Annotated in this window: 55 protein-coding genes and 4 pseudogenes (1 of these 59 only partly in view); 23 read left to right on the plus strand and 36 right to left on the minus strand. The window is 64.6% G+C overall.

The window, feature by feature from the left end; genetic code table 11:
- Positions 1-1047: 1047 nt before the first annotated feature.
- Entirely contained in the window at positions 1048-1569 is a 522-nt protein-coding gene (locus D477_RS23805) for a helix-turn-helix domain-containing protein (protein ID WP_424579995.1), read from the minus strand.
- A gap of 138 nt (positions 1570-1707) precedes the next feature.
- On the opposite strand from D477_RS23805, the gene D477_RS22165 reads away from it, so the two are divergent.
- A complete protein-coding gene (locus tag D477_RS22165) occupies positions 1708-2010 on the plus strand; it encodes a hypothetical protein (protein ID WP_005267123.1) in 303 nt (100 codons plus the stop codon).
- A gap of 653 nt (positions 2011-2663) precedes the next feature.
- Here D477_RS22165 and D477_RS21630 read toward each other — a convergent pair.
- Positions 2664-3152: a hypothetical protein gene (locus tag D477_RS21630; RefSeq protein WP_081608449.1), complete on the minus strand. Its 489-nt coding sequence runs from the start codon at positions 3150-3152 to the stop codon at positions 2664-2666.
- 94 nt (positions 3153-3246) lie between these two features.
- On the opposite strand from D477_RS21630, the gene D477_RS23630 reads away from it, so the two are divergent.
- The 6 genes and pseudogenes from D477_RS23630 to D477_RS02920 all read left to right on the plus strand — a co-directional run bounded on the left by D477_RS23630 (position 3247) and on the right by D477_RS02920 (position 6042).
- Positions 3247-3564: an SOS response-associated peptidase family protein gene (locus D477_RS23630; RefSeq protein ID WP_337587540.1), complete on the plus strand. Its 318-nt coding sequence runs from the start codon at positions 3247-3249 to the stop codon at positions 3562-3564.
- On the plus strand, positions 3479-3754 hold the full coding sequence (locus tag D477_RS23635) for an SOS response-associated peptidase family protein (protein WP_337587541.1): 276 nt from the start codon (positions 3479-3481) through the stop codon (positions 3752-3754). The genes D477_RS23630 and D477_RS23635 overlap by 86 nt, the downstream gene beginning before the upstream one ends.
- A gap of 224 nt (positions 3755-3978) precedes the next feature.
- On the plus strand, positions 3979-4338 hold the full coding sequence (locus D477_RS02910) for a TA system antitoxin ParD family protein (protein ID WP_005267127.1): 360 nt from the start codon (positions 3979-3981) through the stop codon (positions 4336-4338).
- Positions 4338-4673: pseudogene (locus tag D477_RS23090) on the plus strand (zeta toxin family protein); the annotation flags it as partial. The gene D477_RS02910 and the pseudogene D477_RS23090, both read left to right, overlap by 1 nt.
- Before the next feature lie 68 nt (positions 4674-4741).
- On the plus strand, positions 4742-4903 hold the full coding sequence (locus tag D477_RS23095; protein ID WP_237740680.1) for a hypothetical protein: 162 nt from the start codon (positions 4742-4744) through the stop codon (positions 4901-4903).
- A gap of 101 nt (positions 4904-5004) precedes the next feature.
- On the plus strand, positions 5005-6042 hold the full coding sequence (locus tag D477_RS02920) for an IPT/TIG domain-containing protein (RefSeq protein WP_043845376.1): 1038 nt from the start codon (positions 5005-5007) through the stop codon (positions 6040-6042).
- Between the two features lie 330 nt (positions 6043-6372).
- On the opposite strand, the gene D477_RS02925 is transcribed toward D477_RS02920, so the two are convergent.
- The 3 genes from D477_RS02925 to D477_RS02935 form a co-directional block, all read right to left on the minus strand.
- Positions 6373-7026 carry a hypothetical protein gene (locus tag D477_RS02925; RefSeq protein WP_005267137.1) on the minus strand — a complete coding sequence of 218 codons (654 nt, stop codon included), beginning with the start codon at positions 7024-7026 and terminating at the stop codon, positions 6373-6375.
- A gap of 505 nt (positions 7027-7531) precedes the next feature.
- Entirely contained in the window at positions 7532-7978 is a 447-nt protein-coding gene (locus D477_RS21005; RefSeq protein ID WP_005267138.1) for a DUF5956 family protein, read from the minus strand.
- Positions 7965-8219 carry a helix-turn-helix domain-containing protein gene (locus D477_RS02935; protein WP_005267144.1) on the minus strand — a complete coding sequence of 85 codons (255 nt, stop codon included), beginning with the start codon at positions 8217-8219 and terminating at the stop codon, positions 7965-7967. The genes D477_RS21005 and D477_RS02935 overlap by 14 nt, the downstream gene beginning before the upstream one ends.
- Before the next feature lie 271 nt (positions 8220-8490).
- Here D477_RS02935 and D477_RS02940 point away from each other — a divergent pair, with 271 nt between their 5' ends.
- Positions 8491-9783 carry a hypothetical protein gene (locus tag D477_RS02940; protein WP_150109971.1) on the plus strand — a complete coding sequence of 431 codons (1293 nt, stop codon included), beginning with the start codon at positions 8491-8493 and terminating at the stop codon, positions 9781-9783.
- Positions 9784-9877: 94 nt separating this feature from the next.
- On the plus strand, positions 9878-10801 hold the full coding sequence (locus D477_RS02945; RefSeq protein WP_005267148.1) for a DUF1963 domain-containing protein: 924 nt from the start codon (positions 9878-9880) through the stop codon (positions 10799-10801).
- Between the two features lie 190 nt (positions 10802-10991).
- On the opposite strand, the gene D477_RS02950 is transcribed toward D477_RS02945, so the two are convergent.
- The 5 genes and pseudogenes from D477_RS02950 to D477_RS23810 form a co-directional block, all read right to left on the minus strand.
- Positions 10992-11336, minus strand: coding sequence for a hypothetical protein (locus tag D477_RS02950; protein ID WP_005267149.1), 345 nt, complete (start codon positions 11334-11336; stop codon positions 10992-10994).
- Positions 11333-11719: a hypothetical protein gene (locus D477_RS02955; protein WP_150109972.1), complete on the minus strand. Its 387-nt coding sequence runs from the start codon at positions 11717-11719 to the stop codon at positions 11333-11335. The genes D477_RS02950 and D477_RS02955 overlap by 4 nt, the downstream gene beginning before the upstream one ends.
- 488 nt (positions 11720-12207) lie before the next feature.
- Positions 12208-12606: a YybH family protein gene (locus D477_RS02960; RefSeq protein ID WP_005267152.1), complete on the minus strand. Its 399-nt coding sequence runs from the start codon at positions 12604-12606 to the stop codon at positions 12208-12210.
- A gap of 86 nt (positions 12607-12692) precedes the next feature.
- Complete coding sequence (locus D477_RS02965; RefSeq protein ID WP_052510661.1) at positions 12693-13211, minus strand: FadR/GntR family transcriptional regulator; 519 nt, start codon at positions 13209-13211, stop codon at positions 12693-12695.
- Between the two features lie 33 nt (positions 13212-13244).
- A pseudogene (locus tag D477_RS23810) lies at positions 13245-13469 on the minus strand (FadR/GntR family transcriptional regulator); the annotation flags it as partial.
- A gap of 100 nt (positions 13470-13569) precedes the next feature.
- On the opposite strand from D477_RS23810, the gene D477_RS02970 reads away from it, so the two are divergent.
- From D477_RS02970 to D477_RS02985, 4 genes are all read left to right on the plus strand, one after another.
- Positions 13570-15078 (plus strand): amidase, encoded by a 1509-nt coding sequence (locus D477_RS02970; RefSeq protein ID WP_005267155.1) that lies wholly within the window; start codon positions 13570-13572, stop codon positions 15076-15078.
- Positions 15079-15227: 149 nt separating this feature from the next.
- Positions 15228-15968, plus strand: a complete 741-nt coding sequence (gene pxpA / locus D477_RS02975) for a 5-oxoprolinase subunit PxpA (protein ID WP_005267156.1) — start codon at positions 15228-15230, stop codon at positions 15966-15968.
- Between the two features lie 438 nt (positions 15969-16406).
- Entirely contained in the window at positions 16407-17084 is a 678-nt protein-coding gene (locus tag D477_RS02980) for a recombinase family protein (protein WP_005267157.1), read from the plus strand.
- Complete coding sequence (locus D477_RS02985) at positions 17077-18237, plus strand: competence protein CoiA family protein (protein ID WP_150109973.1); 1161 nt, start codon at positions 17077-17079, stop codon at positions 18235-18237. Before D477_RS02980 ends, D477_RS02985 begins: the two co-directional genes overlap by 8 nt.
- A gap of 150 nt (positions 18238-18387) precedes the next feature.
- Here the strand turns inward: D477_RS02985 and D477_RS02990 are convergent, their stop codons facing one another.
- On the minus strand, positions 18388-18666 hold the full coding sequence (locus D477_RS02990) for a hypothetical protein (RefSeq protein WP_005267159.1): 279 nt from the start codon (positions 18664-18666) through the stop codon (positions 18388-18390).
- A gap of 93 nt (positions 18667-18759) precedes the next feature.
- Between D477_RS02990 and D477_RS02995 the strand changes: the two genes are divergently transcribed.
- Positions 18760-19095, plus strand: a complete 336-nt coding sequence (locus D477_RS02995; protein ID WP_005267160.1) for a hypothetical protein — start codon at positions 18760-18762, stop codon at positions 19093-19095.
- Between the two features lie 100 nt (positions 19096-19195).
- Positions 19196-20131, plus strand: a complete 936-nt coding sequence (locus tag D477_RS03000) for an endonuclease/exonuclease/phosphatase family protein (protein WP_005267161.1) — start codon at positions 19196-19198, stop codon at positions 20129-20131.
- Positions 20132-20216: 85 nt separating this feature from the next.
- Here the strand turns inward: D477_RS03000 and D477_RS03005 are convergent, their stop codons facing one another.
- From D477_RS03005 to D477_RS22175, 3 genes are all read right to left on the minus strand, one after another.
- On the minus strand, positions 20217-20792 hold the full coding sequence (locus D477_RS03005) for a hypothetical protein (protein ID WP_005267164.1): 576 nt from the start codon (positions 20790-20792) through the stop codon (positions 20217-20219).
- A gap of 119 nt (positions 20793-20911) precedes the next feature.
- Positions 20912-21499 (minus strand): hypothetical protein, encoded by a 588-nt coding sequence (locus D477_RS03010; RefSeq protein WP_005267174.1) that lies wholly within the window; start codon positions 21497-21499, stop codon positions 20912-20914.
- 144 nt (positions 21500-21643) lie between these two features.
- Positions 21644-21871 (minus strand): hypothetical protein, encoded by a 228-nt coding sequence (locus tag D477_RS22175; protein WP_005267175.1) that lies wholly within the window; start codon positions 21869-21871, stop codon positions 21644-21646.
- A gap of 712 nt (positions 21872-22583) precedes the next feature.
- Here D477_RS22175 and D477_RS03015 point away from each other — a divergent pair.
- Together D477_RS03015 and D477_RS03020 are read left to right on the plus strand one after the other, a co-directional pair.
- Positions 22584-23876 (plus strand): AAA family ATPase, encoded by a 1293-nt coding sequence (locus D477_RS03015; RefSeq protein ID WP_005267176.1) that lies wholly within the window; start codon positions 22584-22586, stop codon positions 23874-23876.
- Between the two features lie 138 nt (positions 23877-24014).
- Positions 24015-24536 (plus strand): hypothetical protein, encoded by a 522-nt coding sequence (locus D477_RS03020; RefSeq protein WP_005267177.1) that lies wholly within the window; start codon positions 24015-24017, stop codon positions 24534-24536.
- Here D477_RS03020 and D477_RS03025 read toward each other — a convergent pair.
- Positions 24533-24724, minus strand: a complete 192-nt coding sequence (locus D477_RS03025; RefSeq protein WP_043845382.1) for a hypothetical protein — start codon at positions 24722-24724, stop codon at positions 24533-24535. The genes D477_RS03020 and D477_RS03025 overlap by 4 nt on opposite strands.
- Before the next feature lie 119 nt (positions 24725-24843).
- Between D477_RS03025 and D477_RS22180 the strand changes: the two genes are divergently transcribed.
- On the plus strand, positions 24844-25419 hold the full coding sequence (locus tag D477_RS22180) for a hypothetical protein (RefSeq protein WP_150109974.1): 576 nt from the start codon (positions 24844-24846) through the stop codon (positions 25417-25419).
- A gap of 60 nt (positions 25420-25479) precedes the next feature.
- Here D477_RS22180 and D477_RS03040 read toward each other — a convergent pair whose 3' ends face one another.
- Complete coding sequence (locus tag D477_RS03040; RefSeq protein ID WP_005267180.1) at positions 25480-25821, minus strand: DUF7455 domain-containing protein; 342 nt, start codon at positions 25819-25821, stop codon at positions 25480-25482.
- A gap of 132 nt (positions 25822-25953) precedes the next feature.
- Between D477_RS03040 and D477_RS03045 the strand changes: the two genes are divergently transcribed.
- The gene (locus D477_RS03045; RefSeq protein ID WP_005267181.1) at positions 25954-26352 is read left to right on the plus strand and encodes a hypothetical protein; all 399 of its coding nucleotides are present in this window, start codon (positions 25954-25956) and stop codon (positions 26350-26352) included.
- Positions 26353-26845: 493 nt separating this feature from the next.
- On the opposite strand, the gene D477_RS03055 is transcribed toward D477_RS03045, so the two are convergent.
- From D477_RS03055 to D477_RS03065, 4 genes and pseudogenes are all read right to left on the minus strand, one after another.
- The gene (locus D477_RS03055; protein ID WP_150109976.1) at positions 26846-27658 is read right to left on the minus strand and encodes a hypothetical protein; all 813 of its coding nucleotides are present in this window, start codon (positions 27656-27658) and stop codon (positions 26846-26848) included.
- A gap of 384 nt (positions 27659-28042) precedes the next feature.
- The gene (locus tag D477_RS23100) at positions 28043-28909 is read right to left on the minus strand and encodes a recombinase family protein (protein ID WP_237740685.1); all 867 of its coding nucleotides are present in this window, start codon (positions 28907-28909) and stop codon (positions 28043-28045) included.
- Between the two features lie 96 nt (positions 28910-29005).
- Positions 29006-29335, minus strand: a pseudogene (locus tag D477_RS23105) (recombinase family protein); the annotation flags it as partial.
- Positions 29244-30362, minus strand: a complete 1119-nt coding sequence (locus tag D477_RS03065) for a CpaF family protein (protein ID WP_005267190.1) — start codon at positions 30360-30362, stop codon at positions 29244-29246. The pseudogene D477_RS23105 and the gene D477_RS03065, both read right to left, overlap by 92 nt.
- Positions 30363-30522: 160 nt before the next feature.
- Between D477_RS03065 and D477_RS03070 the strand changes: the two genes are divergently transcribed.
- A complete protein-coding gene (locus D477_RS03070; RefSeq protein ID WP_005267192.1) occupies positions 30523-32340 on the plus strand; it encodes an ABC transporter ATP-binding protein in 1818 nt (605 codons plus the stop codon).
- Between the two features lie 5 nt (positions 32341-32345).
- Here the strand turns inward: D477_RS03070 and D477_RS03075 are convergent, their stop codons facing one another.
- Genes D477_RS03075 through D477_RS03100 form a run of 6 tightly spaced genes read right to left on the minus strand, consistent with a single transcriptional unit; the run spans position 32346 to position 37885 of the window.
- Positions 32346-33332, minus strand: coding sequence for a glycosyltransferase (locus D477_RS03075; protein ID WP_005267195.1), 987 nt, complete (start codon positions 33330-33332; stop codon positions 32346-32348).
- A 35-nt stretch (positions 33333-33367) separates the two neighbouring features.
- Positions 33368-34516: a glycosyltransferase gene (locus D477_RS03080; RefSeq protein WP_052510662.1), complete on the minus strand. Its 1149-nt coding sequence runs from the start codon at positions 34514-34516 to the stop codon at positions 33368-33370.
- Complete coding sequence (locus D477_RS21015; protein WP_005267199.1) at positions 34513-35697, minus strand: glycosyltransferase; 1185 nt, start codon at positions 35695-35697, stop codon at positions 34513-34515. Before D477_RS21015 ends, D477_RS03080 begins: the two co-directional genes overlap by 4 nt.
- Positions 35690-36055, minus strand: coding sequence for a DUF2304 domain-containing protein (locus tag D477_RS03090; protein ID WP_005267201.1), 366 nt, complete (start codon positions 36053-36055; stop codon positions 35690-35692). The genes D477_RS21015 and D477_RS03090 overlap by 8 nt, the downstream gene beginning before the upstream one ends.
- A 4-nt stretch (positions 36056-36059) precedes the next feature.
- Positions 36060-36725, minus strand: coding sequence for a glycosyltransferase family 2 protein (locus D477_RS03095; protein WP_190273512.1), 666 nt, complete (start codon positions 36723-36725; stop codon positions 36060-36062).
- A 41-nt stretch (positions 36726-36766) separates the two neighbouring features.
- Positions 36767-37885 (minus strand): glycosyltransferase, encoded by a 1119-nt coding sequence (locus D477_RS03100; protein WP_005267206.1) that lies wholly within the window; start codon positions 37883-37885, stop codon positions 36767-36769.
- A 176-nt stretch (positions 37886-38061) separates the two neighbouring features.
- Between D477_RS03100 and D477_RS03105 the strand changes: the two genes are divergently transcribed.
- Entirely contained in the window at positions 38062-39204 is a 1143-nt protein-coding gene (locus D477_RS03105; RefSeq protein WP_005267207.1) for a glycosyltransferase, read from the plus strand.
- A 29-nt stretch (positions 39205-39233) separates the two neighbouring features.
- Here the strand turns inward: D477_RS03105 and D477_RS03110 are convergent, their stop codons facing one another.
- Genes D477_RS03110 through D477_RS03130 form a run of 5 tightly spaced genes read right to left on the minus strand, consistent with a single transcriptional unit; the run spans position 39234 to position 44492 of the window.
- Positions 39234-40382, minus strand: coding sequence for a glycosyltransferase (locus D477_RS03110; RefSeq protein ID WP_005267208.1), 1149 nt, complete (start codon positions 40380-40382; stop codon positions 39234-39236).
- Positions 40383-40387: 5 nt separating this feature from the next.
- Positions 40388-41413 (minus strand): Gfo/Idh/MocA family protein, encoded by a 1026-nt coding sequence (locus tag D477_RS03115; RefSeq protein ID WP_043845385.1) that lies wholly within the window; start codon positions 41411-41413, stop codon positions 40388-40390.
- A 1-nt stretch (position 41414) separates the two neighbouring features.
- On the minus strand, positions 41415-42509 hold the full coding sequence (locus D477_RS03120) for a DegT/DnrJ/EryC1/StrS family aminotransferase (protein ID WP_005267212.1): 1095 nt from the start codon (positions 42507-42509) through the stop codon (positions 41415-41417).
- The gene (locus D477_RS03125; protein WP_005267222.1) at positions 42510-43145 is read right to left on the minus strand and encodes an acyltransferase; all 636 of its coding nucleotides are present in this window, start codon (positions 43143-43145) and stop codon (positions 42510-42512) included.
- Positions 43146-43202: 57 nt separating this feature from the next.
- Positions 43203-44492, minus strand: coding sequence for a nucleotide sugar dehydrogenase (locus tag D477_RS03130; protein WP_005267224.1), 1290 nt, complete (start codon positions 44490-44492; stop codon positions 43203-43205).
- Between the two features lie 187 nt (positions 44493-44679).
- Here D477_RS03130 and D477_RS03135 point away from each other — a divergent pair, with 187 nt between their 5' ends.
- The gene (locus D477_RS03135) at positions 44680-48573 is read left to right on the plus strand and encodes an FtsK/SpoIIIE domain-containing protein (RefSeq protein ID WP_005267226.1); all 3894 of its coding nucleotides are present in this window, start codon (positions 44680-44682) and stop codon (positions 48571-48573) included.
- On the opposite strand, the gene D477_RS03140 is transcribed toward D477_RS03135, so the two are convergent.
- Complete coding sequence (locus D477_RS03140) at positions 48570-48938, minus strand: hypothetical protein (RefSeq protein ID WP_237740681.1); 369 nt, start codon at positions 48936-48938, stop codon at positions 48570-48572. The genes D477_RS03135 and D477_RS03140 overlap by 4 nt on opposite strands.
- A 315-nt stretch (positions 48939-49253) precedes the next feature.
- Here D477_RS03140 and D477_RS03145 point away from each other — a divergent pair, with 315 nt between their 5' ends.
- Positions 49254-49502 carry a WhiB family transcriptional regulator gene (locus tag D477_RS03145; RefSeq protein WP_005267230.1) on the plus strand — a complete coding sequence of 83 codons (249 nt, stop codon included), beginning with the start codon at positions 49254-49256 and terminating at the stop codon, positions 49500-49502.
- A 63-nt stretch (positions 49503-49565) separates the two neighbouring features.
- Here D477_RS03145 and D477_RS03150 read toward each other — a convergent pair whose 3' ends face one another.
- The 4 genes and pseudogenes from D477_RS03150 to D477_RS03165 all read right to left on the minus strand — a co-directional run.
- The gene (locus D477_RS03150; protein ID WP_005267232.1) at positions 49566-51044 is read right to left on the minus strand and encodes a sensor histidine kinase; all 1479 of its coding nucleotides are present in this window, start codon (positions 51042-51044) and stop codon (positions 49566-49568) included.
- A gap of 6 nt (positions 51045-51050) precedes the next feature.
- Positions 51051-55882 (minus strand): annotated as a pseudogene (locus D477_RS03155) (NAD-glutamate dehydrogenase).
- A gap of 71 nt (positions 55883-55953) precedes the next feature.
- The gene (locus tag D477_RS03160; protein WP_005267234.1) at positions 55954-57252 is read right to left on the minus strand and encodes an AAA family ATPase; all 1299 of its coding nucleotides are present in this window, start codon (positions 57250-57252) and stop codon (positions 55954-55956) included.
- A protein-coding gene (locus D477_RS03165; RefSeq protein ID WP_005267235.1) for an SAF domain-containing protein crosses the window boundary here: on the minus strand, positions 57249-57297 show its 3' portion. 527 nt of this gene lie beyond the right edge of the window; the window shows 49 of its 576 coding nt (coding positions 528-576); its start codon lies off the right edge, out of view — the gene reads right to left on this strand; its stop codon occupies positions 57249-57251. Before D477_RS03165 ends, D477_RS03160 begins: the two co-directional genes overlap by 4 nt.

Below are 57297 nucleotides of genomic sequence, written 5' to 3' on the forward strand. Positions count from 1 at the left end.
CTATCTATCTATGGCCACCCGGCCACCCTGTTTCAGCACTCTCTCCCGGGGAGGGAGGGTAATTGTATTTGGGGTAGGTTCCCGGTTACAGATTTACACCCTCTCTCATGGGGGTATGCTGTTTTCCGCGTGGTCAGGGTGGCCGGCCCCTTTTTCGACGACCAATGTGCCTCTGACTAGGGCGTTTACCTTGAAAATCCGGCCACAGGGGGTGTGGCCGACCCGTGGCCGGACGTGGCAAACCGGGTGGTCAGAGCCCCGAAACAGCTCTTTTGACCCCAATTCGGTGCCCATGGACGCATCCGGCGCAGCTGCCGCATGCGATCGCCGAACGCGCTTCGCCCGGGTTCAGCGAGGCTTGTGCCGTCGTTGAAACCTGCTCCTCGAGTCTTCCGGGCCTCGTTGTGCACCGTCGGAGCACCGTCGGAGCAGCCTGTCGAGGCTCGGAACGGCATTGCAGCGGATGTCGAGTGGACCAAAACGGGGTCCGAAACGACTCCCGGAGATGCTTTTAGGACGGCCTAGCAGCAGTGCTTCGCGGTGTTCAGGTGGTCCGATCAGCCTTCCCTGAGCAGCTGGAAGGCATCCGTCTGGAGTGTCCGCGGGGGCTGCCAAAGCAGCCGCGACGCGACGTGCAAGGTGGGGTCTGGAGGCCAGATGGAGGCAGATGCGCAGGGCTCCGTCGGGGTCCCCGGAGTGCCCGTCGAGACCGGGGAAAGGCTCCAACAGGTAGGGGTAGAAGCTGCCGTCGGTGTGGTCATCGAAGCGGATGATCACTTCCAGCTCGAAGGCTGCTGCAGTGAAAATCTGCTCTGCCGGAGCCTCGGCCAGGTGCCCTTCGAGGCAGTATGGGAGGGTTCCTCGCGGCGTTCTCGCAGGACGGTTTCCCGTCACTGTGGCCGCCTCCCAGGGCAAGTCGAAGGGAGAGCGTCGGATGGGCCGCGGGCGGGGCTGCCAAGACGCCTAAAGCTCCGACAGGGTCCGGGGCAGATAAAAGATCTCCGTGTCCCAGGACACGCGCAGTACACCGGAAGTGGAGATGTGGGCTTAGGTGAACCCATCTTCGTCGTCCGGCAAGCGAAGTTTGCGATACTGGGGAAGTGGGAACGGATCTTCCTCTTCCGGCAACCCAAGCTTGCGTGGTGGCGAAATGATGAAGGGGTCTTCCTCGTCTTCTATCGCTTGAGTGGCGTTTTCGCCGGTTTCCCCTGAGCCTGCGTTAGAATCCGGGCGTGCATGACTAGGATCGATCGTTCCGGTGTCGCTTGGACTGCTTGACGTAGGCGAGGCACATTGTTCGGGCCCACGCTCCATGAGGACCGTAACATCGACTCCTAGAACTTTTGCGATGTCCCAGAGTCGCTCGTAGGCGATTGTCCTTTTGCCTGACTCTACATAGATGACTTGGTTCCGACTCATGCCCGCTTCGAGGGCGAGCGCCTCCTGAGAAAGTCCTTGACTTAGCCGTAACTCTCGTATGCGGCGGCCCACTGCGGTGCGGATTTCCGCCCACTTACGTTGCTGGTCTTGCGGCGTTTGCGAAGGGCGAATGGGCACACCCCATGCCACTCGATTCGCACTCGAATGTCTGCTCCTCTAGCGGCGCATGTGTTTGAACTCACCCCATCATGCTTAGCGATGACAATTAGGTGCGCCGTTAGTGATACATTCAGGCCTGTTCCTCAACCGTAGAATGGAGTCCCGCAAATGGGCATGCACGTCCTGCTCGATCTGGCTCAACCGGTAACTCTCCAAGACCTTAAGGACTTCGTGCGGCGTGGAGAAGATTGCGTCGACGACCCGGAAGGAGACATCCGCTGGCAGGTCGCCGAAGACGGCACCCCAAATTGTTTGCTGCTTGAGTTACCGTCTTCGCAAAGCCGGCTCGAGCGGGTAACCAAGGGGGCGAGCCCTGCCCTCTCAATTTCTTATGTCAACCCACTGGCTGAAGCGGCCGCGTCAGAGTCAATCGGTGCCAGTGCCGATGCCGCCCCTGCCCATGGTGGCTAAGCATGCACGAGCTGGTAGATCACAGTGTCGGTCAGTACGTGCTCCAGACTGCTTCGGGTTCTATGATCCTGCTGGACTTCGATCCGCCTACACGCACTTATACCCGGCTGCCAGAAGAATCCCCACCAATCTCTACTGAGGGCTCGCTTTTGAGGTGGCTGACCTGCGCCGTGACTGTGAAACCCTTCGACTGCTGTCTGTCGTGCATGCTGTGGTCGGTGAACGGGCAGTCTTTGCCGTCGACGTCAGGGAAGACGACGTCGTCACGATTCGACGTACCACCCCGGTGCAAAGAATAACTGCACTTACCGGAGGTGACCTCCCGAACCAAGGCTTCTAAGCTGGGCGCTCAAGGCGATGATGCAGCTGCTGGAACACCTAAGCAGTCAAGAACCAGACATGGTTGTTTATCTCCGCCCAGTCCACAGGCATAGGTCTGCCTGGAAACCGGACTTCCAACCAAGTGCACGGTCGGAGGTCTGTGCTTTTCCATGGTCTGTTATCAGCTATGCTTTGAGCGTGCTTTGAGACTGGCAACGTTTGGCCCCGGTGAGTTCCCCCATTTGCCGGGGCCAGTTTTATGCTCTGACCGCGATCAGCTGTGCGACGGCTCGATGAGCCTGCCGCTGAACTCCTGCACCGTGTCCTCGGCGTCAAGACAGCACAGGTCGTCCGGAGCCCAGCAACAGGTCTGCCCGGCCCAGCCTCGGCGGGAAATCATCACTGGCGGCCAGCAGCCTAGCCCGCTCGGCCCGCCAGGCCGTCACCAGACGCGTTGTGCTGTGCTGCACCCCGCCTTCGCCGCGGACCACCAAGGCGTTGAGCGCGTATTCGCCGCCCGCGCCGAGCAGCACCGGAACCGCGTACTCACCCCGATAGACCGTGCCGCGCCGGAACACCGGCTGCCCGACGAGCCACGCCTGCCGGGACAGGAACCGCCCGCCGGTGCGCACGGCGGGGATACCGGCTTCGGCCAGCTGGGCGGCAGCCGTGGTGCGCAGCAGCTCTTCGAGCTTCTCAAGGCCGGCCTCCCGACTGCGCGTCACCAGGGCCAGGGCGGCGCGGTGCTCGGCCATCATTGCCGCCTCGGCCTCGGCGATCTGGGCTGCCCGGCGGGCCACCAGCTCGGTGAACTCTGCCATCCGTCCGTCCCCAATCGCCCCCACTGTAACCGCGCGGCCTGTCAATATCCTTGGGCTCCCGAAGCCCAGACGGACGGCCGATAGGATCGGAGCCATGTGCGGACGCTTCGTGATGTCAAAAGCCTCCTCCGACCTCGTGGCGGCGTTCCACGCCGAACCGACCGGCCCGGAACTCGGCCCCTCCTGGAACATCGCCCCCACCCAGCAGGTCAGCATCGTCACCGAGCGGCTCGACCAGGAAACAGGGGAGATCCGCCGGCTGCTGGAGAACATGCGCTGGGGACTGGTCCTTTGCGGCGCTCTACGAATTCTGGCCCGACCCCGCCCTGCCGGAAGACCACGAAGACAAATGGCTGGCGACCTGCACGATCCTGACCACCTCGGCCACGGACACCCTGGGGCACATCCATGAGCGGAGCCCGGTCATCATCCCGGAGGACTGGCACGAGGACTGGCTGGACGCCAAGACCACCGACAAGAACACGGTGCGGGAGCTGTTGGATGCCCTGCCCGAACCGCACTTGCTCCCTTACGAGGTCTCCGACCGGGTGAACTCGGTACGGAACAACGGCCCGGAGCTCATCGAACCGGTCCCGTCATGACCGAAATCGACGAGGTCCCGCCGCCGCCCAAGCTTCCGGACCTGCCTCGCCGAAAAAATCCGTGACTGCTTCGAGGGCCTTACTGAAAGGCGTCCGGCCCGCTGAAACTTCGATTTCGGAGTGGTTCATCGGACGGCTCTCTTGGCGTCTTCCCCGCACTACCCGATAGCGTTCGCCCGTGAGGCAGCGGGCAACCCACGGTAGCACGGTGCTACCATAGGTTTATGACCAGGACCAGCCAGCCGACCCGCCTCCCCTCGGATGTGTACGAGTCCGCCGTTGCAGCAGCGCGCGTCGCCTCGCGGACGGTGCCTCAGCAAATCGCGCACTGGGCGCGCATTGGCCGCGAACTGGAGATGTCACCGCAGGTAAACCACCGGGCAATCGCCCGGGTTCTTTCCGGCGCCGACTCCTATGACTCATTGGGCGAGCAGGAGCAGGCGATCGTCCGCGAGGAATGGACTGAACGCGTGACTGCTCTGCGCGAGGAACTGAACTACGAAGCCGCATTCGCCGCGGCAGGAGAGCCCTACTCCGAGGCCGACGAGGACGGCAACGTCGTCGTGCGCCGGGCTCGCGGCTGATGCCCCTGCTGCATCTGCTTGCAGGACCCAACGGCGCCGGAAAGTCCAGCTACGTTCGCGACGTCCTCGCACCGGCCACCCACCTGCCGTTCATCAACGCCGACGAGATCGCGGCCTCGCGGTGGCCCGATGCGCAGGCAGAGCACGCATACGAGGCCGCACAGATTGCAGAGGCGCAACGACGCGACCGGATCGCTGCAGGCGAGTCCTTTATCTCGGAGACAGTTTTCTCGCACCCGAGCAAGGTCGAACTCGTCTCCGACGCCATGGTTGCCGGCTACCTTGTGCATCTGCACGTGATCATGGTCCCCGTCGAGCTCACGGTTCAGCGCGTACGCGAACGAGTGCGTCGCGGCGGCCATGCCGTGCCTGAACAGAAGATCCGCGATCGATACGATCGTCTGTGGGGACATATCGCCTCGGCGATCCGGATCGCGACGTGGCCGAGGTGTTCGACAACAGCAGCGCACGCACTCCGTTCCGGTTGTGTGCGAACTACCAGCAGGGTGCACTCATCGGCACACCCAGCTGGCCGAAATGGGCACCCGGCGAGCTGCGCGGATAACCCGCCCGATTGGCCCGAGTACTTAGCATCGGGGATGCTTCAGGCCGGTATCCTGTGGCGTGAACCACTTTCACATTTGCGTCTATCCGTTGGGGATTTTCATGAAACGATTCGCCTCCGTCCTGCTTGCCGCCGGACTGGTCCTTGGCGGCGGTGTCGCCGCCATTCAACCCGCCCAGGCCGCGCCGGCCGTGCAGATCCAGACGGCCACTACGGTCCGCACTGCGATCACCGCGCAGCCGAAGAGCCAGACCGCCGTGCACGGCTCCACGGTCAAGCTTTCCGTCTCCGCCAGGGGCACGTCGCTGAAGTACCAGTGGTACAAGAAGGGCCTGACGTCGAAGGCCTGGTCGAAGATCTCCGGCGCCACCTCCCGGACACTGACCCTGTCGAAGGTGAGCGTGGCCTCAAGCAAGACCCAGTACCAGGTTTCGGTGACCGGCCGGGCCGGGAAGGTCTGGTCGAAGCCGGCGACCGTCGCGGTCCGGTACGCCTACAAGCCGGTCGTCACCAGCCTCTCGCCGGCGTCCACGGTGGTCGGGCAGGCGCGCAGCATCGCTATCTACGGCCAGAACTTCCACGACGTCACCCGGGTCACCGTGGCCGGCAAGTCGGTTGCGTTCAAGAAGACGTCCATGACCACGAAGCTGCTGCTGACCGTGCCGTCGTCCTCGACAGAGAAGACCGTGACCATTACGGTCTCGTCTGCGACCGGCTCGTCGTCGAAGTCGTTCACCTACTTCAAGTACCTCTCCGCGACCGATCGCGCCGGCATGCTCGCCGACATCGACTGGGCCCAGCGCACCTACGGGGCACCCCAGGCGCCGGTAAAGTCCGCCTACGACACGGCCCGCAACTACATCCGCTCCACCAGCGCCCATGAAGGCGCCGCTGACAAGCAGTACCTGATCGCCCTGTACGCGATCGACTACTCCTGGCTCACCCGCGAGGCCGCCCTGGCGGACGCCGACTACCGGAAGTGGAAGACCGAATACGACATCGCCATCCAGTTCGGTGACAACTCCCGCGCCGCGGACTACAAGGCGGAGATGGACTACGCGGCCGCTGACCGGGATGCGTACCGGGACAGCGCCAAGACGGCGCTGGCCAACATCCGCTCGCTCGGCGGGAAGGTCTAGGGGCAAAAGAAAAGCCGGCCGCGCGCCCCCGCTGCGGCCGGCATCCCCGTCCACTTCCGAGAGTAGACGCAACGGGTTGGAAAAAGCCTGTGCGCACGGCATTGCCCCGGGCGGTGCGCGCAGCCCGGAGCAATGCTTAGGCCCCACTCGCACCGGGGCACCCGGAGCCGCCACTTGGGGGAAGGCTTCACTCCGGATCCTGGTCCGCCCAGCGATTGGGGATAGGCAAACCGGGACACTCCAAGCTTCCCGTCACAGCCGGCAGAAGACCAGATTCCAGTTCTGGGGGTTCGCGCAACCCCTAAACCGGTGGTGGCCACGCAGCGCGTTCTAGTCAGAAGGCACGGCGTATTCCGGTTCGCCCATGCCGTAGGCCTGGACTGCGACTCCGGTGATCTCCTCCGGGACTTCTTCGAAGGCGCCCATCATTACTGCCTCTCCCTTGGCCAGCGCGTCCACGTTCCCGCTGTTGAGGTACTTGTTGTAGAGGTCGGTGGACTGGCTGCTAAGGGCTTCACCTGTTGATTCGTCCAGCTTCGTGCCGTCGTTGAGCAGGTATTCATAGTCCTCGGTGTAAGTGGGTCCCCATTCACCGATGTGGCTCACGGAGGCGTCCTCGAAGACGTAGGTGTTGCCCTCGGGGTCGTATAGCGTCACCTGGTACATGCCCACGGCCGTAGACCCCTTGCGGTTGTCGAGCTGGGCCGTCATGTAGGTGACCGGTTCGGCACCGACCTCTTCGCGGAAGGCTTCGATGTCTGCCGGGGGATCCGCTGGTATCTGCATGGTGATCTGGGCACCATCGGCGGTCGTCAGCTCGAACTCGCCCGGACCGAAAATCTCCTGGGTCGGTTCCAGGGCCTGACCTTCGGTGGCGACAGCTGGATCATCGACCGGGGCCTCGTCCTGGGCCGCCTGTGGGCTGCCGCAGGCTCCAAGGACCACGACGAGGGCTGCCGCCACGGGAATAGGTGCAAATCGCATTGGCTTCTCTCCTCAACGATGGTTACAGCTTGCATCGTAGTTGCGGCCCCGGGAGAAGGAACCCCTGGAAGGGTGTTTGGGGGACCCGGAGGGCGAAACACGACATTGCCCCGGATGCTGGGGGGCTCAGTTCCGGGGCAATGCCTTTCCCCTCCATGAGAGGGACTGGCGGCGTTGCCAGTCTCAGTGGCTGTGCCGACATGAGCGACGATATGGGCGCTGACTTGGAAAAACGCCGGGGCTGCGGCGCAGCGGGGGAGCCGAAGACGGGAAATGGCCCGAAGCCAGGCCTCCCCAGACCGTCTTGCTTCGAGCCATTTCTTCCCGACCGCGTTTCCCGGGCTTGCGCCCCGGCCGTTTCCGGCCGCCCCCAAGGAGAAAGCTGTCCGTCGTTCGTGGACCGTTCAAAACCCCCGCCGACCCATCCAGTATGCCCTGTTGATGTATCCCCTAAAACGCTTGACTTCCGGACAGGCACCCTAGTTTCGTTTACTGGGGTCCGGGATCAGTCCCGCTCGTAGAGGACGTCGATGACCTGTTCCATGGCCAGGGCGATGTCCGCCGGGTGTACCGCGCCGGGAGCAGAGCCAGAGATGCCCGCGTTGATGCGGCGCGCCAGCTCTTCTTCGGATCCGATTCCCGGCGGCAGCCGCATCAGCCAGACAAAGCCCCGCGGCGGCAGCTGGACGCCGGCGTCGCGCAGGTAGTCCTGGATCCCTTCATCCACGGCCCTGCGGTCTTCTGCAGTGAACGGTGCATAGCGGGTCTCGCTCACGCCGTCGGACTCCGTGGTGATCCTGACCTGCCGGCCGGTGTCATCGACGGGCCTTCGCCGCACGTTCTCGGTGCCGGCCGCCCAGGCTGCGAGCATCGCCCACCCGGTTTCCGGGATCTCTACCCAGCCGTCCCCGTCCTGGCCGTCGGCAACGGCGTCCCAGTCAGTCGGGCTCATCGCCCGGTTCCTCGACCGGGAGCCGTCCGGCTTCGATGGCTTCGCTGGTCCGCCGGTAAGCGTCCTGGATGTATTCCTCGAGCTTTGTCTTCTCCACCCGCCACTGGTTCCGGCCTCCGATCCGGATGGCGGGGAGCTCTCCGGAGCGCACCAGGGCATAGGCCTGGGAGGAGCTGATCTGCAGTTCGTCCTGCACCTGGGTGAGTTTGAGGAACCGCTGCTCGACGGGGGTCTGGGCCATGAATACGAGCCTACCCGCGGCAGCCGGACCGGAAGTTCATTACCTGTTCACCCCAACACGCGGAGGGCCGATAGACGAATCGTTTCACCAGAATTAGGATCTGAACCAACTGCTTCACGGCAGCCAGTTGGGGGAGCGCCCTGGGCTCAGCCAGGACGTTATGGTGCCACATTCTCCGTGCCTTCCGGTGCGGTCCTCGGTGCTTCCCGGTCCATGAATCGAAGCACCGATTGACGCACCTTGGGAGTACTTGATGAACGAGAATTCGTCCTTGTCCGCTTTCTTCCGATCGCCTTGGTCACGCACCCTGTCCGTTGGACTGGCCCTGGCGATCACCGCGGCCACGGCCCAGATCGCGCAGGCCACCGAGACTGAAGCGTCGGGTGAGGCAGCGGCCGAGCAGATCGCGGAGATCACCGACGAAGCGCGCGCGGACGCCGGCGTCGCTGACACCGGCCAGGTCGCCTTCGTCCAGGACGGCGCGGTAACCACCGCCGTTGATGCCGATGGCGGGATCAGCTTTGCCGACGGAACCGTGACGGTAGCCGAGGGCTCCACCGTCCCGATGGGCATCAGCCTCCCCTCCGAGGCTCCCGCGGACGCGACGGTCACGGAAGCGGGCACCCTCGTGACCACGGACCAGGACACCCCTGTCTCGATGGAGGTCCAGGGCTTCGAGGACGGCTCCGTGCGGATCCAGGCTGTCGTCGAGGAGGCCGCACCCGTCCATGAGCTCGGCTACGAACTGTCGCTGCCCGCGGGCGCGCAGCTGCACCAGCAGCCTGATGGCAGCGTCATTGTGCTCGCCGACCCGGCCGCCGTCCCGGTCCTTGATGCCGAGCCGTTGCCGGAGGGGGACGCTGCCCTCGCCGAGCTGCTGCCCACCGCCGAGGAAGTCGACACGGCCGCCGTTGACGCGGCCAACGCGGAAGCCGCGGCACTGAGCGCCGGCGATCCGGTGGACACGGCGCCGGCCGGCACCGTGGCACTGGCCGCCATGCCTACCCCGTGGGCTGTGGATGCCACCGGCCAGTCCCTGCCCACCGAGTACAAAGTGGAAGGCGACACGGTCGTGCAGGTCGTGGACACTTCCCAGGCCGTCTTCCCTGTCGTCTCCGACCCGTGGTTCATCCCGCTGATCCCGATCGCCCTCGGTGCGGCAGCCCGCGCCCTGGCACCGGCAGCCATCCGTGCGTTCGCCGCCACCGCCATCCGCGGCGGGATGGCGTACACGACCCGCGGCGGCTACCGCAGCTTCTCCGCGTTCAAGGCCGCCCATGGCACCAGGTCAGGCTACGAATGGCACCATATCGTCACCCAGGCCGCCGGCCGCTACAAGGGCTACAGCAGCTACGCCATCAACCACCGCAACAACCTGATCCAGATCCCCGCCCGGGTCCACCGCAACTGCGTCACGCCCTGGATGAACTCCAAGGGGGTCAAGCGATTCGGCGCTAACGCCGCCTCCGGCCAGTACATGCGCGACTGGGTGAAGCATCAAAGCTGGCAGAAGCAGCACCAGATCGGTGTCGCCCTGCTGCGCCACTGCGGCGTGCGCATCTGACGCAGCGGCACGCTTAGTCTGAACGCAGGGATGTGTGCGGCGCCCGGCGGTGCCGCACACATCCACCCCGCTCCCCATCGACAGGAGGACATGCATGGCCCCCGCGACAAGGCCCGCACCGCCCATCAACGGCAGCAGTGCCGAGATCACAGCCTGGCTGAACGGCCCGGCCCTCAACGCCCCCGAACTGTCCGACGACATCCGTTTCTCGGTCGTGCTGTCCGCGCTGAACGTGCCTGCCGGGCGTCAGGACATCGATGAGCTTTGGGACGGCACCGCGCACATCTCCTGGCTCGGCGGACCGGCCGTCGGCCCCTTGACGCAGTGGCCGCAGCGCCGGGACGGAAAGAAACTCGCGCACGTCGCATCCCTGCACCTTGGCGAAGTCGCCGATGTGATCGAAGACCAGCAGCGCACCGTCTGGGGGCCGGGCATGCCGGACCGGAACGACCCGGCGCAGTCGCTGCCGGACAGCGGCGTGCTCGAGGTCTTCCACGACTGCGAGGCCTCCGGCTACGAAGCGGACGACGGGCCCTCCGGGGCATGGCATGTCCGATGGGTGCAGACTCCCGACGGGGGAATTGTCGACGCCCCGGACGACGCAGAGCCGCCGACCGATGTCTGCCAGGTCGTCATCCCGTCAGCGTCCTTCAGCCTCCGCCCGCCCGCCGACAACATGGACCTGCCGGACGCTGCATTCAACCGAGTGCTCGATGCCCACGATGCCGTTCATGACGCCTGGCAGAGCTTTTACAAGGCCGGACGCGAAAAGGTGTTCATGCCGCTCTCTCACGTCTACGGCCATGGCTGGAAAGGGATCACCGAGATCAGCGGCATTCTCAACGATGTCCTTCCGCTGCAGGAGGGCGACGAGCACGTGCTGCTGCTGGATTTGGAAGGCTGGACACACCTTGAGGGCTGGTTCGGCGACGCCGGACACCTGGAGGTCTGGATGCGCCGCTCGGACCTGGCAGCCCGCGCCTTCGATAAGGCATGGTGTCTCATCCGCATGGGGTGACAACGCCCTGCGCAGGCCCATGAGGAAGAAGAGGTAATGGATGAAGGGGCGCTGCCCTGCCCTTGGGGGATCGGGCAGGACAGCGCTCCGACCACGCAGTTCCGGCGGAAGCCCGAGGGCACATCACCGGGGGTCGGACGTGCCGCTCGTTGGGGGACTACGCGGCACTGCAAATAGCCTATGACAATAGTTAGGCCGAAAGTCCCGAATCGCGGATTTCGTCTGATCTTGAGCAGATCTTGAGCGCGTCCTGCGCTTCTGCGGCGGGTCGATGCGCCAAGCTGTTCGCACTGGCGGTCACCATCCGGGTTCCGACTGGGGAGTAGGAACCATTCGCGGCCGGTCCGTCGCCGCACGAGGCTGCGGGGCCAGGCAGGTTCTGGGGAGGGCCTGCCACCCCGCCGCCCGCTCCCTTTCGGTACTCCGCCTGCAGGACCCGGTTGTTCGGGAAGCGCTCCTCCAGGTGGCGGCGCAGCGGGGATTGCTTGTCGCTGAGCTCAGCGGTCAGGGTGGAGTAGAGGCAGCCGGCCGTCATGGGGCGCTGTCGGCGAAGGCGTCGGGCTGTTCGGCCAGTTTGTTCGTGAAGGCCGGGTCGATGAGGTCGCTGCCCTCCTCGCCGAAGTAGAGGTCGTCGGCCCGGACTTCCAGGGCCTCCGCCTGCTCCAGGGACGTGGCGCCGGGAGCTTCCTCGGCGACGGATTCGATGCCGTCGGCCAGACTGTCCAGCCCGAACCAGCGGTAGCCGGCCACGGCGGCTGTCAGTTCGTGCGGCTCGAGGCCCTGCACGGCATGCAGCAGGCCGCCGTTCTGCGCCATGTTGTCCAGCAGCAGCAGGTCATGCAGCGCCCGGTCGCCTTCGGCCCGAGGGCCGTCGTAGTCATAGTCGAGTGCGCGGTTCCAGATGTCATCAGACTTCACGGCAATTCCCCCTGAGTTGCTTGCGGTGATGAGCGAACCGATTCCTGCCACGAGCATAGCCGTCGCCGGGACACGAATTCGCCGGGAGTCCCTCCCATCGTCGTAGTCTGGCCAAATGGATGCTGCACAAGCGGGATTGGAATCGGTCGGGTGGTGCCACGAGTGTGGGACTCTACAGCTCAAATCACAGATGCCCGCCGGCTTTGTTGAATGGCTGGAAGACGTCCGGCCGCTGTGTGTCGGTTGCGGCTCGGAGTCATGGCCTACAGGCGTTTGGGATGAAGGCGCGCACTCCGCCTCATGCACCTGGCATGAAGCAGGGGAGCGTCGGGCGGTGGACTGGTCACCGGCGTTCGCCTGCCAATGCGACTGATCTAGACGGCGCATCGCCCAACCAGCAGGGCAGACAAAGGCTTCCCGCTCGTGTAAGCGCAGACTGCCTCGCAGTATGGGCTGCTGTTGAGTGGATGCGGAGCAGGCCGATGCTCTTACCCGATGACGGTATCCGCGTGCCTGTGGGCAACCTTCCATTCGCCGTCTTCGCGGCGGTAGACTTGCGTAGCCCGCAGCACGTAACTGCGCGGCTCACCATCCACCGAGGCGGAGGTGTGCTCGAGGCCGGCCGTGAAGGCCATGTCGCCCACCACCTCATAGGCCAGCAGCTCGAAGCGGTAGGACGTGCAGTCGAAGAACTGTCCCGCAAGTTCGACGAACAGCTTATTGAGTTCCTGCTGCCCGAACGCGTTGCGCCAGGCGCCCAGGACGCTCACCGGTTCGTTGCGTGACCAGAGCGCCCGCCGGGGCGCTGCGTCGCCGTTGTGGAGGGCGTGCTCGGCCTCGTAAAGAGAGGTCTTCACCCAGGCCAGAAAATCATCCGCGTCTGTCATGCTTCAGTATGCTCCAACGTGGCCGGTAAACGTCGATGGCATTGGCTGACTGGCCGGAAAGACACGGCGCGGCGTGCTTGGCGACCCTACTTGACGTCCCGAACGTCGGGGAGCGAAGCGACTGTTATGGAAGAAGGATTCCGGCTCTCAAGCGCAGTCAGGCGCACGTGCGCCAAGTAGTCCACGTGATCGGTAAAAGCTGCGGCCGCTGCGTCCGGATTGCTCGCTGCAATAGCTTCGTATATAGCTTGGTGCTGTTCGGTGACTCTTGAACGGTCGAGTTCATGGACGAAGACACTATTCGTTGCTGGACGGCTTAGATGCACGGCGGTCATAGCCAACTCAAGAATCTTGTTCTTGGCTGCACGACAGATTGTGGTGTGGAATTCAAGGTCGAGGTCGAGCCAGTCTGCGATGTCCATGGAGTAGTCACGTGATCGCTCGACGGGCCGCAAAATCGCTTTGAGGTCCTCATCGGTCCGTCTGCGGGCGGCCAGGCTCACACACTGAAGTTCGAGCATCGCGCGCGCCTCGTCGACGTCCTGCACGGTGACGTTTCCCGCGCGGAACCACAGCTGGATGGCATCACTCAATTGCAGGGCCACCTCATCAGCGTCCGGTAGTGACACAAACGTCCCGCCGTTGCTGCCCCGCGACGTTGTTACCAGGCCCGAGGCTGACAGGAGCTTCAGTCCCTCACGCGCAGTTGCTCGAGCCACGTCGAAGGCTCCGGCGAGTTCCTGCTCACTGGGAAGGCGCTCCCCAGGCTTCCAAATCCCCGAGGATATTGCCTCTCGGAGTTGACGCGCGATCTGTCCGGAAGCGTCCCGACGTGCAAGTGGGACGGGTTCGAAACTACTCACAGGGGCCTCCGATTTGATCTCTTTTCAAAGCATATGACCCCTGCCATACTTCCAATGTTAGACATCGGGTTTTGGTATGTATCTAGTCAAAGGAGACATTGTGGACATTACCGCCGACAAGCTCGACATCCAGATCGAAACCGCGAGCATTGGGGAGTTGCAGGCCGGCATGCGGGCAGGGAAGCTGACTGCAGTGCAGCTCGTGGACTTCTATCTGGACCGAGTCGAGCGGTTCGACAAAGCAGGACCGGAACTGAACTCCATTGTGACGCTCGCCCCCGACGCCCGTGACCAAGCCTCGAAATGCGACGAGCAACGGGCGAACAACCCAAACGGAGTCGGACCGCTCCACGGTATCCCGGTCCTAGTGAAGGACTGTCTGGAGACGGCGGACATGCCGACATCGTTCGGTTCCGAGATCTTCGCCGATTACCAGGCCGACGAAGACGCCACGGTCATCCGCAAGTTGCGCGAGGCCGGTGCAATTATCCTAGGGAAGACCACGCTTCCGGACTGGGCAACCTCGTGGTTCACGTATTCCTCACGAACAGGACTTACGAAGAATCCGTACGACTTGAGCCGTGATCCTGGGGGATCATCCGCCGGCACCGGCGCGTCGATCGCGGCCGCGCTGGCGGCAGTCGGGCTCGGCACCGACTGCGGCGGCTCAATCCGGGTACCTTCCTCCTTCTGCAATCTTGTCGGCGTCCGTTCAACTCCCGGCCTCATCAGCCGCAAGGGGTGCAACCCTCTCGTCAGCGTGCAGGACACGATCGGACCCATGGGACAGTGCGTCGCTGACGTTGCCCGCGTTTTCGACGTTATCACCGGATTCGACCCTCACGACGAACTGACCTATGCAGCCGAAATTCTCCCGCAGCAAGAGCCATACCTCTCGGCGCTGGTCCCGGACGCGATCGTCGGCGCACGCATCGGCGTCGTTCGAAACGCGTTCGGTTCGGATGACGACAAGTACGCAGCCCCCGTCAACGACGTCATGCGCAGCGCCTTGGAGCAGCTGGCTGCCGCAGGGGCGATTTTGGTTGACGTTGAGATTCCCGATCTGCAGGACTGGAATGCGCGGACCTCGATGTACACCATCAAGTCGAAATTCGACATCGATCAGTTCCTCGCGGCAAAGCCCGATGCTCCCATGCACTCCGTGGCGGAGATCATCGAGTCGGGGCGGTACCACCAAAAGCTCGACCTCCTTGAGGCCATCAACGGCGGCCCGGACGACCCGTTCTCGGACCTCTCGTTCTACTCAGCGTATTTGGCACGCGAGGCGTACATGAAGACGGTGGTGAATCTTATGGGCGCAAATGATCTTCTTGCTCTGGTTTACCCGACGGTGCAGGTTGTTCCACCTACACGGGAAGAATGCGACTCGTCGCAGTGGACAACATTGAACTTCCCGACGAACACCTTGATCGGGTCACAGACGTGGATGCCCGCGATGACAATCCCGGCCGGGCTTACCGAAGCCGGGCTGCCCGTCGGAATGGAAATTCTCGCGCGGCCCTTCGATGAGCGGACTCTGTTCCGGGTTGGATACGGCTTCGAGCAGGCCGGTAATCACCGGCACCTACCCGATTCGGTTTCAATCTAAAACCAAGCCGGCACAACGCCAGGAACACAAAGGGCACGGGACCCGGAACCTACAAACTGCCGACAGTGCTCGTCATGAATGACTGGGCAAACACCCGTCGAGGCGCAGGGGGTCCCGTGCCCTGCATAAAGACTGAGAATGGAGCTTTCATGGTCACGATGAACGCCGACATGGGTGAATCTCTCGGTATTCATTCCTTCGGCAATGATCACTTGCTGCTGCCGCTGGTCGACACTATCAACGTGGCATGCGGGTTCCACTCAGGGGACCCATCCACGATGAGGCAGACAATAGAGGCAGCGTCCGAACACGGTGTCACCGTCGGTGCGCACCCCGGCCTGCCTGACCTCGTTGGGTTCGGACGTCGTGAAATGAAGCTCGACAAGAGCGAGGTGCGTGACCTGGTGCGCTACCAGGTCGGGGCGCTGGTCGCCTTCCTCGAGGCAGCCGGCGCTGCCCTGCACCACATCAAGCCTCACGGCGCCCTCTACGGGATGTTGGCCCGCGACGAGGATCTGATGGACGCCGTCTGCGATGTGGCAATTCAGTATGGCGTCCCTGTCTACGGGTTGCCCGGAACGGCTCACGAGCGAGCGGCGGCCCGCCGCGAAGTGGGATTTATTGCTGAGTTCTACGCCGACCTCAACTACGGCGATGACGGCATCGTCGTCGTAGAACGACACGGCAAGCAGCGCTCTCCTGATGAATTCGCGGACAGGGTTCGCGCAGCCATCAGCGAAGGCTCAGTCATGACAGCCACGGGCAATGAGCTGCAGATCCGCGTTGATTCGGTGTGCATCCACTCCGACCTGCCCGCGGCGCCATCGAATGCACGAATCACCCGAGATGTCATTAACGAGCTTTCGCAAGGCCGCGTCCGCTCAAGGTGAAGATCAGGGACCTGATCCCTGCATAGTGGTCGCTCCAGTATGGAGATGGGACCCGGGTACTCGTCCAGAGTTATGTTGGTGGACCCATAGTGGCGCCTGGTGGCCAGGTTCATTAAATGAGAGCGCCGGATCTGGCAACTGAAATGGGGGAGGTGCAATGCCGGGTCCCCATAACAACGGCTCCTGAGCAGCAGCTGTGCACGTTACTTCCCCCACCTTCCCGGCCACAGAGCGTGGCGCAGAATGGGCGGGTCCGCCCTGTCTCACGGAGTATAGCTTGGGAAGGCATCGTTGTCCCGCGAACTCTACCTTCTACTGTCACTTCTCCTGACCCCGGTTTTCCGGCGTTTCAAGGCCAAAACTGTCCCATGGACCCTGTATCACGTAAGTATCCCGAATCTCCTAAGGGACTGCGGGACACTTGGCGGAAGGGGAGGCATGAGACTGGGCTACGCGAGGGTCAGCACGATCGATCAGAACGCGTCCATGCAGATCGAGGCGCTGGTCGAAGCCGGAGTGGACCGGAAGCGGATCTTCGTCGACGAGATGTCCGGGGCCAAGGAGGCTCGCCAGCGGCCGCAGATGAGGGCGCTGCTCGACTACGCGCGCGAAGGGGATGAGATCCTGGTCTGGCGGATCGACCGCCTCGGGAGGTCCCTGGTCGATGTCATCAACACGGTCGAGGACATCATGGAACGCGGCATCGCGCTACGGTCAATCATCGACGGGGTGGATCCGTCCAGTGCCCAGGGGCGCCTCCAGTTGCATCTGTTCGCCACCCTGGCGGAGTACGAGCGGGAACTGATCAACGAACGTGTCCGGGCCGGCGTGCAGGCGGCGAAGGCGCGCGGGGTGAAGTTCGGCAAGCAGCCGCCGAAGCAGGAAACCGTGGAGACCAAGGTCAAGGTCGCCAGGCAGCTGCTCTCGGAGGGCAAGACGGGCCGACAGGCAGCCGAAGCGGTCGGATGGTCACGAACCACCCTGTACCGGTACCTGAAGCAGTTCGGCGCCGAGCAGCCGGCACAGGATCAGGTTGTCGTGCCATCCAAGGGCCGGTCGTCCTACGGCTCCAAGAAGACCTTGCCCGCCCGGACACCACGGGGTGCCCGTGGTTAGCCAAGGTGGGGACCGGCAGATCGAATTCGCCGTCGCCGGGAGCCCCGATTCGGAGCTGGTCGTCAAGGTTCCCGAGTCCCGCACGGCGGCGCGCACCATCAAGGCCCGCTACCGGGACTTCTTCTGCGCGCCGGCCGCCGGCGGCTGCGGGGAGCCCCTGACCTTCGCCATCGGCGAGATCAATGTCCCGCACTTCAGGCACAAGGCCGATACGCGATGCAGACTCACCGCATCCGCGGAGGCCAGGGACCAGTACACGCACCTGGCCATTCAGACGGCGCTGAAGCAGTGGATCGACGCCATGCCCGGATACAGCGCGCGGCTGGAGGTGGCCATCGAAAGGGCCCGCACCGACGTCTTCGTCACCGGACCGGGCTTCCGCTGCTGCCTGGAGGTGCAGCGCTCACCCCTGGATCCGGGAGAAGCCGAAGCGCGGACGGCTCGCTACCTTGCTGGGGCCGGGGCGGTGGACTGGCTCTTCGAGAAGCAGAACAACGCCGCGCACCGGGAGATCCTGTACCGCCGCGGCTATAGCTTCAGGGTTGGTTACCGGTTCCGCGACACCAGTTGCCGCCTGGGTGTTTCCTATCTTGCCTGGCAGGACGGCGCCCGCACCGAGAAGGTCACCGGAGGGCCGCTGTCCGACTGGACGATCACCGCCGATGGCCTGCACTCGAAGCACCTGGAAGTGGCCCGCGCGGCGTACGCTGAGCTGCTCCGGCAGGAGCAGGCATTGGAGGAAGCGCGGCGCAAAGCCGAAGAGGATGAGCGTCGGGCACGGGCTGAAGCCCAACGTCGCCGCGAAGAGGACGCCCGGAAGGCCAGGGAGGCCCAGAGCGCACTGCTCGCCGCGGAACCGGTGCACCCTCCGGGTGCCGGCGGCATCCTCGACTGCCGCAGCGTGCTCTCTGGCAGCCCCAAGCAGATCGCCTGGGCCAGCACTATCCGCTCCAGCATGGTTGCCCAGCTGAAGGTCCACGCCGGCCAGCCCTGGCTGGACTTCTCCGAGGCCACCAAAGTGGCCCGGTGGATGGACGGCCATACACAGGCTAGGTGGTGGATCGAACTCTTCAGCGGAGACCGCGACCTGGAAGACCTGTTCCAGCGGTACGAACAGATCTACGGTCGGATCGAAGGCCGGCCGGTGCTGTAGCCCGACGCCCGCGGAGGCTATTCGGCAGTGAAGAGGGGCGTCCGGGACCGTCGATCCGTACCTGTCGGGGCGGCTGCGCGTCCATCGCCAGCCACATGATGAAAATCGCGATGCAGTTCGTCACGAGGACGAAGGCAACCGCTTCTCCCATCAGTCGCAGCCCCCTCCGCCGCCGGAGTCGCAGGATGAGCTGCTGCCCGAGTCGAAGAACCCGGATCCGGCAATGCCACCGGCCCAGTACGCGCTCGACGGGTCCGAGGACGAGGCAGAGCCTGATGTGCGGCGGCTCACCGGGCGGGCGGATATAGGGGCGTCCAGCTTCTCCACCCAGTCCGGCTCCGGACCGGGATGCTTCCTGGTGGCCTTGACGAGCAGGCAGACGACCACGATGCCGACTGCCGCGATGCGGGTGACGATGACCGCTTCCATGAGTGCCTTTCACAGGAGGTGAATGTTCGTGCCTCATGTGTGCGGCAGGGCGCCCGGGGCTCGCCAGAGCCCTTCGCCGGTAGACTCCCATCCATGCCCGACGGCGTCCTGGACCCGAACAAGAAGAGCACGCGGATCATCTCCGCGGTCCTGGCGGTGCTGCTCGGCTGGCTGGTCGTTTGCTACCCGGCCTTCCTCCTGGCCCTGGTTTCCATGTTCAGCTTCAGCGGCTGCTTTCTCGAATGCACCGAGCCGGACCCGCTGGCCGGTGTCCTCTTCCTCGGCGCGGCCCTGGTCCTCGCGGCCGCACCGGTGCTGCTCGGCTGGAGCATCCTCCGGCCGGGCTCGCCGGCCTGGAAATTCGGCGTCGGCGGCCTGCTGGTCCTCGCCGCGATCTGGGGTTACGAGGTGGTGGCCGGCGCCCTGTAGGCCAGGGTGGGTTATCGCCGCCACCTGCTGTTCACCTCCGCACCCTAGCGTGGCCACGGACAGCCGCGGCTCCCGCACCCCAGAGACGGAAGGAAGACCGATGCCCGTTCTGACGACCTGGAACCTCGAAAACCTCTACCAGCCCGGCGGCGAGTTCGGGCCCAAGACCAAGAGTGTCTATGACGAGAAGCTCGACTACGTGGCCGCCCGGATCGAGACCATCGGCCCGGACGTGCTCGCGGTTCAGGAGATCGGCGACCCGGAGGCCCTCGACGAGCTGACCGGCCGGCTCCCCGGCACTTGGCATACTGTGCTGTCGGAACATCCGGACGCCCGCGGCATCCGGGTCGGCTTCCTCAGCCGCGGCAGCATCGCCACGACCACTCACGTAACCACGCTGCCGGAGCCCCTGCGCCCGGTCCAGTCCGGTGACGGGCCCGACGATGCGGCCGAGGCGCTGGGCCGTGGTGCCCTGCATGTGCGGACCGCCGTGGACGGCCGGGACCTGGACCTGGTGACCTGTCACCTCAAATCAAAGCTGCTGACCTACCCCGGCGGACGCTTCAATCCGAAGGACGAGGACGAACGGGCACGGTTCGGTGCGTACGCCCTGTACCGGCGCACCGCCGAGGCGGCCGCCATCCGGGTCCACGTGAACGCCCTGCTGGCGGAGGAGGGGCGCAGCGTTGCCGTGCTGGGCGACCTGAACGATACCCAGCTGGCGGCGACCACCCAGCTCATGTACGGGCCCACCGGCTCACAGCTCGGCACTGCCGGGTTCGACCGGCCGGACAAAGGAGACCGGAGCCGGCTGTGGAACGTCGCTGCGAAGATCCCCGAGGAGCAGCGCTTCTCCCGGATCCATGAGGGTGACCGTGAACTGATCGATCACATCCTGCTCAGCCACGCCCTGGTCGAAGGGCTGGAGTCCGCCGAGTCATTCACGGACGACATCCAGGGGATCGGCAACAACCCGTCCGCGCGCCGCTCGGAGAGCGTCCCGGACCACGCCCCGGTGACCGTCCGGATTGGTTGAGCCCGGCGGGCCCATTCGACGGGGGTCGGTGCAAGAAAGAGCCCCGGCGGTGCGTACAGCCGGGGCTCCCGTCTCCGCGTGGCGGCTACTGCGTGACCTCCACGTCGGTGATCTTCCACTCGGTGCCGTCGTGCTCGAGGCTGATCTTGCCGACCTTGCCGCCCTCGCTGGGCTTGGCGGTTTCTTCGGTGTCGCCGGCCTTGATGTCGATGTCGCTGCCCAGGATCGAGGCCTTGTCGCCGTCGAGCTCAATGGCGTCTTCGCTGATGGTGGCCGGCTCCTGGGTAAACATGCCGAGCAGCGCGAAGATCCCGACCAGTCCGGCGCTCTTCTCCTCGCTCATGTCCAGGTAGCCGTAGGACTTCGGGAAGGCGGCCTTCAGCTGGGCCGCGGTCTCCTCATCGGTGGCGTCCTCGGCCGGCGGGTTCGCCATCATCTCGCCCATGTACGCCTTGGCTTCCTTCTGGGAGGTCTTGAAGAAGGCGTTCAGGGTCTTGGCGACGTCGGCCGGCGCATGCTCGACCTTCTGCTCGGCCGGGGACTCGGCCGTGACAGGCGCAGTGCTGGCCGGTGCGGGCGAGGAGGAGCCGCAGGCTGCGGCCCCTAAGCTGGCGGCGAGGGCCAGGAGCGGGACTCCGAGGGCGCGGGCGATTTTGGACATGGTGGTTCCCCCAAAGTTGGTGAAGTGATTCAAATTTGGAACTGATAAGGCGGCGGGTTTTGTGCCCGGAAATGCAGAGGCCGCCCGATTTAGAAGAGAGGACGCCGGCCTCACGCGTCTTACTTGATCGACCCCTTGAAGATGGCAGGTTTGTCCATGAAGTTCGGCGCCGTGACCTCGACACGGACATTGTCTGCCTCTGCTTCGGGGATGCCATATCCGACGGTCACCGTCTGGGTTTCGCCGGGCAGGACGGTGGAGAACTGGTCGATGCCGATGTTGTTCTCGGAGTCATTGGCGTGTTCGGCGCCCTTGCCCTTGTCCCCGTACTTGACCTCGGGAACGCCCATGAGGATTGCTTCGAATTCTTCCTGGCCGCCGTTCGTGACCTCGATGTCGAAAACGGCGATCTGGTTCTCGACCGCTCCGTAGGCGTACTGGCCCGCCGGTTGCAGGCCCTTGGCAGTCACAGTTACTTCGACGCCATTCTCGAAGGTGACTTTGTCGCCGAACTTCGCGGACCGGTCAGCAGGAGCGGCTTCCTGGCTGGGCTCTTCGGCAGTCTCTGCGGGCGCGGCTGCCGCTGTGGTCTCCTCGGCGGCAGCAGTCGTCTCCGACTGGGGTTCAACGGTGGGCGCAGGCGAGCTGCAGGCGGACAGGCCGAGGCCGGCCAGCAAGGCGACGGTGAGCGCGATGGACTTCTTCAAGGTGTGTTTCCCCCAACGAAAACTAGAAGGAGCGGGCAGGGGAGAGGCCCGTGCCCGGTGCCGGAACCGGCCCTGCCAGTCTAGCGGCGAACGTTTCACCCAAACCCACCCAACCGGTACAGGATTCAAAATGTGACGGTGTTGTTAGGCGCGGCCGTCGAACCGCAGGGAATCGGCCATGAAAGGCACCGCTTCACGAACCAGGCCCGGGTCAGCGCTCTCGTCAGGCTTGGCGTCCGGGACGGGACGCAGCACCGGGCGGATCTGCCGGCTCCGCTGCACGAACTTCGCCTCCCCGGGATACCCCTTGGCCAGCGCGGAGGACTTTCTCCGGCAGGTATACGGACACGTGGTCCCGCCGCTCTTTGTCAAGCAGGGATCCTTGGCGCCACACCGCGGGTCTCGCAAGCGATGGACTCCAATCGGGCGGCGCAGGACGGCATAGACTTCGACGTGGAAGCCGACAGCGCTTTCCACCGCAGCCGCGGGATGGCAGCCTCGTCGGTGACGAGGAGCTTATTGCCCTTCCAAGCGACGGTTTCACTCAGGCTGATCGCGGTTGAACTCATACGGTTTCTATGCCGCTGAGCCCGCTGCGGGTGTCGTTTTTCTGCACCCGGAACCGCCGGATTCGGCCGGCCGGGTGCTGTCCACCCCCGGCCACCCCCGGCCACAGGGGTGGACACCCCCTCTGGAGGAGCAGGAGGCCCCCTTTACTACTACTACTTATAGGGAAGTTAAGTATTTCTATCTATCTATGGCCACCCGGCCACCCTGTTTCAGCACTCTCTCCCGGGGAGGGAGGGTAATTGTATTTGGGGTAGGTTCCCGGTTACAGATTTACACTCTCTCTCATGGGGGTATGCTGTTTTCCGCGTGGTCAGGGTGGCCGGCCCCTTTTTTGACGACCAATGTGCCTCTGACTAGGGCGTTTACCTTTAAAATCCGGCCACAGGGGGTGTGGCCGGCCCGTGGCCGGGCGCGGCAGAACCCGTGGCCACCGGCCAGGATCATGTCCGTTGGCGCATTTTCAGCCGCTGCGACGGCGGTGAGCGCAAGCGCCGGCACCGCACACATTAGGGTCATGATCGACCTGACAGACATTGGACTGGAACCCGAGGAAGCCGATGCAACCCTCGAAGCCGCCGCCGCACCGGAGCAGGAAGAGGCCCCCAAAAGCGATCTCGTCGCCGGATCCGTACTTGCACGCGCCCTCTACAACGTGTGGACGGGGCAGCCATGCACCGTAATCGACTCCCCTCCCGGTGCCGGCAAGACGACCCTGGTCCTCGACATCGTCGCCCAGCTGAAGCAGCGGTCCAAGCTGAAGGTTGTGCTCGCGACGCCGACCAAGCGCGGGGCATACGACTTGGCCGAGCGGATTGCCGCCCGGCTGGGACCGGACAGCAAGGGCCGACCGCAGGTTGCACTGTCGGTGTATCAGATGACCCCGCCGCCCGGTGTCGCCAACGGCGGCCGTGACAGCGAGCTGACAAATATCCCGGTGGTGCGCACAATTGCATCCTGTAAGCGCAGTGCCCCGGCATGCGACCTGATGATCGTTGACGAGGCCTACCAGGCGACGTTCGCCGACGTGACCGGCGCCGCCGACAATGCCAAGCAGGTTCTGATGGTCGGCGACCCGGGCCAGATCGGCCCCGTCGTCACAGCCGATGTTTCGGCCTTCCGCGGCCGCGACGCGGCCACGCACATGCGCGCTCCCGAGGTCTACACCCAGCGCTCCTACACCCAGGTCCTGGCAATGGACACCACCTACCGGCTGGGCCAGCAGACCGTGGATGCGATCGCCCCGCTCTACAACTTCGACTTCTCGTCCTCCCGCCCTGACAGGCACGTGGAGCGCTCAGACGGGAAGCGGTTGCGCGAGCTGCGCCCGATGGAGATCCCCGTCTCCCCCACCATCGAATCCCTGGACACCATGGTCCGCGTTGCCGAGGCTGCCGCAAAGATGGTCGGCCGCACCCTGGTGGAAACCGACACGGACGGCACGGAGTACCGCCGCCCGCTGGAGCAGTCCGACGTGGCCGTGGTCGTCGCCCACAACGCACAGTCCTCGACGATCACTGCCATCCTGCGTGACATGAAGATGCCGAACATCACCGTCGGCACGGCGGACAAGATGCAAGGCGGACAATGGCACGCGGTGATCGCCCTCGACCCGTTCACCGGGCACTCGACCGCCAGCGGCCACCGTCTCTCCCCCGGCCGCCTGTGCGTCATGGCCAGCCGGCATTTGACCCACCTTTCATGGCTGTTCTCAGACAACTGGGAGGAAATGCTCAACGACCCGGACGTGGACAAGCACGAAGCCAAGCTGGCTCGCACCGTCCGCCGCGCCCTGACCGGGACGGTCTAACAAGAGGGCGGCTACGTCTGGGAGCCGCTCCCACCCTTCATCGGACCGCGACAGTGGCTGTATGATTCTCCGGGCGCCGTAGCGCCGACGGACCAAGGGGAGCCGATCGCGGACGCGCCGAAAAACAAAAAGAAGACCATGTTCACCTGGATCGCGGGCATAGCCATGCTGTTCTCCTGGTATGTGACTGGCTCGAACCAGATTGCGGAGCAGGAGGCGGCTGCCGCGAAAGCGACCGGCAGTCAGGCGGAAACCGCCGTACAGGATACGACGGCAGAGCCGGCGGCCGAGCCTGTCGCGGAGCAGGAGGCCGTGACGGTCCACGAGTCGACAACGGACCGCTATCTTCACGGCTGCCCGCTCTACGGGGACACGATCGTTGATAAAGACGCCTACGGCAGCGTCAGCCACTGGGTTTGCGACCTGGGGCCCGACGGCCTGATGCGCTGGCACCACGACTACGACGCCGATGCGAGGCACATCCGCGAACGGGCGCGCAAAAACCGGCCGCGCCGGTTCAGCAGGCACCTGCTCCCGCGCCGGACCCGCTGGAAGGCTACACCGGCCCGCGCTGCTATGCGCCGGGCGGTGAGACTTGGACGCCCTGCTAGACCACATGGCAAAAGACCCCGGAAGCTTCCGGGGTCTTTTGGTGTCTAAGGGGTCAGGCTTTGGTCCGGCGCAGCGGCAGCCGGCCGGTTCCGGTGAACCAGGCCAGGGCCAGGCAGGCCGAGGGCGAACATGGACAGACCGTTGAACACCGGATTGAAGATCCCGATGGCCAGTGCGGCGGCGATGAGGGCGACGGTGGCGATGCGGTTGCTCATGCCCCGGATGTGTGCGGACATTTCCGAAACTGAAACCGATACCCCACTCGCGCTTCCACGGATGCCCAATCAAGGGCTATTGAGCAATGCAACGTAGGTCAGCACCGCCCGGTAGGCACGATGCACGCTAGCATCCCCTCATGGGTATCGAAGACGAACTGAGCGGCTACCTCGATAGCTCCGGAAATCTGCCCGATCCTCAACGCAGACAGGCCGCCGACCTGGTCCGAGAATTTCAGGATCTGGGTCGGGAGCTGGCGGATGCGCTTCATGCCCGCGGAGTGCCGCCCCAGCATTTCACAGCAAAATCTTCAGAGCCGGCAAGCAAGATCACACACTTCTTCAAAGGCCCCATGAGCAACCCCACGATCCGCCTGGCGGACGGCTGGCGCATCCGAACACACCTCGGACTCGACGTCACGGGCTACTGGTGGCAGTGGGGCTACATCCCGGTCATCTTGGGCGGCTACGAGAAATCTGCACAGGGCTACTACGGCTACCAGCGCGTCGATATGAGCCAATGGATCGACAGAATCTCGAAGGGAAGCGCCATCCACGTAGCGCCGGAACTGATGGTGAAAAGCGCGCAGGACGAAGTCGGCCAGGCGTTCCTCTACTGCGAATACAGGGATGGAATGAGCCGGTACAAGTCGGAGCTGCGCCACTATCTCCTGCAAGGCGCAGCCGAGCTGATCAACGGCCACCAGACCGGGTGACCCCGGAACACGGTAAGAGCCCCGCGGCGATTGGCCGCGGGGCTCCAGTAGGTCTCCCCGCTAAGAAGCGTCGGTGAGCCCGTCACCGCCCTTGGTGAAGTCCTGCTTGGGTACGATCACGCTCTTGATCGGCGCCAGCACCTCCGGTTCGATCCAGTAGCTGACCGGGTTCTGCTCCAGCAGTGCGTCGAGGTGGAAGAGTGTGTGGTGGCCGCACAGCATGATGTCACCGACGCTGTAGGTGAACCAGGACTTCGCGGCAGCGGCCGTGCCGCAGCGGTCGCAGCGGTCGTGGGTGTAGTTCAGCGGGCTGGCCGCGTCCTGGGTTTTCAGGTGTTCGTTCAGCAGGGCTGCCCGGGGGCTGATGACGGCTTCGGTGACGGTTTCGGTTGCAGTGTTCATGGTCTTTCATGTGTGCGGAGGCCACGACGCGCCTCTCCGTTGTTTCCCGATATGACGGCGGCGGCGGGTTCTCCCCGGTGCCGCACACATCAGGCGAAGAACGCAGCAGCCCCAGCCGCCAGGAGGAAGACCATGCACAGGCCCACCGAGAAGACCCCGCTGCGCCGGGAAGCCGGCAATCCCGATACGCCGCCGGACCGCATGCGCGAACTGATCCACCTCGAAGGCAACCGGGCGGACGGCGATTCGGACGCCGGGTGGTGCCGGGAAATTGTTGCCGCCAACCCTTCCGCACCGGCGGATGTGCTGGCCGAGCTGGCCGCGGACCAGAATGACTGCATAGCCCGGCTGGGCGTGGCGCAGAACCCGGTCGCCACAGCGCGCCTCGTGGAGACGCTGGTCGACGACCCCAACACCATGGTCGCCAACGCAGCACGTGAACGGCTCGGGCTGCCGAAACACCCGTTGCCCGGGCCCCGAGTGATGGGCGGCCCCTTCCGGTTCAATCCGCGCACCGGCCGCTTCGAATAGCCATTGCCGGGCAGACCCGCCCCGTTCGCCGTACACATGCAGGGCATGGAACCCATTCGCACCCTTGCCCACGTCGGTGAGCTGCTCGCCCTGCCTGCCGACTCGATCGTATGCCCGGCCGGCTCCCCCTGGCTCGGGCACATCCGCCTCAACAGTGATGACTGGCTGACTTTCGGCTCCTCCGAAGTCTCCAGCACCGATCAGGTCTGGACCCGGATCACGGCCAACGGAGGCCTTCCCTGGCTCCTGTGGGGCGAACAGCCCGCAAAGGCCGCGGCGAAGGCCTGGCAAACCGTCATTCCCGGCCGTCGGCCCGAAAAGAAAGCGCACGTCACCCTGGCACATGCCAAGAGCGCCATCACCGGACGGATCTGGAAGGTCGCCGACGCCGACATGCAAATCCTCGAACTGGACCCGGTGAGCGGCGAGTTCGCCGTCCTGCATGACATTCCGCGGGGCACGGCGCTGGCGATCTGCCTTGGAGATCGGGAGTTTAGCCAGAGTCCGTCAGACCCTCGGGCTCCCCGCCGGGAAGGAATTCATCGACCGCGTTCCGCCAGCCGGCGGCCTCCAGATCAATGTCCAGACTGTCAGGCAAGGGAACCGAGGGGTCAGCGACATAGAGGCTGATCTTCCCCGGCTGGACCCAGGAGGTCGCCTTGACCGTCACTTCTTCGGTGAAGATGGTTTCCGGCAGGTCAAGCCAGCCGCGCACCTGCAGCTTCTCGATCAGGTGCAGCGTTTCGATGACGGCGAGCATCTCGCTGCAGACCGTACGCATAGCTGCCAGGAACATCTCTTCCGGGTACATCCCTCCGCTGTAGGAGCGGCGCACCTGGTCTTCATGCAGCAGGTGCCCGTACAGCCAGGCACCGGAGAGCTGCTTGTTGGTCAGTGTGCCGCCTTCCCATGCCTCCTGCGGCTGCCCGTGGGGATAGTCAGGATCTGCCTGTCTGAACCGCTTGCGAAGCTCCTTCACGTCACCCAGCAAGCTGCTGGAACCCTGATGGCCTTTCAGCGCAGTGGCGACCGCGTCAAGAACTTGGTCGTAGTGGACCTTGTCGCGTTTGAGGAACACCGGGCGCACCCTGGCCGCCGCCGACTCCAGCTGTTCAGTCGGGATGAGCTCGACCGGCTTCAGTTCCACGCCGGTCTCTCCTGTACGGAGATCCTTCGTGAGCACTGCATTAATTTGTTCTCTGGACATTTTCCGCAGCTGATCAATGTCGTCCGCCAGCGAATGGTCCTGCACGATTCTGGCGCGCAGCACGAACCGCTGCAGCAATGCGCGCTGGTTCTCCGACAACACGGCATCCCTCTCCCCCATCACCCGAAGGCGTCTTTCCTGACGCCGGCCATCCTAGCCCGGGCGGGGTTGGAAGCGGAGCCCGCTAGGCGAGGGCGGGCAGTGCTCCGTGCAGTCCACGACCTTGATCCTTCTTAGGTGGAGAGCGCCCGTCGTTGCCCCCGCCGCATAGAGACCCTCATGGATATTCCAACTGTTGCGGAATGGGTTGCTTCAACGAGGAGAGAGCAGGGCCTGCCGCCGAAGATCGAAGATGCTGCCACCATTCGACGGGCTCTAGCTGCCGCGGAGCGAGGCAAGATTACCAAGACTGACGTGGCGGTTGCCCAGTAGCACGCATGTATAGGCCACCGGCCGCCGGCGGTTCTGCCCGGACCACAGGGTCTATCTCTTCCAATCAGGGATCAGACGCCCAGGGTCGAACACTTTCGCACCTTTCACAATGCGACGCGGCATCACGGTTACGAAGTTGAACATGTCTTCCATCGTTGCCCGCTTAGCCGCAGTGGTCATCCCAGCCCAACCTGCCCGCAATTCTTGTCCGGTAACTACTGAGCGGCTGACGTTGGTTTTGGGCTCAGGTAATGCAGCTAGCTGCCGCTTGATGGCGGCCGATGCCGACACCCACTCCTCGGTATCCATCACGCCAGTGGCCATCAGTTCAGCAATCTTCGCCTTCCGATTTTCGAGCGTTTGTCGTTTCTCCAGCCAAGTTGCCAGGTCGGACTCGTTGGACTCGCCTTCCTGGGCCCGATCGTGGGCCTCAAAAACTGCCTCGGCGAGGTACGATTCGGCTCCTTCGAAGCTGATGCTCATCCGGCCGCACGCGCCGCTCCCTTGGTTTTTCGGACAGCGATAGTTAGGTGTTTTCGTCCTGCCGGCGAGCCCCCGCACCATGCCGTGGCCGCAATAACCACACCGGAGGAGCCCAGTCAGTAGATGTTTTCGCGGCCCTCCCCGAGTACCCTGAGACCGTCCTGCAGCCAAGCGGTGCCGGAGCAGCAGTGAGGTCTCGTCGTCGATGATGGCCTCCCACACGTTGCGCTTCGTAATTACGCCACGATGTTCACGGTGACCGGCGATACGGGCGCTCCTGACGATCCCCACGATCGTCGTCGCCCTCCACTCCGCTCCGCGAATTGTTGGAATTCCACGATTATTCAGATCCCGTGCGATCTCATTGAGCTGTTCGCCGGCCAGAACGCGCTCGCACAGCTCCTTAATGATGACCGCTTCCTCTTCGACCACCATCGCATCCTCGCGATAGCCATAGACCCGTCGGCCCGGCCAAGCACCCTTCTCAGCCAGCTCCAAGTGTTTACGCTTAATGCGCTCCTGCGCCTTTTCGCGCTCAGCGGCTGCTACTGCACCGAAAATGTGCGCCTGAAATCGTCCTTCAGCGGTTGCCAGGTCAATCGCGCTTCCTGTCACGGAGACAATTCCTACGCTCGTCCTCTGGCTAAGCCCTATGTACTGCACCAGCTCCGCCATGCTTCTGTGGAGACGGTCCATGGCGTAGACCAGGACTACATCAACTTCACCGGCTTCCATTAACTCCTGAAGTCGGAGGTATGACGGTCGCTTCTTAAGACCCGAAGCAGAGATGTCGTTGTCTTCGAGCTCCGTCACGACAACGTAGCCGTGAGCTTGAGCGTAAGCACGACAATCGGCCAGCTGCCTTGCGACCCCAAGCCCCTCTTGAGCCAGATCCTTCGAGATGCGGGTGTAGATTGCTGCACGTATAGCCACCGCAGTAGCGTACACGTCTTTTGCAACGCGCCGCTTCGTGGGCGCTATTGGCATGGACGGTACACATGCCGGGCAGTCCACTGTTGAGCGCGATCAGCATGTCGAGGCTTTCAGCCTCCCGGACCTCGCCTACGATGAGCCGGTCCGGCCGCATCCGCAGGGCTTCCTTGACCAGCCTGCGCAGCGGGATTTCGCCGCCTCCTTCCAGGTTCGGCTGGCGGCACTGCAGCCCGACGACATCCCGGAGCGGCAGCTGCAGCTCGAAGATTTCCTCCACGGTGACCACTCGTTCCCGGCTGCCGATGCTCGCCGCCAGGCAGTTGAGCATGGTGGTCTTGCCTGCCTGGGTCGCACCGGAGACCAGGATGTTGAGGCCACTGGCAACCGCTGCGGCAAGGAAACGTGCGGCTTCAGGCGAGAGCGAGCCCAGCTCGACCAGGTGTTCGAGCCGGGATGCTCTGGCGATGAACTTGCGGATGTTGACGGCCCAGTGCTTGCGCGTGATGTCCGGAATCACTACATGCAGCCGCGAGCCGTCAGGCAATGCCGCATCGACGAACGGTGAGGAGAGGTCCAGGCGGCGCCCTGAGGATTTCAGCATCCGCTCCACCAGGTCGCGGACCTGCTGCTGCGTCAACGTCACGGACGTGAGCTCGGATTCTCCGCCCCGCGCCACGTAGACCTCTGAAGGCGAGTTGATCCAAATTTCCTCGATTATCGGATCGTCGAGCAGCGGCTGCAGCGGACCGAATCCGGCCACAGCATCGAAAACGTATTTGCGGGCATAGTCCAACTGGCCCAGCGGCGGCAGCGTACCCAGCAGCGTCCGCTCGTCGTAGTCATTGACCGCGGCGTCGACGAGGCGGCGCACCTCCGCGGCCTGCTGGGCCGGGTCCAGCCCCCGGCGGCGGATCAGTTCACGCACCTCATCTTCGACAATACGGATGCCATCCATGCCATTCCCCTTAGCGCACAGCGCCATTACTGGCAGCGGGCTTATTTGAGACTGCGCCCGCTCCCGATCTCCATTCCTCCAAGGAGCCTAAGTGAAGCGTTCAATCCCGACCAGACCGGCGACGCAGAATGGGGATAACACGTCTAATGTTGTTGCCAGTATGAACAGCATCTTCAAGATCATCGGCCCGTTGCTCAGGACCCTCCCGGAGGGCAGCCGCCGCTTCCTGACCGGCTATGCCGCTGCCTCGGCAGCCCTGGCGTTGCTCGATGTCGTCGCGCTGGGCCTGGTCGCGGCGCTGCTGCCCGGGTTGGTCGGCGGGGAGGACGTTGTCTTTCCCGTACTCGGCAACCTGACCGAGCAGGGGCTGGTGCTTCCGCTGCTCATCGTGATCTGCCTGCTGATTGTCTTCAAGGGCGTCCTCGCGGTGCTGCTGCTGCGTTTTGCCACCAAGCGCTTCGCCCGCCATGAGGTTGCCATCGGCGACCGCCTCTTCGCTGCCTACCTTGCTTCCCCCTGGGAGAAGCGGTTGGGACGGAACTCGGCGGAGATCGTACGCTCGGTGGATGTCGGCGTCGGTATTACGGTTTCCGGCGTCCTGATGCCTGCCATGTCCCTGTTCGGTGAGTTGGGCACGCTGGCTGCCGTCGTCGTCGTACTTTTTGTGGCACAGCCGCTGATCGCGGTTGTCACCATGGCCTATTTGGGGCTGGTGGCGCTGCTGCTGGCCAAAGTGATTTCCCCGCGGGCGGTCGCCATCGGCAGGGAGAACCGCGAATGGTCCAACCGGACCGCCAAGACGCTCTATGAGGCTCTCGGCGCCCTGAAGGAAATCACGCTCGCCGACCGGGCGGGCGAGGTTCAGGAACAGGTCCACGGCACACGGACCAAGTCCGCCTACGCGCGCGCAGGCGCCATCCAGATCTCGCAGATCCCCCGCTATGTGCTGGAGACCGCGCTGGTGGTCGGTTTCGCGCTGCTGGGCGGGGTCGGCTACCTCACCGGCGGTCCGGCCGGTGCGGTCAGCGCCGTCGGGCTGTTCGCCGTTGCAGGGTTCCGGCTGATCCCCTCGCTGACCCGCTTGCAGGCCGTGCAGTCCTCGGTCAACACCAGCGCATCCTTTGCCCGGCAAATCGTCCAGGACATCCGCGAAGGCGAACAGGATATGGCCCGGCAGATAGCGGAGCGCCCGCAGCGGGAGCTGCCCGAACGGCCGGCGGACATCGTCCTGGACAACGTCAGCTTCAGCTACCCCGGTGCGCCGTCGCCGGCCCTGCAGTCGGTCAGCATCCGTATTCCGGCCGGAAGCCACGTGGCTTTCGTGGGCTCCTCGGGTGCGGGCAAATCCACCATGGTCGACCTGTTGCTGGGCCTGCTTGAGCCGAGCGAGGGGCGGATCGAGGTGGCGGGAGAGCCACTCGGCTCGGTGCTTAAGGCGTGGCGGCGCAGGATCGGCTACGTGCCGCAGGAGGTCTCCCTGTTCGACGCATCCGTGGCACAGAACGTGGCCTTGGCGTGGGATCCGGACAAGGTGGACCGCGAACGGGTGCGCGTTGCACTCCGCCGGGCGCAGCTGCTGGACACGCTCAATGCGCGCGAGGGCGGCATCGACGCGCTGGTCGGCGAACGGGGCCTGGCCCTGTCCGGCGGTCAGCGCCAGCGCCTCGGCATCGCCCGCGCGCTGTACGACAACCCGCGCGTGCTGGTAATGGATGAGGCTACGTCAGCGCTGGACACCGCTACGGAGGCGGCAGTGACGACGGCGATCGGCCAGTTGCACGGCGATGTCACCGTCATCACGGTGGCGCACCGGTTGTCGACCATCCGCGATGCGGACGTGGTGTTTTTTATGCGGAACGGAACCGTGGCGGCCCACGGCACGTTCGATGACGTCGTGGCCCGGGTGCCCGACTTCGCCGAGCAGGCCGCCCTGGCGGGCCTGGCCAGCACATCCGAAGGCGGCGCAACCGCAGAATAACGGCGCTATCCGGATGATGGCCGCCGGCACAGTCCTGCATAGAGTTCGGCCAGTTGCCGCACAATCCGTTGCGGGCCGTGGTTTTCGCGGGCCCAGCCAGGGCCATCCAGCCGCTGCGAGGCCAGCTGCGGATCCTCCAGCACCGTGCGGACCTGGTCCGTGAGTTCCGCGGGGTTCGAGCCAGCCAGCACCGGTGACGGTCCCGGGTAATAGCCGGCGCCCAGTTGCATGACAACCGGCACACCGATGCCCACCGCCTGCAATTCGCTCATCGCCAGGATCCCCGCACTTTGGCCGACCACGCACTGGGCCGATGCAAGCCAGCGAAGGTACGCGGGCTTGGGCATCTTGGGCAGCAGCCGGACACCGAGGTCGGCGGCTTCCGGCGCTGCGGCTCCCCAGTCCAGTCCCTGTACCTCTACATCAGGTCCGACGGCGGCGAGCAGTGAGCGCGCAACTGCCAGTTGTGCGCGGCCGCCTTTGGAATCTTCCCAGCGGGAAGAGAAGACTACCCGTGGCCGGTGGGCGGGAGCCCAGCGCGGAAGTTCCTCTATATCCAACGGGTTCGGCAAGTAGATGGCATCCGGGCGGGCTGCGGCAGCATGCTCGGCGAGGTCCGGCGTCGAGTACAGGACGGCGGCGGCGTTGTCGGCGCCCCACTGCAGGGCCGGCCGGCGCGCCGGATCGTAGAACTGGGTGCGGATGTCCGTTCCATGTAAGTGGAGCAGGAACGGCCTATGCGGGCGGGAGCGAACAATCCCGATGCGCGAGCCGGAGTGGACGTGCAGCAGGTCGGAGCGCAGGATGCGTGCCGCCCGGCCTGCCTGCCAGGTAATCGTTGCCAACAGGCGTCGTGCCCTCTCTGCGGGGCCACCGGCCGTGGCAGCATCCGAAGGAGGCGTCCGGTCGAACTGCCGCCATGGCAGGCCGGCCCGGCGGCCATACTTGACGAGCGTGGCGCCCACGTCTGCTGCATCGTACAAGTGCAGCACCCGCGGCTCCTGCTGTCGGCTCGCTGACTGTCCGATCATCGCGTCATCTGCGCAGGGGCTGCGAACAGCGCGTCGACGGCTCGCTCCCAGCCCCGGTTCTGGTATTCCGAAGACAGTTCTTGAGCGGCGCGATGGGCATTCTGCTTCCAACCGTCCACCTGCTCCGGGGTCAGTTCCTGCAGGACTTTGCGCAACGCTGCTGCGGAGAATCCTTCCGTAACGGCTCCCAGCCGGTGGCGTTCCACCAGCGCCTGCATCGCCGGCGAGGGCCCGATGATCACGGCTGTGCGGGCCTGGACGGCCTCGAAAAACTTGTTGGGCAGCGCGTTGGCCAAGTTGAAATTCGTTGGCGGGATCACGGAGATCGAGACATCGTACTCGCTCACGGTGTCGACCAGCTGGTCATACGGGACCGGTTCCCGGAACCGCACGTTGGGCAGGGGCTCGGCCTGCCGGCGCAGTTCATCAACATACGCCGGTTCGTTGGGCATAACGATCAGGTCGAGTTCCAGTTCTCCCGAGGCGGCGTCCATCGCCGAGATTATGTCTTCGATCCGCCGGTAACGTTGCCCTGCAGAACTGTAGATCAGGCGGATGGGCCGGCCGGTGGGCCTCGGAACCTTCTCCGCGTACGGTGCCGCATTGGTGACGACCGTCGCCGCCACACCGAAGTCCCGGCCGTACTGCTCGGCGATGCCGTCCGACACTGTAGTGACAGACCTGGCCTGCGGCAGGAAAGTGCGGCAGACCCAGCGGACATACGGGGCCACCAGGATCCGCCATGCGGGCTTGTTGTAGTGTTCCTTGGGAGCGAATTCGTGCAGGTCGGCGTGGACGCCGTGGACTGCATCGAGGCTCATCGCGAGCGGCAAGGTATTCGCGTCGTTCGCCAGGACCGCGTCGAACCTCTGGCCGCGAAGGAGCCGGTAGGCCTCAGCGACGGCGGCAATGTTCCAGTAAACCTGCCGGTACTGTCGCTGGAGCAGCCGCTTTGGGTCGCGCGGCCAACTGGGCAGCCCTGACTCGATTTCGAAATGGCGGGAAACACCATCCGGTGCCGCCCCGAAGCCGCAAGTGACGACGTCGTACTTGTCACGGAACAGGTTGATCTGCTTAAGCACCCGCGGATCACTGCGCAGTGGGGACAGTGAGACAATCAGCAATTGTCCTGCTCTCGGACTCATTTGTCGTCCTTTCGGCCGGGCGCGTCGGTTTGTCGAACGGGCTGCGCCGGCTTGCGCCGGAGCTTGCGGTTGATGGTCGCGAGGACGGAGTTTAGATTGCTCCGCAGCGGCGACTCCACCCTCAGGTTGTCCCGCATCCGGCGTGTCAGGCTCCGTTCCAGGACGTGCGCCGCTTCCCGCCGTCGAAGCGCCGTGCGGACTGCCTCCGGACTGGCGTCTGTAGCCAACGACAGCAGCAGCTGCTCATCTGGCCCGCTGAGGAGCCGGGCGGCTCCGGGGGCCAACTGGGCGATGCCGGTGAGGACGTCGGCCATTTCCTGGCAGTCGCTCGCCTCCCAGTCAAAGCCGGAGCCCCGGCGAAGCGCTGCGCTGATAACGTGCCCGCGCAGCAGTTTGACCGCGATGGCCTCACGCTGGGCAGCTCCCAGGCCCGCGAACCAAGTCCCCTCCGTCAGCAGCCGGAGGTCGCGGAACTGCTCCTTCAGCGGCAGCACCGCCGACGTCACCCGGACCGCGGCGTCCTCACCGACCAGGTACGCAGGTGCATCGGACAAATAGGCGATCCGCGCGCCGGAGAACCACAGCCTCAGGCCGAACTCCAGATCTTCGCCCGTGCGCAGTCCTTCGGTCAGCGCCAGGCTGCGCTCCTGCAGCAGGCTCCGCCGGATCAGTCCGAGCGGAGCGGTCCGATAGGCGAGCCGGTCCCTGATCGGATCGACCAGCACGCCGCGCCACACCCGGGCCCGCGGCGTCAGGATTTGCTGCCCGCTGCGCGTTCTGAGCGGTGCAATGACGACGTCGGCCTCCGCGGTGGCAGCAACGTCGAGCCAAGCGGCGAGCGCACCGGATTCCAGCGTGTCGTCTGACCCCATGATGCCGACGAAATCGGTGGTCGCCGCTCGGAGTCCATAGTTGAACGGTCCCGCTGGGGACGCTATTCCGTCCACCAGATCCAGCACGCGAACGCCACGGCCAATCAAGCCGTCCAACGCCGTGCGCACGGGGGCAGGATCAGTATTGTGGCAGACCACCAACGCTCCCGCTCTTCCTTGCCCTGCGGCCAGCACGGATTCAACCGCTCGGCGGATGGGCCGGTCCATGGTGTGGACTGCGATGACGACCTCGGCTTCCAAGGCCGGTAGCGCGTCGCCGCCTGTCGGACCGGGGGCGGACTCAGCCATCGTTCTTGTCTCCTGAGACGGCGTCGGGCCGCGGAGCCTCGTCGAGGGCGATCCGGCGCGCGAGCTTGGTGATCCGGTCCTCCAGTTGGCGCCCGCGCTGGAAGGAACTCGCCATGAAGACCATGAACGCCACGATCAGGCCGTAGAGCACTAGGTCTGTCCCACGCCCGATGCCGAGAGCGTTCGCCAGCCTCGTCAAGAGACCTGGAAAGAACACAGAGAGAACTGCCAGCGCCGCGAAAACCAGCAGCAGCAGCCTGCGCACGGCCTGGTGCTTGGCGTTGCCTCCTCCACGCATGAGCGCAATCGCCCCGATGATCACGGCCAGGACGAGGACAATTTGGACAAGAATAATCATGCGCTCACCTGAAAAAGAGATCCGCGAGGATGTTGACGCCGTTCAGCAGGGACTGGCCTTTGGCTTTGGAGTACTCGGTGTACACGATCTCTACCGGATGCTCCACCAGGACGGGCTTCAGCTCCGCCAACTGGTGGATCAGTTCCGAGGCATGCGCCATCCGGTTCTGGTTCAGGTGGATCCTTGCGAGGACCGGCGCGGAGATGGCACGGAGGCCGTTATGCGCATCGGTTAGCTGCAGCCCGGTGGCCATCCGCGATTGCAGCGCTGCCGTGCGCAGCACCATCCGCTTGATTCTCGAAACCTCGGTCCGTTCCTCGAGGAAGCGGGAACCGAGCACCACATCTGCTTCGCCGGCGCGCAGCCTGGCCAACATGGCCGCAGCGTCCGACACTCTATGTTGCCCGTCCGCGTCGAAGGTGATGACGGCATCGAGCTCCGGATCCTGCAGGGCATATTCGAAACCGGTCTGGAGTGCAGCGCCCTGGCCGAGGTTGATTGGATGCTGGACGACCACGGCCCCGGCTGAACGGGCGATCGCCGCGGAACCGTCGGAACTGCCGTCGTCGATGCAGACGATATGCGCGAACTCCTCGAGCAGGCCGGCGACAACGGAACCGATAACGGTGGCCTCGTTGTACACCGGCACCACTACCCAGCAACGACTCACCTGCCCAGTATTCCACAAGGGGCATGGCCACTCCGCACGGCTCAGGCGAGGGCGCCGACCGAGCGGTAATGGGCATCCAATTGCCGGCTGCTGCCGGCCAGCGAACGGTGTTCGACGACGAACTGCCGGGCTGCCCGGCGCATGGCCAGATAGTCACCGCTGCGCAGGCTGAGCAGTTGCAGCAGACCGTCACGCAGTTGGGCGAAGTCCGCTTCGCCAGCCAGCAGCCCGGTCGTTCCCTCATCGAGCATCTCCGGGATGCCGCCGCTGCGGTAGGCCAGCAGCGGGGTCCCGCAGGCTTGCGCTTCCAAAGCCACCAAACCTGCTGCCTCCCGCGCTCCCCCGGCTTCTTGGCTCGGCGCGACGAGGGCATAGGCCTTTTGCATCCAGGTGCGGATCCCTTCGCGGTCCATGCGACCGAGGAAATCGATGTGCGGATGGCTAGCCGCCTGCTCCACCACCGCATCGCGCAGCGGCCCATCGCCGATCACCACCAGCCGGTGATGCGCCTTACGCCAGACGGCCAGGGAGGCATCGATCAGGTCCCTGATCCCTTTTTGCGTGTTCAACGTTCCCACGAAAAGAACGATCGGTGTCTCGTTCGCATCATGGCCGTTCGGCACGAAGTATTCCGTGTCCACGCCCTGGTAATGAACCTCGATCTTGTCCGCGTCCAGGCCGAGTTCGATCGCCCGATCCGCCAGGTAGTGGCTGACTGCCAGGATGCGCTGGCTTTGCGCCGCGGCGGCCAGCACATTGCGGTGGTGCCATTTGGCCATCATCGTGTCCGGCGGATTGCCGAGCGACACGACGTCGGAGCCATGCAAGGTGGTAATCAGCGGCACTTTGGAAAGGCGCGCGGCGTCCACTGCCGGCCGTGACCATGTGGCGAAGTGCTGATGGATGATGTCCGGCTGGAAGCGGCGAATGGCCAGACTCATTGCGGGCATGAAGGCAGGCATAACCAGTTCGCGGCGACGGAATCCCAGCAACTGCCCGGGCACGAAATCGGTGATCGGCACAGAGATGGACTTGTCCTGCACATCGGCGACGAGCGTGAAGATCCGGAAGTCATGGCTGTCTTTGAGCTGCTGGGCGTGGGCCACAGCGAAATAGGTCGGCGGGATGCGCAAGGTGCTCTTGGTGATCGCAATTTTCACGTCGCGTCCTGACCGGAGTTTGGAAGGGCACGGCCAATGCGGCCGTGGTGAACACAGCCATAGTAGTCCTGCCACCTTGGGGTTTCCGTTGGGCGAGGAGGGTAGGCTGGTCCAGGCGCCGCTAGTCGTTCCAGCACCGCGGCCCGGCATTGGAATGAGCGCAGCAGGCAAAGGACGTGGAAGTGGAACCCCGGATTCTGTGCATTTCATTCTCGGATATCCAGGCCGATTCCCGGGTGCTAAGGCAGGTGCGGCTGCTGGCCGAGGCTGGGGAAGTCACGACGCTTTGCTATGGCAGCCGTCCGCCCGGCGCCACCCACCATCTGGAAATCGACTCTTCACTGCCATCCCTGCCGCAAACGCCAGCCGGAGTGCTTCGGCTCGCCCTGCGGCGGTTTTCGGCGGTGGAACTTGAAGCGCCCGCCGTCAAGCAGGCGCGGCAACTGGTCGATGGGCAGAGCTTCGACCTGATTGTGGCGAACGAAGCCCGGGCACTGCCGTTGGCGCACGCACTCGCCAATGGCGCTCCAGTATGGGGCGACATGCATGAATGGGCACCGGAAGAACGCGCGCATGTCCTGCCGTGGCGCCTGCTGGTCAAACCCTATATGTACAGCATCTGCGCCAAATACCTGCCACGAACGACGGCGGTCACAGCAGTTAATGCGTCGATCGCGGCTTTGTACACGGAACACTTTGGGTGCCCCACCGAGGTGGTCCGCAACACGGGTCCCTACCGTGAATTAATGCCAGCGGCGCCCGTCCCCGGGCGGATCCGCCTCGTGCACAGCGGCGCGGCGGTTCCTGGACGGAACCTCGAGGGGACCATCGAAGCGGTCAAGGCGCTGGACGAGCGCTTCAGCTTGGACCTGTACCTGGTCAAGGCCCGCGACGGAGGCCGCTACTGGCAGGAACTCAGGGAACTGGCGGCAGCGGATCCGCGTATCACTTTCCACGATGCCGTCGAGCCCGACCGGTTGCCGGCAACGCTCAATCAGTATGACGTGGGTGTCTTCAGCCTTCCACCGCAAACCACCAACCACCGGCTGATGCTTCCCAACAAGTTCTTCGACTTTGTCCAGGCCAGGCTCGCCCTGGTGTTCAGCCCTTCCCCCGAAACAGCGAGCCTGATGCAGCAGCATGATCTCGGGGTCATCACCGAGGATTTCAGCGTCGCTGCGCTGACCCGTGCTCTGGCCACCCTGAGCGTCGACGATGTGCAGCGTTACAAGGCCAATACCCATCGGGCCGCGCGCGCCTTGAGCTCAGCCGAGGATGAAGCAGTAACGCGCCAGGTGCTGGCACGACTGCTCCGGTAAGTCGGCACCCGCCGCCGGCACAGGCACGGTCAAGACCTGCTGACAGCCGCCGCCAACGCCTCGGAGGCCCGGGTACCGACGCCGCGCAGTGAATAGTGCTGCTCCACCCAAGCCGCCAGCCGGGCCCGTTCCGCCGGTTTCACCGGATCTTCCAGCACAGCTGCCATCGCATCCGCCACCTGGCCCGCGTCCCAGTCCACCTCATGACCCAAACTGTGCTGGGCCACGATGCGCCGCAGCGGCCCGACACCTGCATAGATGACGGGGGTGCCACAGGCAAGGCTGGCAAAGGCCTTCGTGGCAAAGGCAAAGTCGTAACCCCGGCCAGGCCGCACCGATGCAAGTCCGGCGGCAGCCCTGCCCAAGGCTGCCGCGGTTTCCTCCCCGCTGGCCAACCCCATGAAACGGATGCGGCTGCCGGCCGGAGCCGCGCGCTCCCTCAGCTCACGGAGTTCGACTCCTTGGCCGTACAGCAACAATTCGGCGTCAGGATAGCGGTCCATGATTTTCAGGAAGCCGTCCACGAAAACGCCGGCCCCCTGGATTTCCGACATCGTTCCCGCGTAGACAAGAGTCCGCTGCGTTCCCGGGGTCCCGCCATCCGCCGACGCTGCCGGCCTGAACGTCCCAGTGTCTACCCCGGTTCCTACCTCGGCCACCTGGGCTTTCCCCCGGGTCAGATCACGCACCGCGGCGCTCACGCCTTCCGAGACACTCAGCACGCTGGCCGCGCCATTCAGCACCCACCGCTCGACGGCACGCAGGACAGCAACGATGCGCGGATCCACTCCGATTCCGGCAGCGGCATCGGAGCTGACATCGGCCGCGAAGTAGACGTAGGGCCGGCGACGGAGCCAGCTTGCCATCCGGACCACGACGCCGGTGGTCGGCGGCGGCTCCGCCAGCACGGCATCGAAACGCCGCGAGGACAGCAGGCGGAAAAAGAGCGGAATGTCGAAGCTGGCGTACTGCACGTAGCCACGGACCGCGCCCGACCGGTCCCGCAGCACCGGCCAGCGTCGCACTCGTCCGGTGGACCGTTGCGCATCGGGCGACGTGCTGGTCAGCACCGTTACGGTATGTCCCGCGGCTTCCAGGGCCTTGACGGTGGCGGCGAGCCGGTAGGCCGCCGCCCCGGCTTCCGGCGCGAATATGCGGCTGGCGACCAGAATGTGCATGCGGCTCAATCCCGCAGCCGGATGGTCCTGGCCTCGCGGCTCGACACCGTCATGGCCTCGGCGACGCGCAGCGTATTGAGCCCCTCCCGCATCGTGACGATGCCGGCAGTGCCCGGGGCAAGTTCATCCCGGGTTTCGCCGCGGGCGGCCAGGACGGCGTCGCGGAAGGCTTCGTGCTCCACCTTGAGCGGTTCCCGCTTTGCGATAGCCAGGCGGGTGACGTTGCCTTCGGATACACCGCGGAAGTTGGCCACGGAGTCCCACTCCGTGCTGATGGTCCCGTTTTCGAAGAATGTCAGGTCGGCCGTCAGGGTGTCGGCCATGAAGGAACCGCGTTCTCCGGTCACTACCGTCATGCGCTCCTTCATCGGCGAGAGCCAGTTGACCAGATGGCTGGTGATGATGCCGTTCGCCAGCTGGCCATTGGCCGCCAGCATGTCTTCGTGCTCGCGGCCGGAGCGCGTAGTCGTCCGCGCGCTGACGGATTCGTACTCGCTTGCGGCCAGCCAGGCGGTGAGATCGATATCGTGGGTGCCGAGGTCCTTGATCACACCGACGTCGGCGATCCGCGAGGGGAACGGGCCCTGCCGGCGGGTCGCGATCTGGTAGACCTCGCCCAGGTCGCCCTTCCGCAGCCGCGCACGCAACGACTGCAGCGCCGGGTTGTAGCGCTCGATGTGTCCCACGGCGCCGACGAGGCCGCGGCTCTCGAATGCATCCGCGAGCCGCTGGCCGCCCTCGATGGTGGACGCGATAGGCTTCTCCACCATGGTATGGATCCCGGCCTCGGCCAGGGCCAGTCCGACCTCCTCATGCAGGCCGGTCGGCACGGCGCACATCACCATGTCCACGCCGTGCGCGATGAGCTCTTCCACCCCGCTGTAGAACGGCAGGCCGCCGGCGACCCCGTGCGGGTCGCCATACGCATCGGCCACAGCCACCAGTTCCACGCCCTCGGTTTCCTGCAGCACCCTGGCGTGGTGCCGGCCCATCATGCCCAGCCCGATCAGGCCGGCACGCAGCTTCCCCACCTCACGCACCTGCCTTCGCCAGCGCGTTGACCGCCGTGGCTATCCGGTCCAGGTCTTCCTCGTCCAGCGACGGATGCACCGGCAGCGACAGGACCTGGCGTGCGGCAGCTTCAGTGACCGGCAGGTCCGCCAGCCTGTTGAAGGACGGCAGCCGATGGTTCGGGATCGGATAGTAGACGCCGGATCCGATCTGGTACTCCTCCTTCAGCGCCGATGCGAAGCGGTCCCGCTCCCCCTCCGGAACCCGGATGGTGTACTGGTGGTAGACGTGCGTGGCCCCTTCAGCGACCGCAGGCGTTGCGACGCCTTCCAGGTTGGCATCCAGGAAGGCGGCATTGGCTTGGCGCCGGGCCGTCCAGCCGCGCACCTTGCCCAGCTGCACCCGTCCGATCGCCGCATGCAGGTTCGTCATCCGGGCATTGAACCCGATGAGTTCGTTCTCATACTGGCGCTCCATCCCCTGGTTCCGGAGCAACCGCAGCCGGCGTTCGACGTCGTGATCCCCGGTTGCGACCATCCCGCCTTCGCCAGAGGTCATGTTCTTCGTTGGATAGAGGCTGAACATCGCAAAGGCGCCAAAGGTGCCCACCGGCCTGCCGTGCAGCGCCGCGCCATGCGCCTGCGCCGCATCTTCGAACACCGCCAGGCCATGCTTTTCCGCCAGCGTGCCCAAGGCGCCCATGTTGGCCGGATGCCCGTAGAGGTGGACCGGCATGACCGCCTTGGTGCGCTCCGTGATCAGCTGTTCAGCGGCGGAGGCGTCCAAGCAGTAGTGGTCCGGCTCGATGTCGGCGAACACGGGCGTGGCACCGGCAAGCGCCACTGAATTGGCCGTCGCCGCGAAGGTGAAGGACGGGACGATGACCTCATCGCCGGGACCGATTCCTGCCGCCAGCAGGCCAAGGTGCAGCCCGGATGTGCCGGAGTTGACCGCGACCGCGGCCCGGCCGTCAAGCAGGACCTGCGAAAACTCCTGCTCGAAGGAGGCCACTTCGCTCCCCTGGGCCAGCATGCCGGACACCAGCACCGCATCGACGGCGGCGCGCTCTTCGTCCCCGATGATGGGCTTCGCGGCCGGGATGAAGTCCTTGCTCACTCAGTTCTGCCTTTCTTCCGTGCCCGCAGTTGCCTCGGGCACCGCTTCGCACAGCAGCCCGTTGTCCTCGATATAGCTCTCCCCGCTGTCGGGGCAAACCCACGCATGCGGCCGTCCGCCGTCGTCCTGGCGCAGCGGATGCCCGGACTTGCCCACCCAGCCGATCCGCCGCGCGGGCACTCCGGCCATCAGCGCGAAATCCGGCACGTCCTTGGTAACCACCGCACCGGCGGCGATCGTGGCCCAGCGGCCGATCCGCACCGGGGCCACGCAGACGGCGCGGGCACCGACCGACGCGCCTTCCGCGATGGTCACCCCCACCGGGGTCCAGTCGTGGGCGCTCTTGAGCGAACCATCCGGATTCACCGAACGCGGATACGTGTCATTGGTCAGCACGGCGGCGGGACCGATGAAAACCCCGTGCCCGAGTTCCGCCGGTTCGTACACGAGGGCGTAGTTCTGGATCTTGGTGTTGTCGCCGATCTTCACCCCGGTCCCGACGTACGCGCCGCGGCCCACAATGCAGTCCGTCCCCAGCTCCGCGTCCTCGCGAACCTGCGCCAGATGCCAGATTTTCGTGCCCTCGCCCAACCGGGCGCGTTCGGAGACGTCGGCCGTCTCAGCGATATACCCCACCGTAAGCTCCCTTTCGTGCAAAACTGCCGTGCCGTCGTCGTACTTCCCGCGCCAGGCTCAGGACTTCCCGATCACCCGGTAGGTAACGCCCTGCCACTGCTCCGCGCTGCTGACCCGCCGGCCGTCGATGAACACCTTCACGCCAGGCAGGTCGTCCGGCCCCAGCCCGCGGTAGTCAGCATGGTTGGCCTGCACCACGGCTGCGTCCACCGGCTCGCCCAAATGATACGGCGCGAAACCCAGCCGCTCGAGTTCGGCGTCGCTGAACAGCGGATCGTGGACCAGCGCGGTGGCACCGCGGGCCGCGATCGCCTCCACCGCGCCGAACACGCCGGAGAACGCCGTCTCCTTCACCCCGCCGCGGTAAGCGGCACCGAGAACGACGACGCGTGCCCCGGTGAGGTCCCCATAGGCACCTTCCAGCAGGCCGATGGTGTAGTCCGGCATGCCGGCGTTGGCTTCGCGCGCCGCGCGGACCACCGTGGCCTGCGGATCGTTCCAGAGGTAGAGCCGCGGGTAGACCGGAATGCAATGGCCGCCGACCGCGATTCCCGGCTGGTGGATGTGGCTGTACGGCTGCGAGTTGGAGGCCTCGATGACCTGGTAGATGTCGATGCCGGCGGTCGCGGCGTAGCGGGCGAACTGGTTGGCGAGGCCGATGTTCACATCCCGATAGGTGGTCTCGGCCAGCTTGGCCAGCTCCGAGGCCTCGGCCGATCCGAGGTCCCAGACCCCGTTGGGCCGTGCCAGATCGGGCCGCTCGTCGAAATCCAGCACGGCTTCGTAGAACTCCTGGGCCCTGGCGGCGCCGGCGTCAGACAGCCCGCCGATCAGCTTCGGATACTTGCGCAGGTCCTCGAAGACCCGCCCGGTCAGCACTCGTTCGGGCGAAAACACCAGATGGAAATCCCGGCCTTCGACGAGGCCGGACCCGGCTTCCAGCATCGGCTTCCACCGGCTGCGCGTGGTCCCGACCGGCAGCGTCGTCTCGTAGGAAACGAGCGTGCCCGGCGTCAGATGCTTGGCCAGTTCCTGAGTCGCGGCGTCCATCCAGCCGAAATCGGGCCGCGCCTCGGCATCCACAAACAGCGGCACCACCAGCACTACCGCATCCGCGCCGGGCACCGCTTCGGCGTAGCTGGTGGTCGCCTTCAACCGTCCCGCCGGCACCAGTTCGGTGAGCTTCTCCTGCAAGTGCGCCTCGCCGGGGAAGGGTTCCTGCGCCGCGTTGACCTGTGCAACAACGTCCTCATTGACGTCGACGCCGATGACTTCGTGCCCCTTGGACGCAAACTGCGCCGCCAGTGGCAGGCCGATCTTTCCGAGGGCAATGACGGCAATCTTCACCGGGTGGAACCTTTTCTACGTTGTGCTGCACTGCGGATGGGCTGGACCCTGCGGCCCCTGTCCAAGGGTACCGCTACTGAAGGACAGGATTGCGGACGCGGGTTTTCCACAAGCCGGGCGGCACGGGCAGCGGGGAGGCAGCGCCGCCGGTTAGGGTGCTGGAAAAACCGCCCTGTTCGAGGATCACATGCCGCTGCACTTATCCGTTGCCGCTTCCGAGCACCTGCCGCCGCAGTTCGTGCAGCAGGTCGCCGCTCTCCGCGAAATCGTCGCCGACGACGCGCTGCCGGATGCAGGCCCGCTGGCACAATGGCTGCTCGACCGGCTCGGTGCCACCGCTGCGGAGGTGTCGCTGACCGTCGATGGGGTGCCGCTTCGTTCCCTCGTTCCGCATCGCCTGCCGCTGGTCTCCGGCGCCGTCATCGTCTGCGGACTCCCGGCCCGGAAGAGACCAAGGAACAGAACGACGGCGGCGCCGAGGTCGGGCGCGCCTGTGCTGGCTTTGGCAGTAACGGGGGGTCCGGATGCGGGCAAAGTCCTTGAGCTGGCCCGCGGAGAACATGTCCTCGGTCGGGATGGGGCGGCACTGCTCGTTGACGATCCGCAGCTCTCGCGGAAACACGCACGAATCACGGTGGACAACCGGAGCGTGCGCATTACGGATCTCGATTCGGCGAATGGCATAGTGGCGGAGGGGCGTCGGGTGGCCAGCGCGGAGCTGGTCTCGGGCCGTGAAATCAGCGCTGGTGGCAGCCGGATGACGCTGTACCTTGCCGGTGAACCGCTGCCTGGGGTCTCACCTGACGAGGACCTGGACAGTCCGGTCCAGGTAGCGGCTCCAGCACCGGACCCGCGGGGCAAATTGACTCTGCTGCTGGCCGGGCTGCCTTTGGTAGCCGGGGTCGCCCTCGCCGTCATCACCGGCATGTGGTTCTTCCTCGCGTTCAGCGCAGTCTCTTTGCTCGCTGCAGCCATTCCCTACGCAGCCGGCAGACGCAAGCGCCGGGCGTTCAAGGCGGCTGTCTCAGCTGCAGCCGCAAGCGATCTGCAGCGGCGGCAGCAGGCCGCCCCGGATCCTGCCCGGCTGGTTTATGGGCAGCTCAGGGAAGCGGCCACCGGCTCGGCAGGATCGCAGCCGGAGCACTTGTGGCTGCGATTGGGAACGGCAGACCAGGAAGCCAGGATTGCAGCCGCCGGAACACCGGACCTGCAAGTGCCCGTGCTGCAGGATGCTCCGCTGGCTGTTGATCTGCTCGCCACCCGTCGAATCAGTTGTAGCGGGCCGGCCACGGTGCTGCGCCGACTGCTGAACTCCTGCCTGCTGCAGCTCGGGGCACGAGCCTTGCAGTCGGACCTCTCCGTGGTCTGCTACGGAACGGCCGACTCAATGCCGCCAGCGGCGCGGTTCCTTCCGGGAACGGTGCTGGCCAGCCGGCCAGAGGTCCTGGCAGCGCAACTCCGCCAGGACGGCAGGCCCCTGGTCCTGCTCATCACCGACAGACATGACATTGCAGACGAGGTGATCGAGAGCAGCGACGCCAATCTGGCCATCATCCGGTTTTCCTCCCCGGTGCCGGCAGATGAAGCGCAGATCCAGCTGGTGCCTGGCCGGGGAACGCTGCGGCGGCTCGGAACCAGTACGGCCTTCCAACCCGATCTGGTCTGCGCCGGCACACTCGAACGTTTCGCCCGCCTCGCGGCTCGGGCCGCAGCAACCCTTCCCGCGAACATCTCTGGCACGGTTCCCGACTCCTGCGGACTGGAAGCCCTGCTGCCTGGCGCCGAGCCGACCGGCCTCTGGGCCAGAAACGCGGCGGCGGCAGGTATTCCGGCGGTCATCGGAGCCGATGCCACCGGACCGGTAACCCTCGACCTGGCCAGCGAAGGACCTCATCTCCTGATTGCGGGAACAACCGGCTCGGGCAAGTCTGAACTGCTGAAATCGCTTGTGTTGAGTCTGGCCTACCAGCACCCGCCCGAGAAGCTGAATTTCCTGTTCATCGACTTCAAAGGCGGATCGGGACTCGGTTCCGTCAGCGGTTTGCCGCACAGCGCCGGCTTGCTGACAGACCTGACAGCATCACAGGTCGGCCGGGCACTCAGCTGGCTGCGGGCGGAAGTTACACGGCGGGAACTCGAGCTTGCCCGGCTCGGCGTTGCGGACATCCGGGACTGTCCGCCAACTGTCCTGCACCGGCTCATGGTGGTCGTCGACGAGTTCCGGATGCTGGCGGACGAAGTGCCGCAGGCGTTGCCCGAACTCATGCGGGTCGCTGCTCTGGGCCGTTCCCTTGGCATCCATCTGATAATGGCAACCCAGCGCCCACAAGGGGCCATCTCGGCGGATATCCGGGCCAATGTGACATCGTCGGTTGCTCTGCGGGTACAAACCGCCTTGGAATCGGCAGACCTCGTCGGCACCAGCGCGGCAGCAGATATAGCAGTCGCTTCCCCGGGACGGGCTTTCCTGCGGATCGGCCCGGCGGCAGCAAGGGAATTCCAGTCCGCTTCGGCCAGCATCCGTGCCGCTCCTTCAGGTCCGGCCGCCGCAGTTCTTCACGAATGGCTGGAGCCGCACCGCATTAATCGCCCGGACCTGGAGCGTCTGCAACCGGACGGCCAGGATCCGGATCCCGCAGCGAAGCTGGTCACCCGCCTCCACCAGGCGGCCACCGCAGCCGGGAGTGTGGCAGCCATTCAGCTGCCTCCACCGCTGCCGGAACGGCTGGAACTGCACACTCTTCCACAGCCCTCAAAGCCCGACAGCCTCCGGCTCGGGCTGTTCGACCTCCCGGCACAGCAACGACAGCTGGCGATGGACTGGGTCCCAGAGGACGACGGCCACCTCGCCGCACTGGGCGCCAGCGGAAGCGGCACCCAGCTGGTCCTCAAAGCCGCGACCGCAGGCCTGCTCGGTTCCGCTGCCGAACGGCACGTTTATGTTCTAGATGGAGACGGTTCCCTGCGGTTTGCTGCAGCAGCCGAACGCACCGGCGCATATGCAGGCCCCACGGAAACAGAACGGGCTGCCCGGGTCCTGAAGCGCCTCGCCTCGGAAACAGCAAAGCGCTTGGCTTCGGTGGCGATGGACACAAACGCCGACAGCCCTCGGGCGGTCCCCCTCATTGTTATTGTCTCTGGATGGGGCCGCTGGGCCTCCGCGTTCCGGAGCGGCAAATTCGGCTGGGCCGAGGAATGCCTGCTGGACTTGGCCCGCGACGGGGCCGCCGCCGCCGTCGTTCTTTGTATTGCCGGCGACCGGGAACTGGCTGCAGCCCGAATCCTGGGGATGCTTCCCAATAAGCTGTTCTTCCCTGCCTTCACGGGCCCTGAAACCCAAATGGCCTGGCCTAAGCTGCCGCCGATGGACGACATACCCGGCCGCGCGCTGGCACAAGGGCCCTTCGTTCCCGCCATGGAGGCTGTGGCGCACGTGGTGGATGACCCTGCCCAAGGCCTCCAGCCCCGGGAGGCGAAGCAGCAGCCTTTCCGCATCGAGCCCCTGCCCGACCAAGTCCCGGCCGACCAGCTCCCGGACGACGAACAGCCCGAGGACATGCTCATCATCGGCGTCGAAGGCGACGAGCTGGGGCCGGCTTCACTTCGAATCACGCCTGGCGAGGCAGTCCTCGTCCTCGGTGCCGCCGGCAGCGGCAAGACCAATCTCATCGAGTTGCTCGAACGGCAGGCAAGCACCCGCTACAACTGCCTCCGCCCGCCGCAAGGCACCGACGCCAGTGCCTACTGGTCTTCTTTGGACCTCTTCGGAACCGGCACCCTCTTGCTGATCGATGATGCCCACCTGCTGGCTCCCCCGGCCCACCAGCGCGTGGCCAAGCTATTGGAAGCCGGGGCAGCGGCGGTGGTCGCGGCCAGGCCAGGTCCGGCGCTGCTGCAGCAAGTGCCGGCGGCGCTGACTGCGCGCAGCAACGGACGCGGCTTTATCCTTTCGCCTGCAGCAGCCGCGGATGGTGATCTTCTCGGAGTCAGGCTGGACGCGGCCCGGTGCCCACCGGGCCGCGCTTACAGAGTGGAATACGGCATGGCCGTCCCGCTTCAGACAGGCTACGTGCGCGCTTAGAGAGCGCCCGGGGCGCTGCCCTTCGTTACATAGGCGGTCACCGGACGGGTGAAGATCAGCAGGACGACGGCCGCGGCCGGAAGCAGCAGGAGCAGGCCTGGCAACACCAGCCCGCCAGTCAAGGTCGGGAACGCAATGACCAGTACAAAGAGCTGCCAAACCAAAGCTGCAGCTTTTGTCCAGCGGTACCCCCGGAAAAAGAAGTGGCCGACAGCCAGTAGCCACCCGGCGAGCAGAACCATCAAGACCAATTGGAATACAGCGCCACCCAGCGACGTCGGCGTTTGTGTCATCAGGCCGTAGACGAACCAGGCCGCCGCCCCGAGAAGCGCCAGCGCTTCCAACACCAGCACCAGCGATATCACAATGACTGCGGGCGGCCGTTTGTTGGATGCTGAGTTCGCCGGGGGTATTGACACATTGGCACCCTACCTTAGATAGTCGGGTAACAAGCGGAACATCGCATGACGCAGCGCAGCCGGGACCGGTGTCCTGTGACGAATGACTCAGGTTTCCGGGCGATTAAATCACGGAACACCCTTGTTTACACAGATTTAACGTGAAACGCTTTAACCGAAGCGAAATGGGGGGCCATCAGAGCCCCCTTTACTATGAGTCCACTCGTGAAATATTTCACAAGAAGTTTCAGCTGGACCTGTCTAAAGGAGTATGTGATCAGCATGGATTGGCGTAGCCGCGCGGCATGCCTCGACAAGGACCCGGAACTGTTCTTCCCGGTCGGAAATACAGGCCCGGCCTTGCTCCAGATCGAAGAAGCCAAAAGCGTTTGCCGGCGCTGCCCCGTCATCGACACGTGCCTGCAGTGGGCCCTCGAGTCGGGCCAGGACGCCGGCGTATGGGGCGGAATGAGTGAAGACGAGCGCCGCGCCATGAAGCGCCGGGCCGCCCGCGCGCGCCGCGCCTCCTGACTCTGCCATACCCCCATAGAGGCCGTCACCTTTCGGTGGCGGCCTCTATGCATGTCCTGCCGGTCAACGCAGCCGCTGTGGATCCAGGTTCAGCTCAATGTTCACGCACGTCCCCCCGCCTTCTCTGGTCCTCCACTCGATGCTCCCGCCGAGCTCGCTGGTCACCAAAGTGCGCACGATCTGAAGGCCCAAACCGTCGCCGCCCGGACTGTCCGGCAGCCCCACGCCGTCGTCCTCGACCGTGACCCGCAACCACTCTTTCCCTGAGCCTGCGGGGTCACGGCGCGCCGTGAGCCAGACAGTTCCCTTCCGCCCTTTGAGTCCATGTTCGACGGCGTTAGTCACCAGCTCATTGATCACCAGTGCCAGCGGGGTCGCGAACTCGCTGGGCAGCTCTCCGAACTCACCGCTGCGCTGCGTAGTCACCGCCTGGGATTCCGAAGCGACTTCGGCCGACAACCGGAACTGCCGTCCGATCAGCTCGTCGAAATCCACGTTCTGGGCCAGTCCTTGTGACAGGGTCTCGTGGACCATGGCGATGGTGGCCACCCGGCGCATAGCCTGCTCCAGGCCTTGTTTGGCCTCCTCGCTCACCATACGACGGGATTGCATCCGCAGGAGGGCCGCGACCGTCTGAAGATTGTTCTTCACGCGGTGGTGGATTTCCCGGATCGTCGCGTCCTTCGACACGAGCTCCATTTCGCGCCGCCGAAGTTCGGATACATCCCGACAGAGCACGAGGGCCCCGAACCTCTCGTGCTCGTTGCGCAACGGGATGGCCCGCAGCGACAGCGTGACTCCCCGGGACTCGATCTCCGTCCGCCACGGCATCCGGCCCGTCACCACCAGCGGCAGGGATTCGTCGACCATGCGCCGGTCCTTCAACAGAGCGGTGGTAATCTCCGCCAGCGATCGGCCCTCAAGGGATTCCACATCGCCAAGTCTCCGGAAGGCCGAGACGCCATTGGGACTGGCATACTGGACGATGCCGTCCGCATCCAGCCTGATGAGCCCATCACCGACCCGAGGCGCACCTCGCCGGGAGCCGGTAGGTGAAGCGAAATCCGGCCAAAGCCCCAAAGTACCCATGTGCAACAGGTCATAGGCACATTGGCGGTACGTCAGTTCCAGCCGTGAGGGCATCCGGGAGCTGGAGAGGTCCATGTGGGATGTCAGCACAGCCAACGTCCGGCCATTGCGGACCATGGGAACTGCCTCGACGCGCATCGCCATCTCCGTGGTCCACCCGCTCTCGCTCGAGCGCTCAATCACTTGGGACCTGCGGGCGGCGTCTGCCAAGGGCAACAGATCCGCCCGAATCCGTTCCCCCACAAAATCCGAGTGGAAAACCGTATGCGTTGTCGAGGGGCGAACGTGTGCCAGGGCAACGTAACTGCCATCCGGCGTCGGCAGCCACAGCGCCAGGTCGGCAAAGGCCAGATCCGCAATCAGCTGCCAGTCGCCGACGAGCAAATGCAGCCACTCCGCGTCGCCCGGTCCGAAATCGGCATACTCATCAATCGGGTCGGTAAAGATTGCCACCTTCGTCTAACTCCGAACGGTGGAACGCAGCAGCCGCAGGGCGACAGACAGTGATGCCATGTCATCCCGGTCGAGGCGGTTGACTTCCTCGAACATCCTGCGAGCCCGCTCGATGCTCTCGGCATTGTCGCTGGCCCACTCCTCCAGCCGCTCTTCGGGTGTCCCGCTGGGTTGAGTACCCGTCATGACTGCAACCGTAATGTCGGTGATGGTCGAGTAGAGATCATCGCGCATGGCAGCCCGAGCAAGTGCCTGCCACCGGTCTTCGCGGGGAAGATTGGTGATCCTTATCAGCAACGCATCGACGTCGAACCGGTCATAGACCGCATAGTAGACATGCGCGATGGCGTCCACCGGTTCTTCAATCCGCCCTGCAATGCGGGCGATGTCCAACAAGCCGAAGCTTTCGAACTGTTCGGCCCAGTGATGAGCGATCGTCTCCGGCAGGTTCCACTGGTCTGCTTGTTCGCGCCATTCGCGGACACGGTCGAGGTCCTTGCCGCGCAAGTAATCAATTAGTCGGCTGCGCAGCGGATCCATCAGGGGTTTGAAGGCCCGGATGCCCTCCTCGACACTGGTCCCGCTCTCGACGTGGTTGACATACCAGCGCACCGCCCGGTCCAGCAACCGCCGCATGTCCAAATGCATCGTGGACCAGACGTCGGTGGGGAAATTCGCGGGTAGCGCGTTCAGCGCCTCGACAAACTCATCCAGATCATAGATCTCGCGCAATGCGGCAAAGGCACGCGCCACAGCCGCTTCATCGACCGAAGTCTCTTCCATCACACGGAAGGCGAAGGTAATGCCGCCCATATTGATCATGTCGTTGGCAACCACGGTTGAGATGATCTCGCGCCGCAGCGGATGCTTGCCCAGTTCGTCACCGAACCGCTCGACCAACTGGCGTGGGAAATAACTCCGCAGGACCTTGTCGAAATACGGGTCGTCGGCCAGATTGCTTGCCGTCAGCGTCCGGGTCAGCTCGATCTTGGCATATGCCGCCAGGACCGACAGCTCCGGCGAGGTAAGCCCTTGCCCTTCACCGAGCCGCTCATGCAGTTGCGCGGTCGTGGGCAGGAATTCCAGATCGCGGTCCAGCTCGGCGTGCCGCTCCAGCCAGTCCATCAGACGTTCGAAACTGGGGCTCCAGTCCACTACGCGCTGGCGGTCATTGAGTAACAGGACATTCTGGTCGATGTTGTCCTCCAACACCAGCCGGGCAACCTCGTCGGTCATCGAATGCAGCAGCTGAGTCCGCTCCCCCGCGGGCAAAGTGCCGGCTGCCACCAGTTGATCGACGAAGATCTTGATATTGACCTCATGGTCTGAACAGTCCACACCAGCGGAATTGTCGATGGCGTCGGTGTTGAGAATGACTCCATTCAGAGCCGCCTCGATGCGTCCGCGCTGGGTCATACCAAGGTTGCCGCCCTCACCGATCACCTTGGCCCGGATATCACGGCCATCGACCCGAATGCTGTCGTTGGCTTTGTCGCCGACTTCACCGTGGGACTCCGTCGACGCCTTGACGTAGGTGCCGATGCCTCCGTTGTACAGCAGGTCGACCGGCGACTGCAGGATGGCTTTGAGCAGCTCGGGCGGGCTCATCGCGGTTGTGGACTCGTCCAGCCCCAGTACTTGGCGCACCTCGGGAGTTAGCGGGATGGACTTGACCGTCCGCGAGTAGACCCCGCCGCCGTCACTGATCAGCGAGGTGTCGTAGTCCGCCCAGGACGACCGCGGCAGGTCGAACAACCGCCGCCGCTCGGCAAAGGAAGTAACCGGATCAGGTGAGGGATCCAGGAAGATATGCCGGTGGTCGAAGGCCGCGACCAGGCGGATGTGTTCCGACAGCAGCATCCCGTTGCCGAACACGTCACCGCTCATGTCGCCGATGCCGACAACGGTGAAATCCTCGTGCTGGGTATCGATACCCAGTTCACTGAAGTGCCGCTTGACGGACTCCCATGCGCCGCGGGCGGTGATGCCCATGGCCTTGTGGTCGTAGCCGACGGACCCCCCGGAAGCGAAGGCGTCGCCCAGCCAATGTCCGTACTCAGCGGAGATTTCATTGGCAAGGTCGGAAAAGCTCGCCGTCCCCTTGTCGGCCGCCACGACAAGGTAGGAATCGTCGCCGTCGTGCCTAACGACACGCTCAGGCGGAATTGTCGCCTGGCCCTCGGGCGTTCGCACGAGATTGTCCGTAATATCCAGCAGGCCACGAATGAACGTCCGATAGCTGGCCTGCCCTTCGGCCATCCATGCTGCCCGGTCTTCGGACGGATCCGGCAGCTGCTTGGCGAAGAAGCCGCCCTTGGCTCCGGTCGGAACGATGACCGCATTCTTCACGGTCTGGGCCTTGACCAGGCCAAGGACCTCGGTGCGGAAGTCCTCCCGGCGGTCAGACCAGCGAAGGCCGCCGCGAGCGACTTCACCATAGCGCAGGTGCACACCTTCGACCTGGGGCGAGTAGACCCAGATTTCGTATTTCGGACGTGGGAAGGGCGCTCCCTCGATCCGTGACGGGCTGAGTTTGAAACTGAGATAGGGCTTGTCCTGGAAATAGTTCGTCCGCAGCGTTGCGTCCACGACATTGGCCATCGTCCTTAGCACCCGGTCCGCATCCAGGGTCGGCACAGCCTGCAGGCCCTCATCCAGCTCCGTGCGCGCTTCCTGGACTGCTTTTTGCCGCGTTTCGGCGGGCAGGTCCGGGTCGAACCGGGCCTTGAACAACCTGGTCAGGCTGTGGGCTACATCCGGGTTTCCGAGGAGTGTGTCGGCCGTGAAGCCGTATGACACCGGGAACCCAAGCTGCCGGATGTAGCGTGCATATGCCCGAAGCATGGCGACCTGGCGCCAGGGAATGCGCTCCTGCAATACCAAGCGGTCGAAGCGGTCGGACTCGCTCCGTCCTGTGACGACGGCGGCGAAAGCGTCCTGGAGCAGGTCACCCGTGTCGAGGGGCTGGACACCGGCCGGATACTTGAGCCCGAAATCGTAGAGGAAGAAGTCCTCGCCGTCAGCGGTAATGATCTCGAAAGGACGTTCGTCCAGCACGTCCAGCCCAAGATTCTGCAGGACCGGCATGATGCGGCTCAGGGACTGGGGCTCTGGCAGATACAGTTTGAGCCGGGCGTCCTCGCCCCGGCGAGCGTCCGATTCCGGCACATAGATCTTCATCACCGGACTGACATCGGTGGCCTCTCCGTATGTTTCGAAGCGGGCGATGTCCTCCAGCGCGTCCTCGACCTCGAAGTCCACCCGGTAGCTGGGCGGAAACGCCTCCGCCCATTTCCGGGACAGACGCTCGGCCTCCTCGCCGCCAACCCGAGCGCGCACTGTCTGGTCGATCCCCTCGGGCCACGAGCGGGCCGCGGCAGCCAGCCGGTGTTCCAGTTCGCCGGCGTTGACTTGGGGAACAGTAGCGCCGCGCTTGAGCCGGATCCTGAAGAAGAGTCTGGCCAACGCAGACTCGGTCATCCGCGCTTCATAATCGATGCTTTGGGGATCAAACGTCCGTCGAAGTTCTTCTTCAATGCGCAGTCTGACCGCCGTGGTATACCGATCCCTGGGCAGAAAGACCAAAGCCGAGACGAACCGACCGTAGGAATCCTCACGGAGGAACAGCCGTGTACGGCGGCGCTCCTGCAACCGGAGAATGGCCATGGCAATGTCGGCCAGTTCCTGGTTCTCCATCTGGAAGATTTCATCCCGCGGATAGGACTCCAAAATGGACAGCAGATCCTTGCCGGAATGCGAATCCGCCGGAAAGCCGGACAGTTTCAGGACGGCGTTGACCTTCTCCCTGATAATCGGGACGCTGCGGACTGAGCTGTTGTAGGCGCTGCTGGCAAAGAGGCCGATGAACCTTTGCTCGCCGTTGACGTTGCCTGGGCATCGAAACTTTTGACGCCGATGTAGTCCAAGTAGGCTGCGCGGTGGACGGTGGATCTTGAGTTCGCTTTGGTAATGACCAGCGCACGCTTCTCGCGCGCCCTGGCGCGGCCTTCTTCCGTCAGGTGTTGCACATGCCGGCCCGCCGGCACGTCGTGCATGATGCCGAGACCGGTTCCTTCCCGGACCAGCAGGACATCTTCCCCGTTCTGGTTGACCAGGTCGTACTCCCTGTACCCGAGGAATGTGAAGTTGCCGTCGTCGAGCCAGGAGAGCAGTGCTTTGGCTTCCTCCAGGTCCGGAATGTTGCCAGCGCCCTCGACCGAATCGAGCGATCCGGCAATCTCGCGGACCCGACGGCGCATGGCGGCCCAGTCCTGCACGGCAATGCGAACGTCGCTTAGCACCCGCTGGATGCCGGCGACCAGTTCATTAGCCTGTTCGTCCCGGGAGATGCGAACGGTTTCCACCGCGATCCAGGATTCGATATATGACGCGTTGTCGCTGGTAGCGACAATATCGGCCAGGTTCTGCATCGCCGCTGTGTCTCCGCTGGAGACACCTGCATTCGACGGCACCCGGTTGAGTTTGACGAGTTCGTGGGTAGTGCGGTTCCGCGTGGCAACGAAGATCGGGTGGGTCAGCATCCGGATGGCGATGCCCTGGCGGACGATCTCCGCCATGACGGAGTCCACGAGGAAGGGCATGTCGTCGGTAACAACCATGACGACACTGGCGTTGGTTTCCTGCCTGATTGAAACGAGAGGCTGACCCGGGGCACGCTTCCCGGCAGCTTCCCGGTGCGCCATGGCGCGGTTTTCGAGGACGTCATCGGTGTAGCTTCGGGCGTCTTCCTCCGCCAGATGCTCGTAGTAGTTCCCGATGTAGGCCGATGGATAGTTGTCTGAACTTGGCAGATCCGTGAGATTGGATCCAGACGACATCGAAATGCCTCCCGTTAGGTGTCCTCGGCCGCCCCGTTGCGGCCCGTGGTTGCAAGCCTAACGCCCGCCGATTAAAAGGTCACTTTGGCCTTCATACGACGCGGCCTTCGGCGGCGCCGTCCAGCAACTTCCCTGCCGGCCAACGCAGCAATCGCCAAGCGAAGTGGCGAATCCGGAGCGCTCTCGAGCAGCACGGATCCACCCAGCAGGGCAGCGTCCGTTGCAGCGAAATCCGCCGGGAGGAAGGCTTTGACCTCTATGGAGGGTCCGAATCGTTCCCAGGCCTGTCCTAGCTGGTCTTCCGGCGCTGGGCCTACAGCGGAGGAGCGGACCTTATTGAGGACTATCTGCGGCGCAACCGTTGGCACTACCTGCTCCAACTCGCCTAAAGCACGAACAAGCCGCGGCACGCCGACTGCATCGGAGGCTCCCACGGCATAGACCCTGTCGGCCAGTTCAAGGCAACGCAGAGACGCGCCGTTTCTCCGGGGCGCCATGGTGTCGAAGCTGAGCTCCTCATCTGCTTCCAGGCAGAAACCACAGTCAATCACAACATGATCAGCGTTCCTTCGGGCCAGTTCAATGACGTTCCCCAAGGCCCCTGGCCGCAATTCAGTCCAACGTTCGGTCCTAGTAATTCCCGTCAGGACGAACAACGGCGCTCCTTGGACTGCAAGCTTGACGCTCACGCGTTCCAGCGCTGTATCATCCAGCAGCCCTTGGTCGGCCAGACGGCAGGCCTGGGCCAGCGCTGCTGATTCATCCATCAGACCCAGGAATACAGCTACGCTCGCACCGTACGTGTCTGCGTCGAGCAGCATGACACGTTTGCCGGCCGCTGCGAGTTCAGCAGCCAGGTTGACGGCCAGAGTCGTGCGCCCAGGTGCTCCTGCAGGTCCCCAGACCGCAGTGACCTCTCCGAGTTCCACCGGCGCCTGCACCGGCTCCTCTTCGACAGTTGCTGGAGCTAGGGCGCCTGCAGGATCCGCATAACTCGCACTCAGCCTGCTGGTCCTTGGCGCCACCAGTGATGCCACTGCTGTGGTCACCAATTCGGCTATGACTTCCGGATCAATAGAAAGAGCCGCGTGCACAACCCCCAAGGCTGCCAAACGGTGCTGTTCGCCGCCGTCGTCGGTAAGGACCACGACGGCCACGTCACTGCTGTGCAGTCGTTCCAGCAGACTGATGCCGAGCATTGAACTGTCGCCGGCAATGATCACGGCACGGGCCAAGCCGCTCTGAGCGACGGCGATGAGTTCGGCCATGTCCGTACACCTTCGAACTACCGTGACGGGACCATGCAGGCGTTCCAACCCGCCGACAATATCCTGCTCAGTCTGGCCGAAGGCGATGACGGGGACAGTCATGCGGGACCTCCCGGGTTGAGCACAACGTTAATCTTGGCGCCATTG

The sequence above is a fragment of the Arthrobacter crystallopoietes BAB-32 genome (assembly GCF_000328305.2).
GTDB classification, from domain to species: domain Bacteria; phylum Actinomycetota; class Actinomycetes; order Actinomycetales; family Micrococcaceae; genus Crystallibacter; species Crystallibacter crystallopoietes_A.

Coding starts and splice junctions, on each gene's coding strand:
- D477_RS22165 (WP_005267123.1), top strand. CDS start 1,708: ATGGGCATGCACGTCCTGCTCGATCTGGCTCAACCGGTAACTCTCCAA.
- D477_RS21630 (WP_081608449.1), bottom strand. CDS start 3,152: ATGGCAGAGTTCACCGAGCTGGTGGCCCGCCGGGCAGCCCAGATCGCC.
- D477_RS23630 (WP_337587540.1), top strand. CDS start 3,247: ATGTGCGGACGCTTCGTGATGTCAAAAGCCTCCTCCGACCTCGTGGCG.
- D477_RS02910 (WP_005267127.1), top strand. CDS start 3,979: ATGACCAGGACCAGCCAGCCGACCCGCCTCCCCTCGGATGTGTACGAG.
- D477_RS02920 (WP_043845376.1), top strand. CDS start 5,005: ATGAAACGATTCGCCTCCGTCCTGCTTGCCGCCGGACTGGTCCTTGGC.
- D477_RS02925 (WP_005267137.1), bottom strand. CDS start 7,026: ATGCGATTTGCACCTATTCCCGTGGCGGCAGCCCTCGTCGTGGTCCTT.
- D477_RS21005 (WP_005267138.1), bottom strand. CDS start 7,978: ATGAGCCCGACTGACTGGGACGCCGTTGCCGACGGCCAGGACGGGGAC.
- D477_RS02935 (WP_005267144.1), bottom strand. CDS start 8,219: ATGGCCCAGACCCCCGTCGAGCAGCGGTTCCTCAAACTCACCCAGGTG.
- D477_RS02945 (WP_005267148.1), top strand. CDS start 9,878: ATGGCCCCCGCGACAAGGCCCGCACCGCCCATCAACGGCAGCAGTGCC.
- D477_RS02950 (WP_005267149.1), bottom strand. CDS start 11,336: ATGACGGCCGGCTGCCTCTACTCCACCCTGACCGCTGAGCTCAGCGAC.
- D477_RS02960 (WP_005267152.1), bottom strand. CDS start 12,606: ATGACAGACGCGGATGATTTTCTGGCCTGGGTGAAGACCTCTCTTTAC.
- pxpA (WP_005267156.1), top strand. CDS start 15,228: ATGGTCACGATGAACGCCGACATGGGTGAATCTCTCGGTATTCATTCC.
- D477_RS02980 (WP_005267157.1), top strand. CDS start 16,407: ATGAGACTGGGCTACGCGAGGGTCAGCACGATCGATCAGAACGCGTCC.
- D477_RS02990 (WP_005267159.1), bottom strand. CDS start 18,666: ATGGAAGCGGTCATCGTCACCCGCATCGCGGCAGTCGGCATCGTGGTC.
- D477_RS02995 (WP_005267160.1), top strand. CDS start 18,760: ATGCCCGACGGCGTCCTGGACCCGAACAAGAAGAGCACGCGGATCATC.
- D477_RS03000 (WP_005267161.1), top strand. CDS start 19,196: ATGCCCGTTCTGACGACCTGGAACCTCGAAAACCTCTACCAGCCCGGC.
- D477_RS03005 (WP_005267164.1), bottom strand. CDS start 20,792: ATGTCCAAAATCGCCCGCGCCCTCGGAGTCCCGCTCCTGGCCCTCGCC.
- D477_RS03015 (WP_005267176.1), top strand. CDS start 22,584: ATGATCGACCTGACAGACATTGGACTGGAACCCGAGGAAGCCGATGCA.
- D477_RS03020 (WP_005267177.1), top strand. CDS start 24,015: ATGTTCACCTGGATCGCGGGCATAGCCATGCTGTTCTCCTGGTATGTG.
- D477_RS03025 (WP_043845382.1), bottom strand. CDS start 24,724: ATGTCCGCACACATCCGGGGCATGAGCAACCGCATCGCCACCGTCGCC.
- D477_RS22180 (WP_150109974.1), top strand. CDS start 24,844: ATGGGTATCGAAGACGAACTGAGCGGCTACCTCGATAGCTCCGGAAAT.
- D477_RS03040 (WP_005267180.1), bottom strand. CDS start 25,821: ATGAACACTGCAACCGAAACCGTCACCGAAGCCGTCATCAGCCCCCGG.
- D477_RS03045 (WP_005267181.1), top strand. CDS start 25,954: ATGCACAGGCCCACCGAGAAGACCCCGCTGCGCCGGGAAGCCGGCAAT.
- D477_RS23100 (WP_237740685.1), bottom strand. CDS start 28,909: ATGGTGGTCGAAGAGGAAGCGGTCATCATTAAGGAGCTGTGCGAGCGC.
- D477_RS03065 (WP_005267190.1), bottom strand. CDS start 30,362: ATGGATGGCATCCGTATTGTCGAAGATGAGGTGCGTGAACTGATCCGC.
- D477_RS03070 (WP_005267192.1), top strand. CDS start 30,523: ATGAACAGCATCTTCAAGATCATCGGCCCGTTGCTCAGGACCCTCCCG.
- D477_RS03080 (WP_052510662.1), bottom strand. CDS start 34,516: ATGAGTCCGAGAGCAGGACAATTGCTGATTGTCTCACTGTCCCCACTG.
- D477_RS21015 (WP_005267199.1), bottom strand. CDS start 35,697: ATGGCTGAGTCCGCCCCCGGTCCGACAGGCGGCGACGCGCTACCGGCC.
- D477_RS03090 (WP_005267201.1), bottom strand. CDS start 36,055: ATGATTATTCTTGTCCAAATTGTCCTCGTCCTGGCCGTGATCATCGGG.
- D477_RS03110 (WP_005267208.1), bottom strand. CDS start 40,382: ATGCACATTCTGGTCGCCAGCCGCATATTCGCGCCGGAAGCCGGGGCG.
- D477_RS03135 (WP_005267226.1), top strand. CDS start 44,680: ATGCCGCTGCACTTATCCGTTGCCGCTTCCGAGCACCTGCCGCCGCAG.
- D477_RS03145 (WP_005267230.1), top strand. CDS start 49,254: ATGGATTGGCGTAGCCGCGCGGCATGCCTCGACAAGGACCCGGAACTG.
- D477_RS03160 (WP_005267234.1), bottom strand. CDS start 57,252: ATGACTGTCCCCGTCATCGCCTTCGGCCAGACTGAGCAGGATATTGTC.